This window comes from Aeromonas sp. S12(2024) (assembly GCF_041402305.1).
GTDB classification, from domain to species: Bacteria; Pseudomonadota; Gammaproteobacteria; order Enterobacterales; family Aeromonadaceae; genus Aeromonas; species Aeromonas veronii.
Genome location: NZ_JBGLRB010000003.1, coordinates 1 through 56771, shown reverse-complemented (window position 1 = coordinate 56771; position 56771 = coordinate 1). Strand labels below are relative to the sequence as shown.

Annotated in this window: 52 protein-coding genes, 1 other RNA gene, 1 pseudogene and 1 riboswitch (1 of these 55 running past the window's edge); of the genes and pseudogenes, 20 read left to right on the top strand and 34 right to left on the bottom strand. The window is 60.0% G+C overall.

Going from position 1 to position 56771, the window contains the following annotated elements:
* Positions 1-45: the 5' end (the start) of a Rid family detoxifying hydrolase gene (locus tag ACB035_RS03855; protein ID WP_005344164.1), read on the bottom strand. Its footprint begins 339 nt before the window's first position; 45 of the gene's 384 nt are visible here — the first part of the coding sequence; it begins with the start codon at positions 43-45; the stop codon falls past the left edge of the window.
* Positions 46-296: 251 nt separating this feature from the next.
* On the opposite strand from ACB035_RS03855, the gene ACB035_RS03850 reads away from it, so the two are divergent.
* The 3 genes from ACB035_RS03850 (at position 297) to ACB035_RS03840 (ending at position 4346) form a co-directional block, all read left to right on the top strand.
* Complete coding sequence (locus tag ACB035_RS03850) at positions 297-1592, top strand: amino acid permease (RefSeq protein ID WP_021229327.1); 1296 nt, start codon at positions 297-299, stop codon at positions 1590-1592.
* 193 nt (positions 1593-1785) lie between these two features.
* Positions 1786-3792 carry a methyl-accepting chemotaxis protein gene (locus ACB035_RS03845; RefSeq protein WP_371166727.1) on the top strand — a complete coding sequence of 669 codons (2007 nt, stop codon included), beginning with the start codon at positions 1786-1788 and terminating at the stop codon, positions 3790-3792.
* A gap of 266 nt (positions 3793-4058) precedes the next feature.
* Positions 4059-4346, top strand: coding sequence for a hypothetical protein (locus ACB035_RS03840; RefSeq protein ID WP_005361772.1), 288 nt, complete (start codon positions 4059-4061; stop codon positions 4344-4346).
* 80 nt (positions 4347-4426) lie between these two features.
* Here the strand turns inward: ACB035_RS03840 and ACB035_RS03835 are convergent, their stop codons facing one another.
* Positions 4427-4615 carry a hypothetical protein gene (locus ACB035_RS03835; protein WP_371166726.1) on the bottom strand — a complete coding sequence of 63 codons (189 nt, stop codon included), beginning with the start codon at positions 4613-4615 and terminating at the stop codon, positions 4427-4429.
* Between the two features lie 235 nt (positions 4616-4850).
* On the opposite strand from ACB035_RS03835, the gene ACB035_RS03830 reads away from it, so the two are divergent.
* Positions 4851-6848, top strand: a complete 1998-nt coding sequence (locus ACB035_RS03830) for an alkyl/aryl-sulfatase (protein ID WP_371166725.1) — start codon at positions 4851-4853, stop codon at positions 6846-6848.
* Positions 6845-7369 (top strand): hypothetical protein, encoded by a 525-nt coding sequence (locus tag ACB035_RS03825; RefSeq protein ID WP_371166724.1) that lies wholly within the window; start codon positions 6845-6847, stop codon positions 7367-7369. The genes ACB035_RS03830 and ACB035_RS03825 overlap by 4 nt, the downstream gene beginning before the upstream one ends.
* Before the next feature lie 84 nt (positions 7370-7453).
* Here ACB035_RS03825 and speA read toward each other — a convergent pair whose 3' ends face one another.
* Positions 7454-9355, bottom strand: a complete 1902-nt coding sequence (gene speA, locus ACB035_RS03820) for a biosynthetic arginine decarboxylase (RefSeq protein WP_005344160.1) — start codon at positions 9353-9355, stop codon at positions 7454-7456.
* 1014 nt (positions 9356-10369) lie between these two features.
* On the opposite strand from speA, the gene pepT reads away from it, so the two are divergent.
* Positions 10370-11593, top strand: coding sequence for a peptidase T (pepT, locus tag ACB035_RS03815; RefSeq protein ID WP_371166723.1), 1224 nt, complete (start codon positions 10370-10372; stop codon positions 11591-11593).
* 208 nt (positions 11594-11801) lie between these two features.
* Positions 11802-13511 carry a lysophospholipid acyltransferase family protein gene (locus tag ACB035_RS03810; protein WP_371166722.1) on the top strand — a complete coding sequence of 570 codons (1710 nt, stop codon included), beginning with the start codon at positions 11802-11804 and terminating at the stop codon, positions 13509-13511.
* A 112-nt stretch (positions 13512-13623) separates the two neighbouring features.
* Here ACB035_RS03810 and ACB035_RS03805 read toward each other — a convergent pair whose 3' ends face one another.
* The 4 genes from ACB035_RS03805 to ACB035_RS03790 form a co-directional block, all read right to left on the bottom strand.
* On the bottom strand, positions 13624-13932 hold the full coding sequence (locus ACB035_RS03805; protein ID WP_043821170.1) for a SelT/SelW/SelH family protein: 309 nt from the start codon (positions 13930-13932) through the stop codon (positions 13624-13626).
* 77 nt (positions 13933-14009) lie between these two features.
* A complete protein-coding gene (locus ACB035_RS03800; RefSeq protein ID WP_064340983.1) occupies positions 14010-15134 on the bottom strand; it encodes an adenosylhomocysteinase in 1125 nt (374 codons plus the stop codon).
* 182 nt (positions 15135-15316) lie between these two features.
* On the bottom strand, positions 15317-16054 hold the full coding sequence (locus ACB035_RS03795) for a hypothetical protein (RefSeq protein WP_371166721.1): 738 nt from the start codon (positions 16052-16054) through the stop codon (positions 15317-15319).
* Entirely contained in the window at positions 16054-16614 is a 561-nt protein-coding gene (locus ACB035_RS03790; RefSeq protein WP_194495818.1) for a YceI family protein, read from the bottom strand. Before ACB035_RS03790 ends, ACB035_RS03795 begins: the two co-directional genes overlap by 1 nt.
* Before the next feature lie 109 nt (positions 16615-16723).
* On the opposite strand from ACB035_RS03790, the gene ACB035_RS03785 reads away from it, so the two are divergent.
* Positions 16724-17626 (top strand): LysR family transcriptional regulator, encoded by a 903-nt coding sequence (locus ACB035_RS03785; RefSeq protein WP_005334412.1) that lies wholly within the window; start codon positions 16724-16726, stop codon positions 17624-17626.
* 55 nt (positions 17627-17681) lie between these two features.
* Here the strand turns inward: ACB035_RS03785 and ACB035_RS03780 are convergent, their stop codons facing one another.
* The gene (locus ACB035_RS03780) at positions 17682-18098 is read right to left on the bottom strand and encodes a hypothetical protein (RefSeq protein WP_323894859.1); all 417 of its coding nucleotides are present in this window, start codon (positions 18096-18098) and stop codon (positions 17682-17684) included.
* Between the two features lie 67 nt (positions 18099-18165).
* On the opposite strand from ACB035_RS03780, the gene ACB035_RS03775 reads away from it, so the two are divergent.
* The gene (locus tag ACB035_RS03775; RefSeq protein WP_371166720.1) at positions 18166-19896 is read left to right on the top strand and encodes a formate--tetrahydrofolate ligase; all 1731 of its coding nucleotides are present in this window, start codon (positions 18166-18168) and stop codon (positions 19894-19896) included.
* A gap of 72 nt (positions 19897-19968) precedes the next feature.
* On the opposite strand, the gene ACB035_RS03770 is transcribed toward ACB035_RS03775, so the two are convergent.
* Both ACB035_RS03770 and folE read right to left on the bottom strand, forming a co-directional pair.
* Positions 19969-21624 carry a methyl-accepting chemotaxis protein gene (locus tag ACB035_RS03770; RefSeq protein WP_371166719.1) on the bottom strand — a complete coding sequence of 552 codons (1656 nt, stop codon included), beginning with the start codon at positions 21622-21624 and terminating at the stop codon, positions 19969-19971.
* A gap of 411 nt (positions 21625-22035) precedes the next feature.
* Positions 22036-22692, bottom strand: a complete 657-nt coding sequence (gene folE / locus ACB035_RS03765; protein ID WP_005334419.1) for a GTP cyclohydrolase I FolE — start codon at positions 22690-22692, stop codon at positions 22036-22038.
* A 298-nt stretch (positions 22693-22990) separates the two neighbouring features.
* Here folE and moeA point away from each other — a divergent pair, with 298 nt between their 5' ends.
* Together moeA and moeB are read left to right on the top strand one after the other, a co-directional pair.
* Positions 22991-24217 (top strand): molybdopterin molybdotransferase MoeA, encoded by a 1227-nt coding sequence (gene moeA, locus ACB035_RS03760; RefSeq protein WP_371166821.1) that lies wholly within the window; start codon positions 22991-22993, stop codon positions 24215-24217.
* The gene (gene moeB, locus ACB035_RS03755) at positions 24214-24969 is read left to right on the top strand and encodes a molybdopterin-synthase adenylyltransferase MoeB (RefSeq protein WP_371166718.1); all 756 of its coding nucleotides are present in this window, start codon (positions 24214-24216) and stop codon (positions 24967-24969) included. Before moeA ends, moeB begins: the two co-directional genes overlap by 4 nt.
* A gap of 70 nt (positions 24970-25039) precedes the next feature.
* Here the strand turns inward: moeB and ACB035_RS03750 are convergent, their stop codons facing one another.
* From ACB035_RS03750 to moaA, 16 genes are all read right to left on the bottom strand, one after another.
* The gene (locus ACB035_RS03750; RefSeq protein WP_186301897.1) at positions 25040-25816 is read right to left on the bottom strand and encodes an alpha/beta fold hydrolase; all 777 of its coding nucleotides are present in this window, start codon (positions 25814-25816) and stop codon (positions 25040-25042) included.
* A 91-nt stretch (positions 25817-25907) separates the two neighbouring features.
* Positions 25908-27008 (bottom strand): molybdenum ABC transporter ATP-binding protein, encoded by a 1101-nt coding sequence (gene modC / locus ACB035_RS03745; RefSeq protein WP_204481253.1) that lies wholly within the window; start codon positions 27006-27008, stop codon positions 25908-25910.
* On the bottom strand, positions 27005-27685 hold the full coding sequence (gene modB, locus ACB035_RS03740; protein ID WP_005361814.1) for a molybdate ABC transporter permease subunit: 681 nt from the start codon (positions 27683-27685) through the stop codon (positions 27005-27007). Before modB ends, modC begins: the two co-directional genes overlap by 4 nt.
* A gap of 111 nt (positions 27686-27796) precedes the next feature.
* Positions 27797-28525, bottom strand: a complete 729-nt coding sequence (gene modA / locus ACB035_RS03735; RefSeq protein WP_371166717.1) for a molybdate ABC transporter substrate-binding protein — start codon at positions 28523-28525, stop codon at positions 27797-27799.
* Between the two features lie 87 nt (positions 28526-28612).
* A complete protein-coding gene (gene moaE, locus ACB035_RS03730; RefSeq protein WP_371166716.1) occupies positions 28613-29086 on the bottom strand; it encodes a molybdopterin synthase catalytic subunit MoaE in 474 nt (157 codons plus the stop codon).
* Positions 29087-29088: 2 nt separating this feature from the next.
* The gene (gene moaD, locus ACB035_RS03725; RefSeq protein WP_139477625.1) at positions 29089-29334 is read right to left on the bottom strand and encodes a molybdopterin synthase sulfur carrier subunit; all 246 of its coding nucleotides are present in this window, start codon (positions 29332-29334) and stop codon (positions 29089-29091) included.
* A complete protein-coding gene (gene moaC, locus ACB035_RS03720) occupies positions 29331-29855 on the bottom strand; it encodes a cyclic pyranopterin monophosphate synthase MoaC (RefSeq protein ID WP_371166715.1) in 525 nt (174 codons plus the stop codon). Before moaC ends, moaD begins: the two co-directional genes overlap by 4 nt.
* Positions 29856-29864: 9 nt before the next feature.
* The gene (gene moaB, locus ACB035_RS03715) at positions 29865-30371 is read right to left on the bottom strand and encodes a molybdenum cofactor biosynthesis protein B (protein ID WP_005344126.1); all 507 of its coding nucleotides are present in this window, start codon (positions 30369-30371) and stop codon (positions 29865-29867) included.
* Positions 30372-30613: 242 nt separating this feature from the next.
* Positions 30614-31204 carry a cytochrome c3 family protein gene (locus ACB035_RS03710; RefSeq protein WP_206901462.1) on the bottom strand — a complete coding sequence of 197 codons (591 nt, stop codon included), beginning with the start codon at positions 31202-31204 and terminating at the stop codon, positions 30614-30616.
* 11 nt (positions 31205-31215) lie between these two features.
* Positions 31216-31671: a nitrate reductase cytochrome c-type subunit gene (locus tag ACB035_RS03705; protein WP_005334452.1), complete on the bottom strand. Its 456-nt coding sequence runs from the start codon at positions 31669-31671 to the stop codon at positions 31216-31218.
* Positions 31671-32546, bottom strand: a complete 876-nt coding sequence (gene napH, locus ACB035_RS03700; protein WP_371166714.1) for a quinol dehydrogenase ferredoxin subunit NapH — start codon at positions 32544-32546, stop codon at positions 31671-31673. Before napH ends, ACB035_RS03705 begins: the two co-directional genes overlap by 1 nt.
* The gene (napG, locus tag ACB035_RS03695; protein ID WP_005334456.1) at positions 32543-33280 is read right to left on the bottom strand and encodes a ferredoxin-type protein NapG; all 738 of its coding nucleotides are present in this window, start codon (positions 33278-33280) and stop codon (positions 32543-32545) included. Before napG ends, napH begins: the two co-directional genes overlap by 4 nt.
* 16 nt (positions 33281-33296) lie before the next feature.
* Positions 33297-35786 carry a nitrate reductase catalytic subunit NapA gene (gene napA / locus ACB035_RS03690; RefSeq protein WP_371166713.1) on the bottom strand — a complete coding sequence of 830 codons (2490 nt, stop codon included), beginning with the start codon at positions 35784-35786 and terminating at the stop codon, positions 33297-33299.
* A gap of 101 nt (positions 35787-35887) precedes the next feature.
* Positions 35888-36142, bottom strand: a complete 255-nt coding sequence (locus tag ACB035_RS03685; RefSeq protein WP_031227438.1) for a chaperone NapD — start codon at positions 36140-36142, stop codon at positions 35888-35890.
* A 29-nt stretch (positions 36143-36171) separates the two neighbouring features.
* A complete protein-coding gene (napF, locus tag ACB035_RS03680; RefSeq protein WP_323930290.1) occupies positions 36172-36714 on the bottom strand; it encodes a ferredoxin-type protein NapF in 543 nt (180 codons plus the stop codon).
* 239 nt (positions 36715-36953) lie between these two features.
* Positions 36954-37949 carry a GTP 3',8-cyclase MoaA gene (moaA, locus tag ACB035_RS03675; protein WP_371166712.1) on the bottom strand — a complete coding sequence of 332 codons (996 nt, stop codon included), beginning with the start codon at positions 37947-37949 and terminating at the stop codon, positions 36954-36956.
* Positions 37937-38077, bottom strand: a riboswitch (molybdenum cofactor riboswitch). (Overlaps the previous gene by 13 nt.)
* Positions 38078-38155: 78 nt before the next feature.
* Between moaA and narQ the strand changes: the two genes are divergently transcribed.
* The 3 genes from narQ to ACB035_RS03660 all read left to right on the top strand — a co-directional run bounded on the left by narQ (position 38156) and on the right by ACB035_RS03660 (position 41185).
* The gene (gene narQ, locus ACB035_RS03670) at positions 38156-39868 is read left to right on the top strand and encodes a nitrate/nitrite two-component system sensor histidine kinase NarQ (protein WP_005334468.1); all 1713 of its coding nucleotides are present in this window, start codon (positions 38156-38158) and stop codon (positions 39866-39868) included.
* The gene (gene narL / locus ACB035_RS03665) at positions 39868-40506 is read left to right on the top strand and encodes a two-component system response regulator NarL (RefSeq protein WP_005334471.1); all 639 of its coding nucleotides are present in this window, start codon (positions 39868-39870) and stop codon (positions 40504-40506) included. Before narQ ends, narL begins: the two co-directional genes overlap by 1 nt.
* A 103-nt stretch (positions 40507-40609) precedes the next feature.
* Positions 40610-41185: an LON peptidase substrate-binding domain-containing protein gene (locus tag ACB035_RS03660; RefSeq protein ID WP_005334473.1), complete on the top strand. Its 576-nt coding sequence runs from the start codon at positions 40610-40612 to the stop codon at positions 41183-41185.
* Positions 41186-41434: 249 nt separating this feature from the next.
* Here the strand turns inward: ACB035_RS03660 and ACB035_RS03655 are convergent, their stop codons facing one another.
* Together ACB035_RS03655 and ACB035_RS03650 are read right to left on the bottom strand one after the other, a co-directional pair.
* Positions 41435-43531: an ATP-binding protein gene (locus ACB035_RS03655; RefSeq protein ID WP_371166711.1), complete on the bottom strand. Its 2097-nt coding sequence runs from the start codon at positions 43529-43531 to the stop codon at positions 41435-41437.
* Positions 43532-43562: 31 nt separating this feature from the next.
* Positions 43563-44747: an FIST signal transduction protein gene (locus ACB035_RS03650; RefSeq protein ID WP_371166710.1), complete on the bottom strand. Its 1185-nt coding sequence runs from the start codon at positions 44745-44747 to the stop codon at positions 43563-43565.
* A gap of 113 nt (positions 44748-44860) precedes the next feature.
* Here ACB035_RS03650 and yvcK point away from each other — a divergent pair, with 113 nt between their 5' ends.
* Positions 44861-45775: a uridine diphosphate-N-acetylglucosamine-binding protein YvcK gene (gene yvcK / locus ACB035_RS03645; RefSeq protein WP_019446542.1), complete on the top strand. Its 915-nt coding sequence runs from the start codon at positions 44861-44863 to the stop codon at positions 45773-45775.
* Between the two features lie 39 nt (positions 45776-45814).
* Here the strand turns inward: yvcK and ACB035_RS03640 are convergent, their stop codons facing one another.
* The 3 genes from ACB035_RS03640 to lpcA form a co-directional block, all read right to left on the bottom strand.
* A complete protein-coding gene (locus ACB035_RS03640) occupies positions 45815-46150 on the bottom strand; it encodes an Hpt domain-containing protein (protein WP_021229360.1) in 336 nt (111 codons plus the stop codon).
* A gap of 291 nt (positions 46151-46441) precedes the next feature.
* A complete protein-coding gene (locus ACB035_RS03635) occupies positions 46442-47251 on the bottom strand; it encodes a class II glutamine amidotransferase (RefSeq protein WP_005334483.1) in 810 nt (269 codons plus the stop codon).
* A 161-nt stretch (positions 47252-47412) separates the two neighbouring features.
* Complete coding sequence (gene lpcA / locus ACB035_RS03630; protein ID WP_005353517.1) at positions 47413-47991, bottom strand: D-sedoheptulose 7-phosphate isomerase; 579 nt, start codon at positions 47989-47991, stop codon at positions 47413-47415.
* Positions 47992-48246: 255 nt separating this feature from the next.
* Between lpcA and fadE the strand changes: the two genes are divergently transcribed.
* Positions 48247-50703 carry an acyl-CoA dehydrogenase FadE gene (fadE, locus tag ACB035_RS03625; protein ID WP_371166709.1) on the top strand — a complete coding sequence of 819 codons (2457 nt, stop codon included), beginning with the start codon at positions 48247-48249 and terminating at the stop codon, positions 50701-50703.
* A gap of 179 nt (positions 50704-50882) precedes the next feature.
* The gene (locus ACB035_RS03620) at positions 50883-52157 is read left to right on the top strand and encodes an amidohydrolase (RefSeq protein WP_309507027.1); all 1275 of its coding nucleotides are present in this window, start codon (positions 50883-50885) and stop codon (positions 52155-52157) included.
* A gap of 81 nt (positions 52158-52238) precedes the next feature.
* Here the strand turns inward: ACB035_RS03620 and ACB035_RS03615 are convergent, their stop codons facing one another.
* Positions 52239-52586 (bottom strand): RnfH family protein, encoded by a 348-nt coding sequence (locus ACB035_RS03615; protein ID WP_058059898.1) that lies wholly within the window; start codon positions 52584-52586, stop codon positions 52239-52241.
* A complete protein-coding gene (locus tag ACB035_RS03610; RefSeq protein ID WP_005334496.1) occupies positions 52579-53013 on the bottom strand; it encodes an SRPBCC family protein in 435 nt (144 codons plus the stop codon). The genes ACB035_RS03615 and ACB035_RS03610 overlap by 8 nt, the downstream gene beginning before the upstream one ends.
* A gap of 169 nt (positions 53014-53182) precedes the next feature.
* Here ACB035_RS03610 and smpB point away from each other — a divergent pair, with 169 nt between their 5' ends.
* From smpB to ACB035_RS03595, 3 genes are all read left to right on the top strand, one after another.
* Positions 53183-53671: an SsrA-binding protein SmpB gene (gene smpB / locus ACB035_RS03605; protein ID WP_005334498.1), complete on the top strand. Its 489-nt coding sequence runs from the start codon at positions 53183-53185 to the stop codon at positions 53669-53671.
* A 166-nt stretch (positions 53672-53837) separates the two neighbouring features.
* Positions 53838-54197, top strand: a transfer-messenger RNA (tmRNA) gene (gene ssrA, locus ACB035_RS03600).
* A gap of 171 nt (positions 54198-54368) precedes the next feature.
* The gene (locus ACB035_RS03595; RefSeq protein ID WP_371166708.1) at positions 54369-55685 is read left to right on the top strand and encodes an integrase domain-containing protein; all 1317 of its coding nucleotides are present in this window, start codon (positions 54369-54371) and stop codon (positions 55683-55685) included.
* Positions 55686-55764: 79 nt separating this feature from the next.
* Here ACB035_RS03595 and ACB035_RS03590 read toward each other — a convergent pair.
* A pseudogene (locus ACB035_RS03590) lies at positions 55765-56658 on the bottom strand (IS3 family transposase); the annotation flags it as partial.
* Positions 56659-56771: the final 113 nt, after the last annotated feature.

Genomic DNA, 56771 nt, shown 5'->3' with positions numbered 1-56771 from the left:
ACCGATAGCGTCAGGTGCCGCTGCTGCTGTGATGATGCGTTTCATATAGCCACTCCTGTTTGTGCAATTTTTTTTGCAATCATGAATCTCATTCCGTTCAACATTATTTGCTTTTTATTTTATCCATTCAACAAAAAGATACAAAAATGGCGTTTAAAGGCACCTTTCGGCCTCAATATAAACCGTGATCACCATCCTGATTTGAACAAAAGTACTCTTATGGGCATTGTTTATGACAGTTTTATTCAACTATATTTGCGCCGATTTCCCACATCCCTACAAAAAAGAAGGTTTTAATGGACGCGCATAGCACTACACTCGCCAGCCCCGTGATGGGCACGCTGGAATGGAAAGAAGCGGTTCGCTTCGACAGCACCGACTGGGGCTGGATCATCATGAGCATCGGCATGGCCATCGGCGCAGGGATCGTCTTCCTGCCGGTACAGGTGGGTCTGATGGGCTTGTGGGTCTTTCTGCTCTCGGCGGTGATCGGCTACCCCGCCATGTACATGTTCCAGCGCCTCTTTATCAACACCCTAGCCACTTCGCCGGAGTGCAAGGATTACCCCAGCGTCATCACCGGCTACCTTGGCAAGAACTGGGGTGTGCTGCTCGGCGCGCTCTACTTCGTGATGCTGGTGATCTGGGTCTTCGTCTACTCCACCGCCATCACCAATGACAGCGCCTCCTTCCTGCAGAGCTTCGGCGTCACCGACGGCCTGCTCTCCGAAAACCCGCTCTACGGTCTGGTGCTGATCTGCGGTCTGGTGGCACTGGCCTCGCGCGGTGAAAACCTGCTGTTCAAGATCTCCACCTTTATGGTGCTGACCAAGATCAGCGTGGTGGCGGTGCTCGGCCTGATGATGGTGGACAAGTGGGATGCGGCCAACATCACCGCCATGCCCGCCGCCGGTGACTGGATGAAGGATGCCATCATCATGCTGCCCTTTACCCTCACCTCCATCCTCTTTATCCAGAGCCTGAGTCCCATGGTGATCTCCTACCGCTCGCGGGAAAAGTCGCTGGAAGTAGCCCGCTTCAAGGCGATGCGCGCCATGAATATCGCCTTCGGCATCCTGTTCGTGGTGGTGTTCTTCTACGCGGTCTCCTTCACTCTGGCCATGGGCCACGATCAGGCGGTCAAAGCCTCTGAAGAGAACATTTCCGCGCTGGCCATGGTAGCCCAGGGGATGCCCGGCCAGACCCTCAAGCTGCTCAGCCTCACCCTCAACATCTTCGCGGTGATGACCGCCTACTTCGGCGTTTACCTCGGTTTCCGTGAAGCGTGTCAGGGTCTGGCGATGAACCTGTTGCGCCGGGTGCTGCCGGAAAACCGCATCAACAAAGGATTGGTAGGCAAAGGGATCATGGTGTTTACCGTCATGCTCTCCTGGGGTGCCATCGTGCTCAACGCACCGGTACTGAGCTTCACCTCCATCTGCAGCCCCATCTTCGGTATGGTGGGTTGCCTCATCCCGGCCTATCTGGTCTATCAGGTACCGGCGCTGCACAAGTACAAGGGCACCTCCCTCTACATCATCATCGTCACCGGCCTGCTGCTCTGCGTCTCGCCCTTCCTGGCGTTCAACTGATCGGTTTCCCCTTATCGACCGCGGGTCACCTTCGGGTGGCCCGTTTTCTATTGGCTCGGCTGACGGCGCCCCCGCCCGGAAGTAAAAAGCCAAGGGGATCACAACTTGCAACCGGCCATCACCCAAGGGAGGCCGCTCGGAGTACTATTCAGGCAACACGAATCACGCCCGCACTCAGGTATCGAGGCTTAACATGAAATGGATTTTCAACCCCGCCATCCGGCTGGGCAATCAGCTCTCCTTCAAATACAAGTTCCTGCTCTGGTCCTGCCTGATGCTGCTGCCACTGGCCTACAGCATGACCAATCTGCTGGGGCGGCTGCATGATGACAACGTCCAGGCCAACCGCGAGCTGGCGGGAGTGGCCAATCTCACCCCCGTGCCCGCTATCGAGCAAGCCCTGCTCACCCATCGCAATCTGGTAACCCGTCACGCCTATGAAGTGGATCCGGTCGGTGATGATCAGGTCAAGGCAGCCGCACAAGCCGTTGATCAGAGCCTGCAAGCCTTTGCCGACACCCGCCAGAACAACCCCTCCTTTGAGGTGATCCAGCAGGGCTGGGCCGCCCTGCAGAGTGAAGCGGGCAAGCTGGAAGTGGAACAGAGCAACCTGCGCCACGACAAGCTGCTGACCGAGGTGCGCCACCTCTACAAGCACATTACCGCCAGTAGCAGCCTGATCCAGGATCCGGCGCTCGGTACCTACTACATGGTGATCCTCGCCAGCGAGCGGTTGCCGCAGCTGCGCGACCTGCTGGCTCAGGTGCGGGATCGCGCCGCCACCATCGCCGATTTCGGCCTGTTTCAGGCAGAGGGCTACAGCGGCCTGCGTTTTCGTCTCGACCTGATCAGCGCCACTCTGCAGGAGCTGGAGGCCGATCTGACCCTGCTCTACCAGATTGAACCGGCCTATCGCGCCGAACTGGGCCAGCAGACCGATGCTCTGATACAGCTGGTGCGTCAGGGGGTCGAGACCATGGAAAACAAGATGATGAAGGATCAGCTGGTGCAGCTCTCCACCAAGGAGGTGCAGGCACTGGGGGATAAGATGGACGAGGCTATCACCGCGCTGGCAGGCCAGGTACGCCAGCGGCTGGAGGCCGACTTACATCAGCGGCTGGCCGCCAACCAGCTCCACTTCTGGTGGGTCACAGCGCCGCTGACCGCCAGCTTGCTGCTCTACCTCTACCTGATGATCGGCGCCTATCTCTCCCTGCGCGACACCGTAGGGCGGGTGCGTGATATCGCCGCCCGGGTCAACGCCCAGGATCTCAGCCAGCACATCGAGATCGTCGGTCAGGATGAGCTGGCCGCCATCAGCCGGGATTACAACGTGACCCTGGAGACCCTGCGCACCCTGATGCTGCGAGTGCGGGAAAATGGCGTCACAGTAGTGGAGAGCGCTACCGAGATCGAAGCGCGCACCTGCCGCTCGCAGGAGGTCATTGCCGATCAGCAAGGGGAGACCCATCAGGTCGCTACCGCCATCAAGGAGCTGGCTGCGACTTCACAAGACATGGCGGGCAACGCCCTGCAAGCGGCCCGCATGACCCAGGAGGCGCAAAACGTGGTCGGTCAGGGCGAGGATGTGGTGGAGCGCACCATCAAGGCCATCGACCATATCAACCGCGAAGTGCTGCGCACCGCCGACACCATAGGCCTACTGGAGCAGCAGTGCAGCCAGATTGGCGGCGTCATCAGCGTGATCCGTAGCATCGCCGAACAGACCAACCTGCTGGCCCTCAACGCTGCCATCGAAGCGGCCCGGGCCGGTGAGCAGGGTCGCGGCTTTGCGGTGGTGGCCGACGAGGTGCGGTCTCTTGCCAACCGCACCCAGGGGGCCACCGTCGAGATCCAGCAGATGATTGAACAGCTGCAATCCGGCGCCCGCGCCTCGGTCACCGCCATGTCGGCGGCTAGCCATGAAGCGCAGGAGGGGGTCGGGCTGGCGCAGGAGGCAAAACAGGCTTTCGGCGCCATCACCGAGAAGGTGGATCGGATGGTCGATACCAACGCCATCATCGCCAGCGCCATCGAGCAGCAGGGCGCCGTGGTCAACGAGATCGAACGCAATGTGGTGCGCATCTCCGATGGCAGTGACGAGGCGCTGCAAGTGGCCAACGCCGCCCGCGATGCCGCCCGCCAGATCCACCAGCTCACCGAACAGCTGCGCGCCATGGTACAGAGCTTCGTGCTGTAACAGAGCGCTGACAAGCCGGGCTCAACGTGAGCCCGGCATTATCCCGGTCTCGCATCTCCCGACAACATCTAGGTTGAGCGGATCATTCAGAAAATCGCTGCTCCCACTTGCCGGGCAAACGCCAACAAAGTAGTCTCGAACGAAAACAAAATGCGGCATTCCTGACACGCACAGTCTGCGACGTCGAGGCAAGCAAGCCGCCTGCGAGCCACAGATTAAAACCAGCGTCACGTCATCTATCACCCGCTTCAAGCGAGGATTTACCCATGGCCAGATACCAGTTTTTTACCATTCCGGCGTCCAATCGGCAGCAATACACCTTTATCGACATGGCATCACCGACTTTTCTGAGTGAAAAGGCGGCACTGCTGACCCAAGGATTCGAGGTGGAGGAGGACTTTATTGACGCGACCACTCCACGGGAGGCCGTCGAGAAGTACCAATCCAATTTTCTCTACGTGGCGGATGAGATAGGCAAGTCCGATAGCAGCTATGCCGCAGCCGTCGCCATGCTGGAGATTGGCAAGGGGTTATTGGGTAATAAAACCCGCTGAGATAAGGTACAGCAGTGAAGAGTGGTGGCCATCGTGGCAACGCGCCCGATGGCCATATGGCAAGATATCAATTCGGTAAGTCAGAAGCGCCCCAGCTGCTGGAGCATCTCGATCAGCTCCTCTTCGCTGCTCGGCTCATAGGCCAGCTGAAGGCTCGGCGCAGCGCCTCCCATCAGCATGTAGACGTTAGTGCTGCAGTGGTCGTAGTGATCCCACTTACCGTCGATACAGACGTCGGTATAGCATCTCGGGTCCCTTTTCAGTTCCATATGCACATCCTTTTGTTACATCCCATCAACATCACTCCTGACCGTAAGACAACCCGCTGCGACCTATCTTGATACAGATCAAGATGTGCAACGGCAGTGCTCCTGCGGACGCAACTCCCGCAGTTTTCCTCCCGGATGGCGTTGTGCAGCGCAAGTCCTCCTTTCTTCTCTTCCCTGCCTTGAGCCTGACTACACTTAGCCCTGTCGACCCACACCACCATCTGGAGTCATACCGATGAAACCGAGGCTTTCCACCCCCACGATTTTCTCGCTCTTGCTCTGTGGCGCACTGCTTGTGCAGCCTGCACTTGTGCAGTCGGCCAAGGCCGCCATCGACCCCAAGCCTGCCAGTGAATTTACCATCAAGGCAAACCAGCAGGTGCTCAATACCCTGCCCTTCAATGACAAGCAGGATTTCGAGGATGCCCAGCGTGGCTTTATCGCCAAACCGGAGACCCTGACCATCAAGGATGACAAGGGCAACGTGGTGTGGGATCTGGAGCAGTACAAGAGCTACATCGGCCTCGACAAGGCCGCGCCGGACAGCGTCAACCCCAGCCTGTGGCGCAATGCCCAGCTCAACATGCAGTACGGCTTGTTCAAGGTCACCGACAAGATTTACCAAATTCGCGGCTTTGATCTCTCCAACATCACCTTTATCGAAGGCAACAAGGGATGGCTGGTGTTCGATCCGCTGATCTCCCCGCAAACCGCCAAGGCGGCGCTGGCCTTCATCAACAAGACCCTAGGGGAGCGCCCGGTCACCGCGGTGGTCTACAGCCACTCCCACGTGGATCACTACGGCGGTGCCGCCGGTCTGTTCAACTCGCTGGACGAGGTGAAAAAGAACGGCGTCGAGATCATCGCGCCGGAAGGATTTACCGAACACGCGGTGTCGGAGAACGTCATCGCTGGCAATGCCATGGCTCGCCGCGCCGTCTACATGTACGGCGCCCTGCTGCCGCGCAACCCGCAGGGGGGCGTCAACGGCGGTCTGGGGCAAACCACCTCCACCGGCGTGCCCTCGCTGCTGCTGCCGACCCGCTTTATCACCAAAACCGGTGAAACGCTGACGGTCGATGGCGTCAAGATGGTCTTCCAGATGACCCCGGGCACCGAAGCCCCGGCCGAGATGAACACCTGGTTCCCGGACAGCAAAGCATTGTGGATGGCCGAAAACACCACCAACACCATGCACAACATCCTCACCCTGCGCGGCGCCCAGGTGCGCGATGCGCTGAAGTGGGCCAGCTTTCTCAACGAGACCATCGAAACCTGGGGTGATCAGGCCGAGGTCAAGTTCCAGAGCCACCACTGGCCACGCTGGGGCAATACCAACATCGTCGACTACTTCAAGAAGCAGCGTGACCTCTACAAATACATCCACGACCAGTCGGTGCGCCTGATGAACATGGGCTATACCGGCGAGGAGATCTCCGAGCAGATCACCCTCCCCCCCGAGCTCAACGACTTCTGGCCGAACCGCGGTTACTACGGCACCCTGCGCCACAACAGCCGCGCCATCTATCAGCGCTATATGGGCTGGTACTCCGGCAACCCCTCCGATCTCGACAACCTGCCCCCAGAAATGGTCGGCCCCAAATATATCGAGTTCATGGGGGGCGAGCAGGAGGTACTGAAAAAAGCCAAAGCTTCGTTCGACAAGGGGGAATATCGCTGGGTAGCAGAAGTGCTCAAACATCTGGTGTTTGCCAACCCGAACAACACAGAGGGCAAGCTGCTGCTGGCAGATGCACTGGAGCAGCTGGGCTATCAGGCTGAATCCGGCCCGTGGCGCTCCGTCTATCTGCAAGGCGCCTATGAGCTGCGCAATGGCGTTCCCAATGTTGGCGGAACAGTCACCGCCTCACCGGACACCATCCGGGCCATGAGCCCCAGCATGCTGTTTGACTATCTCTCGGTGCGCATTAATCCCGAGAAAGCGGCGGGCAAGAAGATGGTCATCAACATGGCGTTCACCGACATCGGGGAGAAACATACCCTGAGTCTGGAGAACTCGGTGCTCAACCACACAACCCGCTATGCCGCCAAGCCTGATGTGACCATTACCCTGAGCAAGAAGACGCTGGATGATATCCAGCTCGGTCAGGGCACCATGGAGCAGAAGATCGCCAACGGCGAGATCAAGATCGAGGGGGATCAGCAGAAGTTCAGTGACTTCATCAGCCTGCTCGACAAGTTCAACTTCTGGTTCAACATAGTGACGCCATGATGCAACGCACCTTGCGCGCATGCATGGTCCTGCTCTGCCTCATCCCCGGGATGGGGCAGAGCTGTGGTTATGATGCCCTTTATCCCAATCCGTTCGAACAGAGCTGGCCCGGCACGGTCAATATTGCCATGGCAACAGCGACTGCGGTGAGCCGTGAGCAATTGCCCCCCTTGGCAGCCCTGACAGGCGAAGCCGGCTTCTCCCGTAGCCAGGCATGGCTCCAAACCCTCAAACGTCGACTCCAGCAGGCAGAGGTAGGCGGCGGGATCTCCATCCTGCTTATCGACTCAGGACTCTGGTCCAGAGTACGAGGCAAGGAGTCCCTACTGCTCCAGTTGCACACCAGCGGCCCAAACCCCAAAGACCGGGTGATGCTGCTGAGTGAAGCCGCCATCAACGCCATGTTGAATGGGTCGCTCACCATCGAGCAGGGACTGCAATTGGGTATTGTGGAGCTGCAAAGAGACGACAATCAGCAGTTGCAGCGGGATCTGCACAAGGCGCTGAGCTCGCAGACCTGACCACCACAGGAGAAACAGATAGGACAAAGGGAGGCAAATGCCTCCCTTTTTTATGCCTTCACGGCGAACGTCAAGCGCGGGCGCTTATTCGTCTTCCAGATAGGCGTAGCCTTGCAGGCCCAGCTCCAGCTCGTCGAGCAGGGCTTTGCGAGTGGCATCGTCCAGCGCCGGGTGAGCGGCGATCCGCTGGTAGTTTTCGCGGATCACGGACGGGTCGATGTTGACGTAACGCAGCAGCTGGTCGACGGTGTCGCCGCGCACCACGTTGCGAATGTCCATCTTGCCCTCTTCGTCCAGCCACACTTCCGCGCAGTGGGTGTCACCGAACAGGTTGTGCAGATCGCCCAAGATCTCCTGATAGGCACCGACCAGGAAGAAGCCGACGTGGCACTCTTCGTTCTCGCCGTAGACCGGCATTGGCAGGGTGCTCTCGACCCCCAGACCGTCGACATAGTGCTCGACCTGACCGTCGGAGTCACAGGTGATATCCATCAGGATACCGCGACGGCTAAGCGGACGATCGAGACCAGCCAGCGGCATCACCGGGAATACCTGACCGATACCCCAGGCATCCGGCAGGGACTGGAACAGGGAGAAGTTGGCAAAGCACTTGTCCGCCAGCTTTTCACTCAGCTCGTCAGCCAGCGCACGGTGGTTGCGGTTGACCGGGTTGAGCATCTCTTTGAGTGCCAGACAGGTGTTCTGGTGCAGCATCTCGGCCCAGGCACGCTGTTCAAGGTTCAAGAGGCCCATGGTGTACTGGGTATTCACGTCACCCAGATCTGCCACCGAGTCATGGAAGATCTCCAGCAGGGAGGGATCTTCGCTGCGCAGATCCAGCCAGCCTTTCCACATGTTCTGCAGAATGGTCGGTGCATCTTCGTCCGGCGCGCTGATGTCGTTCATCTCCACCCCTTCGGCACCAATGATATTGGTGACCAGCACGGCGTGGTGGGCAGTCAGGGCACGGCCGGACTCGCTGATGATGGTCGGGTGCGGCAGATCGAACTCGCGGCAGACATCACCGATGCCCCATACCACGTTGTTGGCGTACTCGGAGAGGCTGTAGTTGGCGGAGCAGTGGCTCTGGGAACGGGTTCCCTCGTAGTCCACGCCCAGGCCACCACCGACGTCCACTACCTCGATGTTGGCACCGAGGCGACGCAGTTCAGCATAGAAACGGCCGCACTCGCGGATGCCGCCCTGAATGTCGCGGATATTGGCGATCTGGGAGCCCAGATGGAAGTGCAGCAGTTGCAGGCAATCCAGCTTGCCCAGCCCGCGCAGACGTTCGATCAGCGCCAGGATCTGGGAGGCGGAGAGACCAAATTTGGACATGGAGCCACCGCTCGATTCCCACATGCCGGAGCCGGTGGAAGCGAGCTTGGCACGCACCCCGATGTTGGGCTTGATGTTGAGACGAGCTGACTCGTCCAGCACCATTTCCAGTTCGGAGGGCTTCTCCACCACGATGTAGACCTTGTGGCCCATCAGGTTGCCCAAGAGGGCGTGGCGGATATATTCGCGGTCTTTGTAACCGTTGCAGACGATCACCGAGCCTTGCTCATGGTGATGGGACAGCACGGCCAGCAGTTCCGGTTTGGAACCAGCTTCCAGGCCAAGCCGGGGCTTGTCGCTGTAGGACTGGCTGATGGTCTCGATGACACGACGCTGCTGGTTTACCTTGATCGGGTAAACGCAGAGGTAGTCCCCTTCATAGCCAGACTTCTCGATGGCCTGACCAAAGGCGTTGAACAGCGCATCGACCCGACTCTTGAGGATGTCAGGGAAGCGCAGCAACACGGGGGTGGTCAGCCCGGACTGACGCAACTGTTCGATGGCGTCAGAGAGCACGATATGCGCGTCAGGGCGTGATTTGTCGGGGGCGACGGTCACATGACCGGCGTCATTGATATTGAAAAAACCCGCACCCCAGTAGGGAACGTTGTAGACCTTCAAGGAGTCCTTGCTGGACCAGTTAGTCATGGGCTATGCCTCGCAAATGAGCGACCCAAAGTCGCCTTCGTTACCCTCAATCACATCCAGACCATCTAGTGCAGAGTAAGGCGAGCGCTGCCATCACGAGACGCAGCCACCCAAACCAACGCTTTGCACATCGCGGCAAGCCAGAGGCTGCCTGGTGGATCTTGGGGAAGTAACGAGTCTTGATGTGGGGCTGGTGGCTTTACATCAAGCTCAACGGTATGCGGTGCCACTATGCCGTGGCGCCGCGGTACTTTGATGACAGACGACATCAGCCACGCCGTCAGTTCATCATTCGGCAGCGATCCCGACAGAAGGAGAGGGTTCCAAGGAAGAGAAGCGAAGGCGCCAGCACGCATGCGTGTTGATAGACGACAACAACCACAGCCCACCTCACCGTCAGTGACCGCCCATGACAAGGGAAGATGATGAGCCGGTGGCCCACTCGGTCAAATGAAGGATGAGAGTCTGTTGTTCTCCCTGATACCGGAGCCTAACCGGTATTAAAGAAACCATTCCCCAGCAGTGTCTGTCGTTTCTGCGTGCCTCGCCCTATAGGCGTATGATCGGTCGGGTTTCTGGCGGCTCTGCCTGCTTCAGGGTTGCCCTTGGATCGGCGCGGAGTGTACACACTTACCGCGGGCAGTGACAATAAAAAATAGTGTTCAAAATCCCCTTTTAATAAGTCGATCAAATCTTGCTGGCGGGCAGGCGGGCTCTGGGATGGCGCAGGTTATGCGACAGCCCGGTTTCCCCTTGAAAAGTGTGTGAAAACGCCATGATTGGGCTGACGCCTTGCTGTGCGGTCGCTGAGGGGAATTTGGCCGCCACCGCCAGCGCCTAAATATCGCAATAAATGCCACATTTATGCGATCTCCCTCCCGGACGTTGCCCCGCGCGCCGCACATTCGCCGCTCTTCCCTTGCGTCAAAAAATGGGAAAAACCTGCGCTGACGCAATGAGTGCCCCGCACGGATTAGCCACAATGACCGCTCACAATCGGTTAGAGGCTGACTAATGGATACCCTGCTTGAGCGTTTTCTGCGTTACGTAACTTTTCATACCCGCTCCGATGAGACCAATCCAGCCTGCCCCAGCAGCGAAGGCCAGCTGATCTTTGCCCGCGCCCTGCAAGAAGAGATGAAGGCGCTGGGGCTAACCCGGGTCACCCTGGATGAGCACGGCTACCTCACCGGCTGCCTGCCGGGCAACCAGCCGGACGCCCCCGCTATCGGCCTGATTGCCCACATGGATACCGCCGACTACGAGGCGGAGCACGTAGTACCGCAAATCATTGAGAACTATCAGGGCGGCGACATCTGCCTTGGCAAGGGTGACGAGGTGCTCGCCATCCGTGACTACCGCTTCCTGAAAAACTATCTGGGTCAGGATCTCATCACCACCGACGGCACCACCCTGCTGGGCGCCGACGACAAGGCAGGCATTGCCGAAATCCTTACCGCCATCGACCACCTGCAGGCCCACCCCGAGATCCCGCGCGGCGATATCTGGGTCGGCTTTACCCCGGATGAAGAGATTGGCCGTGGCGCCAACCTGTTCCCGCTGGAGAGATTCCCGGCCAAGTGGGCCTATACCGTGGATGGCGGCGAACTGGGCGAGCTGGAGTATGAAAATTTCAACGCCGCCAGCGCCACGGTGCGTTTTATCGGCAATAACGTCCACCCCGGCACCGCCAAGGGGAGCATGATCAACAGCCAAACCCTGGCCGCCCGCTTCCACGCCGCCATGCCTGCCGAGCAGACCCCAGAGTGCACCGACGGGTATGAGGGCTTCTTCCATCTGGCCCAGATGAGCGGCACCGTGGAGGAGAGCACCCTGCACTACATCATCCGTGACTTCGACGACGAGCACTTTGCCGCACGCAAAGCCGAGATACAGAACCGGGTGGCCGCCCTGCAGGCCGAGTATCCGAAGGCCCGCATCGAGCTGACCCTGACCGACAGCTATCGCAACATGCGCAGCCAGATCGAGCCGCACATGCATATTGTCGAGCTGGCCAAGGCCGCCATGGAGGCCGCCGACGTGGTGCCGAAAATCAAGCCCATTCGCGGTGGTACCGATGGCGCCCGCCTCTCCTTTATGGGCCTGCCCTGCCCCAACCTCTTCACCGGTGGCCACAACTTCCACGGCAAGCACGAGTTCATCCCGCTGCAATCGATGGAGAAATCGGTCGCCACCCTGGTGGAGCTGGTGCGCCTCACCGCAGCCTGGCGCGGTTAATCGGTAGCTGTCATTACCAGGGCAAAAGGGGGAGCCGGTTTGCCGGCCCCCCCCTTGCTATCTGGCCATCACCCATCAACAAAGGGAAACCGGGGAGAGTCGCGCAGGGGCAACTGGCTGCCACTGCCATCAAACTGTCATCCCGCTGACATGTCGCGGGAACAGTGTCACATCATGCTGGGAGCAACGGATCGCCGGAGCCCTCCAGATGTTCACTATCGATACCCTGCTGACCCAGCACTTCCCCCGCCTGCTTGGCTACCCCCTGCTTACCCCGTTGTTCAAGCGACTGCTGGGCTGGCTGCTCAACGAGCAGGCCTTTGCCGACTTTGCCGCACGCTATCCGCACCTGCGCGGCCTCGACTTTGTCGAGCAGGCGCTGACCCAACTCGATTTCGACTATCGGGTCAGCGAGGCGCAACTGGAGCATATTCCCGCCAGCGGCCGGGTCATTATTGTTGCCAACCACCCCATCGGCTCGCTGGACGGACTGGCGCTGCTGCAACTGCTCGGCCGCATCCGACCCGATGTGAAGATCGTCGCCAACCAGCTGCTGGCCCAGCTCGCGCCGCTGCACCCTTTGCTATTGCCGGTGGACAACATGGAGGGCAAGACCGATCGACAGGCCATCCTCGCCATGAACGAACACCTCGCCCATGAAGGGGCGCTGGTGATCTTCCCCGCAGGTGAAGTATCCCGGCTTGGCCTCAAGGGGGTGAAAGATGGCCCCTGGCAGGCAGGCTTTATCAAGCTGGCCCAGCGCACCCGCACCCCGCTGGTGCCCATCCATCTGGGGGGACGCAATAGCCTCTGGTTCTATCTCGCCTCCTGGCTCAACAAGCCCGCCTCCGCCCTGTTGCTGGTACGCCAGCTGTTTCGCCAGCAGGGGCAAACCCTGCCGGTGACCATAGGGGCACGCATTCCACTCGGCAGTTTTCAGGACCTGCCCGCCAAGACGGCGGCGCGGCTGGTGCGCAACCACCTCTACCGGATTGGCCGTGGCAAGGCGGGGCGCCTGCAGACCGAGGCCCCCATCGCCCTGCCGGAGGATCGCCGCCAGCTCAAACAGGCCATCGAAAGCTGCGAGCAGCTCGGCACCACCCCGGATGGTCAGGGGATCTACCTCTACCGCCGCCACGAACTGAGCCACTCGGTGATCCTGCGCGAGCTGGGGCGACTGCGGGAGATCGCCTTTCGCGCAGTGGGGGAAGGCTCCGGCAAGCGGCGGGATCTCGATGGCTTTGACAACGACTATCACCACCTGATCCTCTGGGATCCGGCCCGACTCGATATTATCGGCGCCTACCGGTTCGCCCCGGTGGCCGAGCTGCTAGCCAGCAAGGGGAAGGATGGCCTCTACAGCCACACCCTGTTCGGCTTTGAGGATAAGCTGCTGCCCCGGCTGGAGCAGGCCATCGAGCTTGGCCGCAGCTTTATCCAGCCCGCCTACTGGGGCAAGCGGGGGCTCGATTATCTCTGGTTCGGCATCGGAGCCTATCTGGCCCGCTATCCCCGCTACCGCTACCTGTTTGGCCCGGTGTCGCTCTCCGGCAGCCTGCCGCCGGCGGCCAAGGATCTGCTGGTGAGCTTCTACCGCCAGCACTTTGCCCCCGAGCTGGCGCTAGCCCCCTCCCGCCGTCCCTACCCCGAGACGCAACCTCTGTTCGAGGGCGTGGATTACGGCGCCGATCTCAAAGCACTCAAGGCCCGTCTCGACAATCTGGGCTGCGCCATCCCCACCCTCTACAAGCAGTACTCCGAACTGTGCGAGCCGGGCGGAGTGCAGTTTATGGATTTTGGCATCGACCCCGACTTCAACCACTGCATCGACGGGCTGGTGTGGGTCGATGTGAGCCGCATCAAGTCCCACAAGCGGGCCCGCTATATCGGCAGTCATCTGGCCGAGCCGCGCTTATAACCCTGCAGGCGCCAGGCAAACAGCCAAATGCAAAAAAGGAGAGAGGCCATCACCTCCCTCTCCTTTCGCTCTCATGCTCAGTACCTTTTCGAGGCACTCGGCCCATCTGGCGTTACTCGGCCGCCTTGCGATCCGAGTGGCCGAGATCCCGCTCAGGGGCGATGACGTCACGCACCCGCTGCTTGATCTCCTTGGCCTCGGGGAAGCCGTCATCGACCACCCGATCCCACACCTGCACCCCGCTCACCAGAATGCGGAACTCCCCCTTGCTGGCCGGCACCAGCGCCACCTCCCCCAGATCGCTGTCGAAGGTGGATAGTAGCTCCTGCGCCAGCCAGGCGGCGCGCAGCATCCAGCGACAGAGGGTACAGTAGCGGATTTCGATGCGGGGTTTGCTGATCAGGGTTTCAGACTCGGTCATGAGTGACTCCATAAAAAATCGGCCAATGGCGGGAAGTGGCGTACCGCTGCCCAATGGCCGATCCCGGTTTGGTCAAATCAGTGCTGATCAACACCATGAAAATCGGCCAGCCAATGGCGGGCAATGGTACGCATCGCCGATTCTGGCAGCTCGAACAGGCCGGGAGCAAGAGGGCCTGCCGCCAGCATCCGGATCCCTTCCATGATCTCCGCCAGCACCAGATAGACATATTCACCAATCACGGCGCCATGGACGAAGTTGACCGCCTCGCCCCGGTTGAGCAGGTAGATCTGGGTACCATCCGGCCGGTTGAGGGCCAGCACATGGGGGCACACCTCTTCGCTCGGCCACGGCAACTGGGCCAGCGAGAAGGCAAACTCGTCGTCGGCCGAGGTGACCGAGGCGACCATGGTGCCGGGGCGCAGCGCCTGCAGATCCGCCAAATCCAGCGAGCCGTTGCCGGTAGAGCAGATCACCAGCTCGGCGCGGCTCAACGCCTCGGCCTTGGTGATCAAGCGAAAACCGTGAGAGAGCGCTTCGACCTGTCGCAGCACATCGGTCTCCACCAGCCCGAGATGGAGGTTGCGACAGCGCAGGTCGCGGGCGATGCTACGCCCCACCTTGCCATAGCCAAACAGCGCCGCCTCGCAGACGTTGAAAGTACGGTTGAGATTACGAGCCAGCGACTCCGCGGAGTAGACCACGCTCAAACCAATCTGGATATCCTCGGCCTGCTTGAGGGGGCTGCGAGCCACCGACACCACAGGGGTCGCCAGCACCTCCTGCTCATAGCGTTGATGGCCGTTCTCGGTCATCTCCACCACCCCGAGGAAACGGGGGCCGAAGTATTCACTCAAGATCACCTGGGTTTTGGCAAAGTAACCACCAATATCGAGGATCAGCAACCGCTCGTGGGGGGCCACCAGCGGTGCAATCTGCTGGATGATGCTGTCGGGTTCATTGGTCCAGCGTCGGTTGAGGGGCAGCACCGGATAGTGCTGGGATACCCACTCCAGGGTCGGGCCGTGTACCGATTTCGGTTTGGGTAAAATGGCGCCAATCCGTCCAATCTGACCGAGAGCGTCGATAAAACGGGGGCGATCGGGAAGCAGATGAGTGACCAGCAGAATGCAGAGACCATCGATACGTCCCTGTCCGGTGAAATGGCGAAAAAACAGATGCTCAGATCCTTGACTGCGCAACTGTGGCCTCCTTATGTGCCGCAAAGCAGGCAAACAGAACCCGGCGCGGCCGGGTTCTGTGTGTGTCCAAATAAAATGAAAATCCTTTTTATCTGAAACACATATGGGGCTCAATCATTATCTACCAAGAGTATGAGCGAGTATGCAAAAATGACTGTAATTGCCTGTTTTTCATGCAAAAATCAGTACAAAGAAGCAGCAGGCCACACCCACCACAGGCTGAGCCCGGTTCCCGCGGCAGCGAGCAAGATCAACCCACCCCAACGCACTGGCCACGGTTTGTCACGCAACGCCCACTCCAGCAGCGGCAGCAACCAGACCGGCAGCAACACCACCAGCGGCACCTCCACATATTGCCAGGCCAGCATCTGGACGAAGGCGAGGGCCAGCGCCAGACCGGCGGGTGCTACCTTGATGCCAACAAAGGTGGCAAGCAGGGCGCGAAAACCGGCAAAAGCAGCCAGCGCACCGGCCAGCTGGGCAATCAGCAGGCTGCCATCGATGCCGATCACCAGCGCCAGCCAGATAAAGCCGAGGGCAAACCCGAGCCCTTCGCGGCTGTCACCGCGCAAGGTGCTCCAGCCAAACCAGAGGATGGCGGGCAGCAGCGCCAGCCAGATCCCGGGTTCGCTCGCCAGTACCGATGCCAATCCCTGCCACCACACCAGCGCACTGATCACGGCAAAGAGCAGCAGCGAGCCGCGCAGATCGTTCACCTGAGCCGCGATGACGGGGACCAACAGGGTTAGCGGCAGCCACTGCCACGCCTTTTCCGGTATGCCATAGAGGCCACCGAGCAAGGAGCCCACCAGCCAGAGCGCAAGCGCGCCCCACAGATAACCCAGTCGCGGCCAGCGCCACGATAGCAAAGCGGCTCCCAGAGGAGCCGCCAGGGTTTGCAGCAGAAGTTCCGCGCCCATTACTTGCGCACGCCTTCGACAAACAGGTTGATGTTCATCTCGTCCGGGATGCCGGGCAACATGTAGTTCACGCCAAAGTCACTGCGCTTGATGGTGGTGGAGGCGTTGAAGCCGCTGCGGTAGCCGCCCCAGGGATCCTTGCCCTCACCGATCTTGACCAGATCGAAGGCCACTTCCTTGGAGACGCCGTGCAGAGTCAGAGTCCCTTTCAGCACGCCTTTATCCTTGGTGCCCTCGTAAGCGGAGCTGACGAAGGTCATCTTGGGATACTGCTTCACGTCGAGGAAGTCCGGACTGCGCAGGTGCTTGTCGCGGGCCTCGTGATTGGAGTCGACGCTGGCGGCATCCACTTCAAAGCTCGCCTTGGCGGCCGCCGGGTTGGCGTCATCCATGCTGAAGGTGCCGCTGAAGGTGTTGAAGCGACCCACCAGCTCGGAGAAGCCCAGGTGACCCACCTTGAACTGCACCGTGGTGTGCGCCGCATCCACATCGTAATCCGCCGCCATCAGAGGGGTAGCCATAAACAGGCAGGAGGCCAGCAGAGCCTTGGTCATTTTCATCCGTTCGTTCCTTCATCTTGGGGTTCACATCAGTGGTTAAAATGCTAACCTCGTTCTGAAGATGAATAATCAGTGATTTATTAAATTCATTATTTACTGAGGATGGAAAATGGACCAGATCGCCGCCATGCGCACCTTTATCAAGGTGGTGGAGTGCCAGAGCTTTACCAAGGCCGCCAACCAGCTCGGCATCTCGGTCGCCATGGCCTCCAAACTGATGCAGCAGCTGGAGGAGTCCCTCGCCACCCGGCTGCTGTCGCGTACTACCCGTCAGGTCAATCCCACCGAAGCGGGCCAGTTCTACTACCAGCGCTCCCTCGCCCTGCTGGCAGAGCTGGAAGAGACCCACAGCCAGCTGACCCACCACAACCAGCAGCCCAACGGCACCCTCAAGCTCTCGGTGCCGATGGACTTTGGCTATCTGCACCTCTCCCCCGCCCTGCCGCTGTTTCGCCAGCGCTTTCCCGACCTCAAGCTCGATATCGAGTACAGCGACCGGCGGGTAGCGCTGGTGGAAGAGGGGTTCGATCTGGCGCTGCGGATCGGCCACCTCAGCGACTCCTCGCTGGTGGCGCGCCAGCTTGCCACCATTCGGGTCGAGCTTTGCGCCAGCCCCGCCTATCTTGCGCGCAAGGGCAGACCGGAAAAACCCGAGGATCTCAAGCAGCACGACTGTCTGATCTACACCCTGACCCAGCCGGAGTGGCACTTCAAACGGGGAAGCGAGCAGCAGAGCATCCGGCCACAGGGGCCGCTGCGGGCCAACAACGGGGTGGCGCTGACCCGCGCCGCTTGTGATGATCAGGGCATCATATTGCAGCCCACCTTTATCGTGGGGGAGGCCCTGCGGTCAGGGCAGCTGGTCAGCCTGCTGCCGGAGTGGGACAAGGGAGATGTGGGACTTTATGCGGTCTATCCGCACCGCCGCTTCGTCTCGGCCAAGGTGCGCTGCTTTATCGAGTTCGTGCAGGAGCGCTATCTCGCCCCGCAACAGTGGGATGCGCCGACCTGATGGTCAACGCTGACGGTTTGCTCTGACTTTCAGGCCTGCTGGCCCGGCAGACAACCTAACGTTGGCTGGGGGCCGCTGCGGGGGCGAGCGTTGCCAGCAGACGCGCCTGCTCGGGGTGCAACTGCCAGCGTGGCAAACGGGTGCGTATCACCGACAACTGCTGCTCACTGAGGGCATAGGGGAGCGCCACTTCAATCTCGGGGCAGTCAAACATGGCGGCCAGCTGCAGGATCAAAATGAGGTTTGCCTCGTCGGTCTTGTGCTTGTTGACCCGTTTGCGGATCTCGTGGCGCAGCTGGGTTTCGGGGTCCTGGGTCATCGCCTGCCAGCCGAAACCGAACAACGGCACCAGCGCGCTGACAATCCCCAGCGCCGTCATCGGCTGCTTCGGGGGATGATAGAGTGCGTTGAGATCCAGCCGAACAGGATTCTGACGAACCTCACCCTCACCAAATAAAATCGTTTTCGTCATTGGATTACCCGTTATATTCCACTAGACTGCGCCGCATATTTTACCCCGATATGCCAACGAGGTGCTGATGCTAAGCGATATCGAGATCTCCCGCCAGTCCCCCCGTCTCTCAATCCACGCGCTGGCCGAACGCCTCGCCATCCCCCAGCACCAGCTCAGCCCTCATGGCCACTACAAAGGCAAACTCAGCCTCGACCTGCTCACGTCTCAGCCCAAGCAGAGTGGCAAGCTGGTACTGGTGAGCGCCATCACCCCGACCCCACTCGGTGAAGGGAAGACGGTGACTACCCTTGGCCTCTCCATGGGGCTCAACCATATCGGCCAGCCCAGCATCGCCACCATCCGCCAGCCGAGCCTCGGCCCGGTATTCGGGGTCAAGGGGGGCGCTGCCGGTGGCGGCCACGCCCAGGTGGTGCCGATGGAGGAGATGAACCTCCACCTCACCGGCGATTTTCACGCCCTGACTGCAGCCCACAATCTGGCGGCGGCAGCCCTCGATGCCCGCCTGTTCCACGAACAGAAACTGGGTGCAGAGTTCACCGCCAAAACCGGCCTGCCGCGGCTCGATATCGATGCCGACAACATCCTCTGGCCGCGCACCCTCGACATAAATGACCGCGCCTTGCGCCACCTCACCATAGGTCAAGGTGGCGCAGCCGATGGGGTGGAGCGCAGCGATCGCTTCGTCATCACCGCCGCCTCCGAGCTGATGGCCATTCTGGCGCTGGCGAGCGATCTGAAAGACCTGCGCCAGCGCATCGGCCGCATCCAGCTGGCCCGCGATATCCACGGCAAGCCCATTACCGCCGAACAGCTGGAAGTGGCGGGCGCCATGACGGTGCTGCTCAAAGATGCGCTGCAACCGACCCTGATGCAGACCACCGAGCAGACACCGGTGCTGGTGCACGCCGGCCCCTTTGCCAATATTGCCCACGGCAACTCCTCGGTGATCGCCGATCGCATCGCCCTTGGTCTGACCGACTATGTAGTAACCGAAGCAGGTTTTGGCTCCGACATGGGGCTGGAGAAGTTCTTCAACATCAAGAGCCGCCAATCCGGTATTACCCCCGCCTGCGTGGTGCTGGTGGCCACGGTGCGCGGCCTCAAGGCCAACAGCGGCCTGCTCGATATCCGCCCGGGCCAGCCGCTGCCAGCCAGCCTGCAGGGGGAAGATCTGCCAACCCTCAAGCAGGGCTGCGCCAACCTCGCCTGGCATATCCGGAACGCCCGCCGCTACGGGGTGCCGGTGGTGGTCGCCATCAACCGCTTCCCCACCGACAGCGAGGCCGAACTGGCGCTGCTGGCCCATGAAGCGCAGCAAGCCGGTGCCTGTGGCGCAGCCATCTCCAACGCCTTCACCCAGGGTGGTGCCGGTGCCAGCGAGCTGGCCCGCGCCGTGGCGGCCGCCTGCGAGCAACCCGGCAAGGTGAAACTGCTCTACCCCGACGAGGCGAGCCTCGACGCCAAACTGGCGACCCTGGTGGAGTGCGGCTACGGCGGCCGCGGAGTGCAGCTCTCCGACAAAGCCCGCCAGCAGCTGGCGCAGCTCTCCGCCGAAGGGTGGGATCACTTGCCCATCTGCGTGGCCAAGACGCCGCTCTCCATCAGCCACGACCCCGCCCTCAAAGGGGTACCGACCGATTTCGAGGTGCCCATCGACGAGGTGAAGCTCTGCGCCGGTGCCGGCTTCGTCTATGCGCTGGCGGGCCCCATCATGACCATGCCGGGGCTGGGCAGTCTGCCTGCCTATCGCCATATCGATATCGATGAGAACGGCGAGATAATCGGCCTGAACTGAGCCCTTCCACAACCCCAGAAACAACAAGGCCCCGCCAATTGGCGGGGCCTTCTGTTATCCATGCATCAACCCTTAGAGGGTGAAGCGCTGGGTCATATGGTGCAGGGTGTTGGCCAGCTTGCTCAGCTCGACGCAAGCCTGGGCGATCTGATGAGCGCCCTGGGCATTCTCGTCAGCGGCATTGTGAATATTGACGATGCTGCGGTTGAGCTCTTCGGTCACCACATTCTGCTCTTCGGTGGCGGTGGCGATCAGGGTGTTCATGTCGGTGATGCGCACCACGGCACCATTGATGGTCTCGATACTGGTACCGGCATCCCGTGCCAGACCGACACTCTCCTGCATCTGGTGACGACTCAGCTGCATGGCGTTGCCCGCCTCGGCGGCGCGGCTCTGCAACAGCTCGATCATCTTGCTGATCTCGGCGGTGGAGTCCTGGGTCCGCTGGGCCAATGAACGCACTTCATCCGCAACGACCGCAAAACCACGCCCCTGCTCACCGGCACGGGCCGCTTCGATGGCCGCGTTAAGGGCCAGCAGGTTGGTCTGACCGGCGATATCGCGGATCACATCCAGCACCACGCTGATGTTGGCGCTGTCGGCCTCCAGCTGCTGCACTACTGTACCCGCCTGCTCAATCTTGACCGACACCTCTTCAATGCTGGCAATGGAGCTGCGCACCACTTCGCTGCCGGCAGCGGAGGTGCGGGAGGCATCCTTGGCGGCACTCATGGCATCCGTGGTGTTGCGGGCCACTTCGTTGACGGTGGACTGCATCTCGTTCATGGCGGTCGCCACCTGGGAGACTTCGTTCTGCTGGATGGCCATGCCGCTGGCGGACTGGCTGGAGATGGCGCTCACCTCCTCCACTGCGCTGCTGAGTTGGCTCACGGAGCCGGCGATCTCGCTCACCAGATCGGAGAGGGAGCCCTGCATCCGGTTGATGGCGGAACCCAGCTGACCCAGTTCATCGCGGTTGAAGCGGCTGTCACGGATCCACTGCTGCAGTTCGCCCTGACCCAGATCGCCATTGGCAATACGTTGGGCCTGACGGGCCAGCATGATCAGCGGGTCGCGGATCTGGCGGGTCAGTACCACGGAGAGCACCACCACAAGGATCAGACCGAGTACCAGCGCGATGGTGACACTCAGATTGGCGGATTGATAAGAGTCGACAATATCGCTGCGGGATTCAGACGCATAACCATGGTTAATCTGGATAAGGGAGGCCACTGACTTGCTCAGCGCGGTGTAAAGGGGAACCCCCTCTTCAAGGAAGATGCGTTGTGCTTCGGCAAGCTGATCGCTGTCTTGCAGCTGTTGGACTCGCTGGTGCAGGGCGACGTAACGATCCCAGTCAGATTTCACCGTATCGAAGGTACGGCGCTCCGCCACATCCTCAGGCCAGATCGTCTTGTCATGGGCAATCAGCTGCTGCGCGATCGCGTTAAGCTGCTGACTGGCAATATTCCGATATTCAGCCCTTTTCAGCGGCTCGGCAGCCACCACGAAATAACCCAGCTCATAACGACGCAACTCACCGAGAGAATCCCCGATCGCGCTGGTGCGATTGACCGCTGGCAAGATGCTGTCGGTAAACCGGATGGCAACATCATTCATGTTGCCAAACTGGACAAGGGAAAAACCGCCGATAAAGGCGACCATCAAACCGAGCACGGCAAAGCCGGCGGTGAGTTTTTTGCCTATGGTCATGGAACTGGTATTCATGGGATATCCTGGTGGTCGTTAAATTCGTAGCACTCGTCCGGTTCACGCCCTCCTGGCATGAACTATCTGGCCACCTGTTCAGTGGCACACCATCCAACCTTGATGAATATCTCTGAATTCCATGAGCGGCAGCGAGAGCCGTGAGGGGGCGCTAGAGTAACCGGATTGTGACGGTTCGGAAAGAGTCTGTCCGGTTACTTTTTGTAAGGTGAAAACGAGGTTTTTTTCGTGCTCGATTAAATATACCGCTCAGATGAATAAATCGAAAAAATACATAACGTTTGCATAGTGCAAGCCGCACGGGCCAAGCCGTTGCAGGCCGCCACTCTCATCCGGAACCAATGAAAAACGCCAGCAATGGCTGCTGGCGTCTCGTTTATTCAGCGTGGCGGTTACAAAACAACCGCCATCTTATCCGCGCAGGCCGCCCAGAAATTCGGCCCGGGTATCGGGCTGGGTCTTGAACACCCCGCCGAGGGAGGTGGTGGTGGTATAGGAGGTGGAGTCCATCACTCCGCGCGCCTTGACGCAGTAGTGGGTCGCCTTGATGCTGATGGCCACATCCTTGGTACCGAGCAGGGTCTGCAGCGCCAGCAGGATCTGCTGGGTCAGCCGCTCCTGCACCTGGGGACGGCGGGCAAAGAACTGCACGATGCGGTTGATCTTCGACAGGCCAATTACCTTGCCACGAGGGATATAGGCCACATGAGCCATGCCGTCGATGGTGACGAAGTGGTGTTCGCAGGTGCTGGTGAGGCTGATGTCCCGCACCATGATCATCTCGTCCACCTGCATCTTGTTCTCGATCACCGTCACCTTGGGGAAGGTGGAATAATCGAGGCCGGAGAAGATCTCGTTGACGTACATCTTGGCGATGCGGTGCGGCGTCTCGGCCAGACTGTCATCGGTCAGATCCAGCCCCAGTGTCTCCATGATGGAGCGCATATGGCCTTCGATCTTCTCCCGCTTCTGCTGGCTGTTAAGCTCGTTGGTGACCAGGGGGGTTTCCAGTCCCTGGGCTTCGAGGGCAGCCCTGACCAGCAAGGCTTCCGGACTTAAGGTTGTCATTATCTTCTCTCCCACGCTCAGGGACTGTGAGGGCAGCTCAAGGAGCAACCCCTTATGTTATTGCGGCGTACAGGGCCGATGGTATCGCTGTAATGGTCGCCACACGGGATGTGACGGCCATCTGTTATGGCGGCATAGTAAACGGCCATTGCCGCCAAGATTCAAGTCAACTTGTGCGTCACCTCATACTTTATGGCCATCTCCCCCCGTTTCAGCGCCGATTACTCCGAGATTCCCTGCCCATCCCCGGGGATTTTTGTGATAATCCCGCCTTCAATCATAGAAAGAGGTCATGACGATGGGATTTGATACCAGCGGACTACTCCCCTTAAGCGATGCCCTGCAAGGGATGCTGGAACAACTCGCCTGCTGCTGCGACAGCGAGCAGCAGCCCCTGCCAGAGGCCCTTGGCCGGGTTCTTGCCAGCGACATCGCCTCTCCCCTCGCCGTGCCCCCCTTCGACAACTCCGCTATGGACGGTTACGCCGTGCGCCTTTCGGATCTCACTGCTGGCACCCCGCTCATCATGGCGGGCAAAGCGTTTGCCGGTCAGCCCTATCAGGGCGAGTGGCCCGCCGGCCACTGCGTGCGGATCATGACCGGCGCCCCGGTTCCCGCAGGCACCGATGCGGTGGTGATGCAGGAAGAAACGCAGGCCGACGGCGATCGGATCACTTTTCTGGCACAACCCGAACCGGGCCAGAATATCCGCCGCGCCGGCAGCGATATCGGCAAGGGCGCCTGCGTGCTGCCAGCCGGTACTCGCCTCACCCCGCGCGAAATGCCACTGCTGGCCTCCCTCGGCGTGGCTACCGTCACGGTGCGTCGCCCGCTGAAAGTGGCCATCTTCAGCACCGGCGATGAGCTCAAACCGGTTGGTACCCCGCTCGCCCACGGCGATATCTATGACTCCAACCGCTATGGCGTACGGGCCATGCTGGCGCGCATGGGCTGCGACTGCCTCGACCTTGGCATCATCCCGGACGATCCCGCCCAGCTACGCGCCGCCTTTATCCGCGCCGACGAAGAGGCCGATGTACTCATCACCACCGGCGGCGTCTCGGTGGGGGAAGCGGACTTCACCAAACAACTGCTGGACGAGCTCGGCGAGATTGGCTTCTGGAAGCTGGCCATCAAGCCGGGAAAACCATTTGCCTTCGGCCGCCTGCCCCGCGCCTGGTTCTTCGGCCTGCCGGGCAACCCGGTCTCCGCCATGGTCACCTTCGATCAGCTGGTGCAACCGGCGCTGGCCAAGCTGGCGGGCCAACGCTTCGAGCGCCCGCTTCAGCTGCAAGCCATTGCGGCCGAACCACTCAAAAAGAGCCCGGGCCGACTCGACTTCCAGCGCGGCATCCTGAGTCAGGGGCCAAACGGCCTCGAGGTGCACAGCACCGGCTCGCAGGACTCCGCCGTGTTCAGCTCCCTGTCGCGAGCCAACTGCTACATCGTTCTTGAACGGGAACGGGGCCGCGTCGCCGCGGGCGAGACGGTGACCGTGGAGCCATTCGGGGGATTGCTGCTGTGAGCGAGATCCTGAGCGACGCCGAACTACTGCGCTACAACCGCCAGATCATCCTCAAATCCTTCGATTTCGAGGGGCAGGAGGCGCTCAAACAGGCCCGTGTGCTGGTGATCGGTGCCGGAGGCCTTGGCTGCGCCGCCAGCCAGTATCTGGCGGTGGCCGGGGTTGGCCAACTCACCCTGGTCGATTTCGACAAGGTGGAGCTCTCCAACCTGCAGCGTCAGGTGCTGCACAACGATGAGCGTATCGGCCACGACAAGGTGGACTCTGCCGCCCGCTCGCTGCGCGCCCTTAACCATTGGCTAACGGTCGAGACCCATACCGCTGTAGCCGATGAGGAACTGCTTGATACCCTGTTGCCCCAACATCAGCTGGTTCTCGACTGCACCGACAATCTGGCCATTCGCAACCTGCTGAATCAAAAGGCACGCCAGCACAGGGTACCGCTGGTCAGTGGCGCCGCCATCCGGCTGGAGGGTCAGCTCTGCAGCTTCACCTGGCAGGAAAATGAGCCCTGCTACGCCTGCCTCAGCGCCCTGTTTAGCGAGCAGGCCCTCACCTGTGTCGAGGCCGGGGTACTCGCCCCCGTGGTGGGTCTGGTGGGCAGCCTGCAGGCACTGGAAGCCATCAAACTCTTGGCTGGGATGGGCAAAAGCTACAGCGGCCGCCTGCTGATAATCGACGGCCTGAGCGGCACCTTCCGCGAGATGAAGCTACCCAAGCGCCCCGACTGCCCCGTCTGCTCCCATCCTTGACGCAAACGGGATCAAAAAAGCCGAACCCTGTGGTTCGGCTTTTTGGTACCTGCACCTAACAACCCCTTCCTCAATGGGTCGTGAGGATCCGTTGCAACAGGTGATTAAAGCCCGAGGGATCTTCCGCGGGCCAGGCGTGGTGGCCATTGGGGGTGTGGATGGTGGCGTTGGGCAAGGCGGCAAACTGCTCTACCCGTTTGGCCAGCGGCAGGTAGTCGTGACTGGTGGAGATGATGGCCACCGGCTGCCAGATGGAGCCAAGCCGGGCGCGTACCGACCAGCCGGGTAACGCCTCCAGCAGCGCCTTGTAGGTTTTCTTTTTATTGCGCACGAAACGCAGCCGGAAGGTGTGGCGCACCTGTGCCAGATCCGGGCCCGGGAAGAGCTCGCGTCCCAGCCACCAGGCGAGCGGGCGCATACCGAACCAGCGCAGCCACTTGAGGCGCTGGGCGTAACGCTCCTGCTCTTTGGGGCTCTCCAGCAGAAACTCGCTAAAACCGTTGACCAGCACCAGCCCCTGCACCTTGTGGGGCAGTTGCAGCGCCAGCTCCAGCGCTACCATGGCCCCCAGCGACAATCCCACCACCCAGGCGGGTTCTGGCTGTGCATCGAGCCAGTTCACCACATCGGCTGCCAGGGTCGCCACGTCAAACGGCCCCTCCTGCATGCTCTGGCCGTGGCCGCGCAAGTCCAGCGCCACCACCCGGTAGTGTTCGGAAAACCGTTCGATCTGCGCCTGCCAGTCGAGGCTGGAGGAGCCCAGCCCATGCAGCAGCAACAGCAAGGGGCCCTCTCCTGCGCTGCGCAGGGCAAGACCATTGAATTTCATCACCTGATTGCGGCGCATCAGTGTATTGCCTCTCGACTCATCACCTGAACCATCTCTCGTTGTTATGTTGCCCGTGGCCATCCTGCCACGTTATCAGCACGGCGCCCAATCAACCCTCGCTGACCAGACTCACCGCCTTGATATAAGCGTAGATCTGCTGCTCCGGCGCCAGCGCCAGCCGCCTGGCGGAGCGGCTGGTGATCCGGGCCAGCAGTATCTGCTCACCCAGCGCCAACTGCAACAGGGTCTGGCCGGGGCGCACCTCGCGCACCGCCAGCAGACGGGTGATGAGACAGTTGGAGAGGCTGGAGTGCTCGATGGGGGCCGTGGCGATCACCACATCCCGCCCCGCCACCTTGATCTGCAAGGGGCCGCTCTCATCCGGCACCTGGGTCATGGTAACCCGCAGTTGCTGCTCACCAAGCTGCAGGGTCGCCATCTGCTCCTCTTCATCGTAGTGAGAGAGGGTCGCCGCCAGCATCACCCCGGCATCGTCACGGCTGGCGAGTGACAGGTCAGTACGGGCGAAAATCTCGCTCGGCCGGCCTTGCGCCTCCACCCTGCCACCTTCCAGCAGCACCAGCTGATCGCAGAGCAGGCTCACCTCCTCCATGGCGTGGCTGACGAAGATCATCGGGATGCCGCTCTCCTGCTGCAAGCCCTTTAGCACATGGGCCTGATGGATGCGGCTGCGCCGATCGAGCGCAGAAAAAGGCTCATCGAGCAGTAGCAGATCAGGCTCGGCCAGCAGCGCCCGCCCCAGCGCTACCCGCTGGCGTTGACCGCCAGAGAGGGCATGGGCAGGCAGCCCCAGCAGATCGGCAAAACCGAGTCGCGCCGCCAGCGCCTCGGGCTGCCAGCGCCCTCGCCCCTTGCGGGCCGCCAGTTGCAGATTGCCGAGCACCGTCAGATGGGGGAAGAGGCGCGAGTCCTGAAACACCAGTCCGATCCGGCGCGCTTCGGGCAGCAGTTGAGCATACTCCCGATCGCGCCACCGCAAGCGATCCCCGCTTCGGCGATCTAGCCCAGCGATGATGCGCAGCAGTGTGCTCTTGCCGCAGCCTGAAGGGCCGAACAGGCCGAGGATCCCCCCCAACTCGAGGGTCAGTACGCAATCGAGGGTAAATGAGCCAAACTCGCGCCGGGCATGGAGGTTCAAGGCATGGCGGTGCGGCACGTTCACAGGCGGCATAGTAGCGGGCTGGTTCATCCAAACACTCTCCGCTGTCGGCGCTGCAACACACCGTAGACCAGCACCAGCATCACCAACGAGAAGGCCATCAGGCCGCCCGCCAGAATATGGGCGTTCTGATAGTCCATCGCCTCCACATGATCAAACAGGGCGATGGAGAGCACTTGGGTTTCGCCGGGGATATTGCCGCCAATCATCAGCACCACGCCAAACTCCCCCAGGGTGTGGGCAAAGCCGAGCGCCGCCGCCATTACAAAGCTTGGCAGGGTCATCGGCAAGATGATGTGGAAGAAGCGCTCCAGCGGGCCGAGCCCCAGGGTCGCAGCAGCTTCCAGCTCCTTGTTGCCCATGTTGACGAAGGCGGAGGTGAGCGGCTGCACCACAAACGGCAGCGAATAGAGGATGGAGGCAAACAGCAGGCCGAGAAAGCTGAAGGCGAGCGGGGCGCCAAAGGTGTCGCGCCACCAGGCGCCGAAACCATATTCGGGGGAAAAGGCGAGCAGCAGATAAAAACCCAGTACCGTGGGAGGCAGCACCAACGGCAGTGCCACCAAGGCCTCAACCAGCGGCCGCAGCCGGTTCTGACTGCGCGACAGCCACCAGGCCAGCGGCGGTGCCAGCAACAGCAAAATCGCTGTGGTGCAGGCCGCAAGCTTCAGGGTGAGCCAGACCGCCAGCAGATCCCCTTCACTCATTGCCGACCTCCCGGTTGATAAATGCCCCCAACGGCATGGAATCCATCCTTATTGCAAAGAGTGGCCGACCCGAAGGCCGACCACTCAGGGTATCGCATCAGGCCCATCCCCCTATTGGGGCAGGGCATAACCCGCAGCCTTGATCTGCGCCTGACCCGGCCCCTTGAGCCAGGCGACCAGCGCCTCGACCGCGGCGCCTTTCTTCAATACCAGCCCCTGCTGCTCGATGGGGGGATAGAAGCTCGCAGGCACCGCCCAGGCTTCGCCAGTCTTGCCCGCTTCCACCAGATTGGCCCAGGCGACAAAGCCCAGTTCGGCATTGCCGGTGTCGACAAATTGCCAGGTCTGGCCGATGTTGGCGCCGGTCAGCAACCGGTACTGCTTGGGATCAATCTTGAGATGGGTGAGGGTCGCCATGGCGGCTGCACCATAGGGTGCGGTGCGGGCATTGGCGATGGCGAGGTTGCCCTTCCAATTGCGCAGGGTCGCCTCGTCAGGGGCTGGCCCCCCCTTCTTCCACAGCCCCAGCTGGCCGATGGCGTAGGTGAAGCGATCGCTCCCCTTGCCCTCTTTTTCCAGCTTCTCGGGGGTCGCCACATCGGCGGAGAGGAAGAGATCGAACGGTGCGCCGTGACTGATCTGGGTGTAGAGCACTCCGGTGGCGGCAGACGAGATGGCCAGGGTGTGGCCGGTCTTGGCGGTAAACTCCTTGCCAATACGATCTATGGTGCCCTTGAAGTTGGCAGCCACAGCCACCTTCACTTCATCAGCCTGCACGGCACCGGTATGCAAGGTGGCGGCGCAGACGCCTGCGATGACAACAGATAACAGCGGTTTCATTCCCTTTCTCCTGATGGGGCCCGCACATCCGTGCCCCTTGGCGGGGCCGTGGTTCCCGTTGAACCTGCCCCCCTCATGATGAACAGGTCAGGCTTGCCAGCGGGCAGCGGCGGCGTTGTCGCGATCAAGCGCCTCGACCCAGCGTTGCACACCCTCGGCGGTCAGCTCTTTTTTCCAGAACGGCGCCCGGGTTTTCAAGAAATCCATGATGAAGTGACAGGCATCAAAGGCTGCGTCGCGGTGGGCACTGCTCACCGCCACCAGCACAATCTGATCGCCAAGCCACAGCTCGCCGATACGATGAATGAGGGTACACTCCTGCAGCGGCCAGCGGCGGCGGGCCTCCTGCACAATATCGGCCAGCGCCTTCTCGGTCATACCGGGGTAGTGCTCGAGGGCCAGCCCCTTCACCTCCTCCCCCTGATTGAAGTCGCGCACCTTGCCAACGAAGGTGACGATGGCGCCAGTGTCTGGGCGGGTGGCGAGGCGGGCATATTCATCCGCCAGCGAGAAATCCTCCCGCTGCACCTGAATGCGATCTGTGATGGTTGCCTCGCTCATCCTTAACCTCCGGTCACTGGTGGGAAAAAAGCAACCTCATCGCCATCGTTGATGGGGGTATCGAGGGGCACCAGGGTCTGGTTGACCGCCACCAGCAGTTTGCCCACCTCAAGGGCCAGCGCCCACTTGTCGCCGCGCTCACAAAGCGCCGCGCGCAGTTGTTCGGCGGTGGCGTAGTCGCATGGCAGGCTCAGCTCATCGCAGGCCACCAGCTCTCTTACTTGCGCAAAAAACAGTACCTTGATCATGCTTGCTCCCCGCTATTTGACCCCAGCTGAAAATGGCCGGACTTGCCGCCCTTTTTCTCTACCAGTCGCACCTGTTCGATCACCATGTCCTTTTGCACCGCCTTGCACATGTCGTAGATGGTCAGCGCCGCTACCGACGCGGCGGTCAGCGCCTCCATCTCGACACCAGTCTTGCCGGAGAGCTTGCAGAGAGTGCGGATATGCACCCGATTCTCCTCGGCCAGCGGCACTATCTCCACCTCGACTTTGGTCAAGGCCAGCGGATGGCAGAGTGGGATAAGATCGGAGGTCTTCTTGGCGGCCATGATGCCTGCGATGCGGGCGGTAGCGAACACGTCCCCCTTGTGGTGCTGGCCGCTCAGGATCAGCGCCAGCGTCTCGGGGGCCATGGCAACAAACGCCTCGGCGCGGGCTTCGCGCTCGGTCACCTGCTTGTCGGTCACATCCACCATATGGGCTTCGCCGCTCTGGTTCAGATGCGTCAGGTTGGGCTGGGTCTGCTTGGGATCGGTCTGGTTCATCGTTTGCTCTCAGAGGTGGGAGACAAAGTTGCACGGCTTGGTGCGGGCATCGAGCTGATCGCGGATCAGTTGCTCCCAACCCAGCTGACAGGCGCCGGTGGAGCCGGGCAGACAGCAGATCAGGGTGCGATTGGCGAGTCCCGCCAGCGCACGGCTCTGCATGGCGGAGCCTTTAATCTCGGCAAAAGAGAGCTGACGGAACATCTCGCCAAAACCCTGTACGGTGCGCTCGAACAGCACACCGACCGCTTCCGGTACCCGGTTCTGTTCATTGAAGCCGGTACCGCCGTTAATCAGTACCACCTGCACCCCCTCATCGGCGATCCACTCGCTCACCCGCGCGCGGATGCGAAACAGGTTGTCCGGGCAGAGCGCCCGATCGGCCAGCTGATGGCCCGCGTCGGTAAGGGCCGAGACCAGATAATCACCCGAGCTGTCATCGGCGGCGGTGCGGCTGTCGGAGACCGTCAGCACGGCGATCTTGAGGGGAATAAATGCGTTGTGTTTCTGTCCCATCGGGCAGCTCCTTGTGGCTATGGGCCGTCAACGAGGCAGGAAGAGAAGGGGTATGAAAGGCCAGCTGTCAGAGCGCAAAAACGGACGCAGACAGGGGTGACCAACTTGCTCAAGCGTGTGACGGCGGGCTGATTCTATCAAAAGTTTCACGAGATATGGGATTTAAAAGACACACAAATCTGATGCTTGTCCCATATATGAACAAAACGCAGGCCGGGGAAACCCGGCCTGTCGTCGCAGGATCAGAACCCTTTCACCCCGGTCATGTCGGGCAGCTGGTGAGCTATCCCCTTGTGACAGTCGATGCAGGTACTTTCACCACTGGCCAGATTGGTAGAGTGCATCTTGGCGGCACGCTGCCCCTGCAGGGAGAAGTCCATGTACTCGAAGTTGTGGCAGTTGCGGCACTCGCGCGAATCAGTCTCTTTCATCCGCTGCCACTCCCGCTCCGCCATCTCGCGCCGGTGCGACTCGAACTTCTCACGGGTATCCACCTTGCCGGTGATCATGCCCCACAGCTCCTTGGAAGCCTGCACCTTGCGGATGATCTTGTAGGTCCACTCGTGCGGTACGTGGCAATCAGGGCAGCTGGCGCGCACACCGGAGCGGTTGGAGTAGTGGATGGTGTCGCGGTACTCCTCGAACACGTTGTCCTTCATCTCGTGACAGCTGGTGCAGAAGGCTTCGGTGTTGGATGCTTCCATGGCGGTGTTGAAACCACCCCAGAAAATCACGCCACCGAAGAAGCCCATCAGCAGGATGACCCAGAGAGCCGCCTTCGACGGTGACTTGAAGGTGGTCCACAGACGCTGGATAAAGCCGGGTAATTTCATCTATGGATTCCTCAGTTCAGCGCTTCAACCGGTTTAAAGGTATTTTCCACCAGCGGCTTGGCATCCGCTTGCGGCACATGGCACTGCAGGCAGAAGTAGCGACGCGGCGACACTTCACCCAGGGTCAGGCCATCGCGGGTCTCGAAATGAGTCGGACTGATCTTGGGAGCCTTCATGGCACTGGCATTCTTGAAGCTGTGGCAAGCCAGGCACTTGTTGACCTTGGTATCCACCTCGTAGTTGCGAATGTCGTGGGGGATCAGCGGCGGCTGATGCATGTACTGGCGATCGTAGGGCGCACCATCCTTGCGGAAGTTTTTCAGGGGCGCGGCGGTGGCATCGGTCACCAGATCGGTGGCGCCACGCTCGGACTTGAGGCCACCGGTACTGTTGGTGATCTCGGGGGCCGCTGCCATCAAGGATCCCGCCATCAGGCAGGCCAGCATTGCTCCAATCAGCTTTTTCATTATTTGTTCTCCGACGTTTTTTCTGCCTTGACGGCAAAACCTACAGTGATTTCAAAAACTTGTTCCGCGCAGACATCGATGCAGCGGCCACAGTTGGTACACTCCTGAGCCGCAATCAAGGGCCCGTGACCGCGCTTGGCACCATGAACAGGCCCGCGCAGGATGGGACGCTCCGGGCAGACCGCATAACAATCCATGCAGTTGTTGCACCGCTCGCGCCCCTTGGCAGAAATCTTGATAAATCCGACCCGGTTGACCAGGGCATAGAAGGCCCCCACCGGACAGAGATGACCGCACCAGCCCCGCTCAACCACGAAGAGATCGAACAGGAACAGCGCTGCAAGCAGGGCCCAGCCCGCCCCCATGCCAAACAGCAGACCACGCATGGCGAGTGACACCGGATTGACCAGCTCCCACGCCATCACCCCGACCACCGCTGGCACCACCAGCACCATGGCCAGCAGCCAGTAGCGGGTCGCACGGCTGAACTGGCCATTGCCCTTGAGGCCAAGTCGCCCCCTGAACCAGGCTGCGGCATCCGTGATGAGGTTGACCGGACAGACCCAGGAGCAGAACACCCGCCCCCCGACCAGCCAGTAACCGGCCAGCACAATGGCAGCCCCCAGCCAGAGGGTGGTGATGGGCCAGTGACCCGCCGCCAGCGACTGCAACAGCGTGAGGGGATCGGTCAGCGGCACCGTCTCCAGCAACAGCGAGCTGGAGAGGTTGCCCTTGAGGATCCAGATACCCGCCAACGGCCCCAGCATAAACAGCGCGAGCACGCTGAACTGACTGAGCCTGCGCAGCAACAGGAAGCGGTGGGAACGCCACCACCCCAGCTTGATGCGAGCCTCTTCCCCCGGATAACGACTCATAACCCCTCCGGTTTGCGGGTGGGCAGGGTGAGCCTGTCGCCAATGAGCGACTTGTTCCCCGCCTTGGCCTTCTCTTCCCAGCCGAGCCTGTAGTGATGACCAAGCTCACCTTTGGCGAGCTGGCGTGGCACCACCTTGATGGCCGCTTCCTCCAGCACGCAGGCATGCTCACACTTGCCACAGCCGGTACAGATATCGCTGTGTACCGTGGGCAGGAACATGGCGTGTTTGCCGGTACGCTGGTTATGCTGCAGCTCAAGAGTGATCGCCTTGTCAATCAGCGGGCAGACCCGATAACAGACATCGCAGCGCAGCCCCAGATAGTTGAGACAGGTCTCGTGATCGATGAGCACTGCCACCCCCATCCGGGCCTGATCGATGTCGGTCATCTGCTGATCCAGTGCCCCGCTCGGACAGGCCACCACGCAAGGGATGTCATCACACATCTCGCAGGGCACGGCACGCGCCTTGAAATAAGGGGTACCGGTGGTCACAGGGTCAAACAGCCGGGCGAGCTTGAGGGTGTCGTAGGGGCAGGCCTCAACGCAGAGCCCGCAACGCACGCAGGCGCTGAGGAACTCTGTTTCATCGAGAGCGGCGGGCGGGCGCAGCGCCTGGGCAGGCACGGCTTGTGCCTGCTGGCGGGCCACGCCACCGAGCCCCACGCCAAGCAGGCCCACACCGCAGGCCCCCTTGGCCATGTCGGCCAGAAACTGGCGACGACTACGACTCATCTCGCACTCCCCCGCCTTAAGCCTTCATCACCTTGACGGCGCACTTCTTGTAATCGGTCTCTTTCGAGAGCGGATCGGTGGCATCCAGGGTCAGCTTGTTGACCAGCTGGCTCGCATCGAAGAAGGGCATGAAGACCAGTCCTTTCGGCGGACGGTTGCGACCACGGGTCTCGACACGGGTCTTCACCTCGCCACGGCGGGAGGAGACGATCACCTCTTCGCCACGACGCACGCCACGGGCCTTGGCATCGTCCGGGTGCATGAAGAGCACCGCATCCGGGAAGGCGCGATAGAGCTCGGGCACCCGACGGGTCATGGTACCGGTGTGCCAGTGCTCCAGCACGCGGCCGGTGGAGAGCCACAGGTCGTACTCTTTATCCGGCGACTCGGCGGCGGGCTCGAACGGCAGGGCGAAGATGACCGCCTTGCCATCGGGCTTGCCATAAAAACGCACCCCCTCGCCCGTTTTCACGTACGGGTCAAACCCTTCGCGATAGCGCCACAGAGTCTCTTTGCCATCCACTACCGGCCAGCGCAGACCGCGCGCTTCGTGGTACTGATCGAACGGTGCCAGATCGTGACCGTGGCCACGACCGAAGGTGGCATACTCCTCGAACAAGCCCTTCTGGACGTAGAAACCGAAGTGCTCGGCTTCGTCGTTCAGCAGCCCCTTGCTCTGCTCTTTCGGGAACTGGTTGACCTGACCGTTGGCATAGAGCACGTCGAACAGGGTTTTGCCCTTCACTTCCGGCATCTTGGCAATCAGCTCAGCCGGCCACACTTCCTCGACTTTGAAGCGCTTGGAGAATTCCATCAGCTGCCACAAGTCGGACTTGGCCCCTTCCGGCGCTTTCACCTGCTGGTGCCAGAACTGGGTGCGGCGCTCGGCGTTGCCGTAGGCCCCCTCTTTCTCCACCCACATGGCGGTGGGCAGAATGAGGTCAGCGGCCTGGGCAGTGACGGTCGGGTACGGGTCGGAGACCACGATGAAGTTGCGCGGGTCGCGATAGCCAGGCAGGCGATCGGTATTCATGTTGGGGCCGGCCTGCATGTTGTTGTTGCACATCACCCAGTAGGCGTTGAGCTTGCCATCTTTGAGCATACGATCCTGCAGCACGGCGTGGAAACCCACCTTGTCGGGAATGGTCCCCTCCGGCAGTTTCCAGATCTTCTCGGCAATGGCGCGGTGTTTGGGCTCGGTCACCACCATGTCGGCAGGCAGACGGTGGGCAAAGGTACCCACTTCACGCGCGGTGCCACAGGCAGAGGGCTGGCCGGTCAGTGAGAAAGGACCATTACCCGGCTCGGAGATCTTGCCGGTCAGCAGGTGGATGTTGTAGCAGAGGTTGTTGGCCCAGACGCCACGGGTATGCTGGTTGAAACCCATGGTCCAGTAGGAGACCACCTTCTTGCTCGGGTCGGCATAGAGCTTGGCCAGCTTTTCCAGCTTCTCTTTGGAGACGCCGGAGAGCTTGGAGACCGACTCCACATCGTAATCCGCCACGAACTTGGCAAACTCCTCGAAGGTCATCGGAGTGGCATCGCCGCTGTCCGGGTTCTTCGCTTTCTGCTGCAGCGGATCGGTCGGGCGCAGGCCGTAACCGATGTCGGTGACCCCCTTCTTGAACACTGTGTGTTTGTTGACGAAGTCCCAGTTCACCTTGTCGTTCTGGATGATGTAGTTGGCGACATAGTTGAGGATCGCCAGATCGGTCTGCGGGGTGAACACCATGCCGTTGTCCGCCAGCTCGAAGCTGCGGTGCTCGAAGGTAGAGAGCACGTGCACCTGCACATCCGGGTTGGAGAGACGGCGATCGGACATCCGCGACCAGAGGATGGGGTGCATCTCGGCCATGTTGGAGCCCCACAGCACGAACGCATCGGCCTGCTCGATATCGTCATAGCAGCCCATCGGCTCATCCATACCGAAAGTACGCATAAAGCCGACGACCGCAGAGGCCATGCAGTGGCGGGCATTAGGGTCGATGTTGTTGGAGCGGAAACCGGCCTTCATCAGCTTGGCGGCAGCGTAACCTTCCCAGACAGTCCACTGGCCGGAGCCGAACATGCCGACAGCGGTCGGCCCCTTCTCTTTCAGAGTTGCCTTGAACTTCTCGGCCATGATGTCGAACGCCTGATCCCAGCTGATGGGGGCGAAGTCGCCATCCTTGTCGAACTGGCCGTTCTTCATCCGCAGCATCGGCTGGGTCAGGCGATCCTGGCCGTACATGATCTTGGAGAGGAAGTAGCCCTTGATGCAGTTGAGGCCACGGTTGACCGGTGCATCGGGGTCGCCCTGAGTCGCCACGACCCGACCATCCTGAGAGCCCACCAGCACGGAGCAGCCGGTACCGCAGAAGCGGCAGGGAGCCTTATCCCAATGGATGGCTGTCTTGTCGGTACTGGTGATGAGATTGGCTGCCAGCGTGGGGGCACTGACACCGGCCACGGCTGCGGCAGCTGCCACCGCGTTGGCCTTCATAAAGTCGCGTCGACTCAGCTTCATGGCATATCCTCACATTGCTTATCGCGTAATAGTTGTCGAATCTGTCGAACGGGAGCCAGCCATCAGCGGCAGAGGGCACGCCCGGCATCCCATCACTCTTTTCAGTGACCGCCCAGTTCATCGAACTGGTGGTAAATCAGGGCGGCTGAGAGCACACCCGGCATCGCCTGTATCGCATCAATGGCCGCCATGATCGGCCGCTGGCTCGGACCTTCCAGGGTCACGACCAGCTTGCCCTCGTCACTGACGGCGTGGATCTCGGCCCCTTCCAGGGCGCCAATCTGCTCGGCGAGCTGATGGCGCAAAGGGGGCTGGGTCAGCACCACCAGACTCGATACATGGAACTCCTGATCCATTGTGGCTTCTGTGTCACACGGCTTCTGACTCATTCTGACTCCTGCTTGAGGGTGGGCTGGCTCGCACCACCGGATGGGGCGGCTCGCCCGTCGACCTTGATGCTGCCAACCGGACAATCCTGCACGCAGGCGCCGCAGCCATTACAGCGATCCGGCTCGACCGTCGGGGTGGGCACACGCCCCAGCACCGGAATAAAACGAATGGCATTGGGCTCGCAGCTGTCCTGACAGCGCTGGCAGAACACCTGACCATTGGCCAAACAGTTGGCCTCGATATGGGCCTTGTAGTGCCAGGGTGACTCGCTGGTCGGGCGAAACACAGGCGCCTTGCAGACCGTGGCGCACTCGGTGCAGAAGGTGCATTCGCCACGCTGGAAATCGACCACCGGAAAACCGCCCTCGCCATTCACCAGGATCTGCTCCGGACAGGCCGCCAGACACTCCCCGCAGCGGGTGCAGTCGGCGACAAATGTCGACCAGTTGACTGACCAGGGCAACTGCACCGGCGGTTCGGCGGTTCTCAGCCGCCCCCGGAACAGGCCGCGGCGGGCAAGATCGATCTCATCCGGCATGTTGACTCCTGTTCTGGTGAAAAAGGGGACAGTGCGAGTCCATGATTGGCATTCTTGATACCAATTATAAGAGTGGGTGTATATTGCGGCCCTGACAAGGTAAGGGATATACCACCAGGGAGATAAACAGGGGGGATTCTTGCGCCAGATCAAAGCCTTGCAGCGCAATAAAAATGGAGGTATCGGTTAAAATACCTCCATGTGAGGATTGCTATTTAATCGTTGGCGATTTTTTGCGGTTATCCGCCGATCGAGGCGAGATGAGGGGTGATACCGGCATTGCCCTCATGGAGACGATGGGTAGCACTCTTGCCCGCCAGTGCCGCGCGAATGCGCTGTTGCAGCTCATCGGATTGTGCATCTGCGCCGAGCAGATCCCGCAGGTCGATGCCGTTGTCACCAAACAGGCACAGATGCAGCTTCCCCAGCGAGGAGACCCGCAGCCGGTTGCAACCGGCACAGAAATCCTTGCTGTAGGGCATGATGAGCCCCACCCCACCTTGCGAATCGGGGTGCATAAAGACCTGCGCCGGACCGTCATCCGTGCCCCGCAACTGCTGCACCCAGCCGCTCTCCAGCAAGCGCTGTTTGATCTGCTCGCCGCTGACATGGTGGTCACGAAACAGGGTATCCATCTCGCCGGTCTGCATCAGCTCGATAAAGCGCAGCTCGATAGGCTTGTGCCTGATCCAGCCCAGAAAGGCATCGAGCTGGTAGTCGTTGAGCCCCTTGAGCAGCACCGCATTGATCTTCACCGATTTGAAACCGGCGGCCAGTGCTGCTTCGATCCCCTCCATCACCTCGGCCAGCTTGTTCTCTCCGGTGATCTGGTGAAACTGGCGCGGGTCGAGACTGTCGACACTGACATTCAGCGCGTTGAGTCCGGCATCAAACCACTCCTGAGCCCGCTCCTTGAGGCGATAGCCGTTGGTGGTCATGGCGACCTTCTCGATACCCGGGGTGGAGGCAATCACCTTGACGATCTCGGTGAAATCGCGGCGCAGGGAGGGCTCGCCCCCCGTGATGCGCACCTTGCGGGTGCCCATGGCGGCAAAACCGCTGACCACGCGGCGGATCTCGTCAATCGAGAGAAAGGGTTGACGCCCCGCTTTGTGACCTTCGGGGGGACGATAACCGTCAGGCAGGCAATAGGTGCAACGGAAATTGCACACATCGGTCACTGACAGACGCAAATAGTAAAAACGACGGGAAAAACCATCTTTAAGTGGCAACATAAACACCTTTCCAAATACGGGAGGCCAGGGCATTTCTTTCCTGACCCTTACAGCTCGAACGTCGGCTGACGGCTGGTTTCCCCCTATCGCTAGGACTTAGGCAAAACCGCTCGGAGTTCATCTAGTTTTTCGATGCTAACACAAGTTGGAGTACACTCCCACGCATCTTGCGGGGTCCTTATCACTATTCAGAGGTGCGCATCAGTATGGGAAAACGGTTCAGGGTCCATTCGGTCAGCAGTGCCATCGGCCGTGCCATGGTGTTGATCCTCTTCATGGCCAGCCTGATCGCGCTGGTCGCCATGGTCACCCTCTTCTACTCGGTACCCGATGCCAAGGCGATCAACCTCTCCGGTTCGCTGCGGATGCAGGCCTACCGGATGGCCTACGAAATCGAGCGGGGCGACAGCGTGCTGGGGCGCCTATCCCAGTTTGAAGAGACCCTGCACGCCGAAGAGCTGCAGGAGACCCAGCGCTGGATCACCCCCGCCTCCCTGCGTCGCACCTATGGCGAGGTGCTCGGCCAGTGGCAGGTGATGCGCCAGCACATCGAGGATCGCACCCCCAGACGGTACACCGATAACACCGAGCAGTTTGTGGCGGCCATCGACAATTTCGTCAATCAGATGCAGTACCACGTGGAATTCAAGGTGAGGATGCTGGCACTGGCGGAGGGGCTCGGCCTGCTGGCCATCATCACCATCGCCTGGTTCACGGTGCGCTTCACCCGTCAGCAGGTGGTCGCCCCCCTCAACCAGCTGGTCTACTGTGCCCGCCAGATCCAGCGGCAGGATTTCGATCTTAAGCTGCCCGCCCACGGCGAAAACGAGCTGGGGGAGCTCTCGCGCGCCTTCGTCACCATGGCAGACGAGCTGGGCAAGCTCTATCGGGAGCTGGAAAACAAGGTGGAAGAGAAAACCGCCAAGCTGCAACAGGCCAACGACACCCTCTCGTTTCTCTACTCGACCGCCCAGAAGCTGCACGCCGCCCCGCTCAGTACCCGTACCCTTATCAAACTGCTGGACCGCGCCGCCGCCCACCAGCATATCGACCATATCCGGCTGACCCGCTTCGAGCACAACGCCATGCCGGTCTACATCTCGGGGCGCACCGGCTGGCCCGGCGATCTCGATGCGGTGGCCAGCTTTTATCTGCAGATGGATGAGCAGGAGTTCGGCCGCCTCGACATCATCAGCCAACACCCCATCGATGAGCGGTTGATTAAAAACTTCACCATGCTGCTGGCTCAGGTGCTGCACAAAGACCAGACCCTGCTGCAACAGCAGCGACTGCTGCTGATGGAGGAGCGGGCGGTGATCGCCCGGGAGCTGCACGACTCGCTGGCGCAGGCCCTCTCCTATCTCAAGATCCAGTCCACCCTGCTCAAGCGCTCTTACGCCAAGGGGCAACATGACAAGGCGCAGGAGGCGATGCAGCAGATCGACGAGGGGCTTAGCAATGCCTATACACAGTTGCGCGAATTGCTCGGCACCTTCCGTCTCACCATTGGCGATGCCAATCTGGGGGAAGCGATCCGGGTGATGCTCGATCAACTGCAACCTCAGACCCAGGCCGAAATCCGGTTCCATTACGGACTGGCCGACAACGACCTGGAGGCGGGCCAGCATATCCACATTTTGCAGTTGATCCGTGAGGCAGTGCTCAATGCCATCAAACATGCCAACGCGCAAGTGATTGATGTTAGCTGTGAGACCCTCGCCAGTGGTAACATTGAGGTTCAGATTTCAGATGACGGTGTCGGGATCGGACTCGCCAGCTCGGCGATCAACCATTACGGGTTGAGCATCATGAACGAGCGCGCCAGCAAACTGCACGGTCTGCTGACCATCAACGAGCAGCAACCACAAGGCACCTGCGTGCATCTGACCTTTCCCACCAGTCTAGCGAGAGACGCCTGATGGACGAGATGAAATACACAGTTCTGGTCGTAGATGACCATCCCCTCATGCGCAAAGGGATTGTGCAGTTGCTGGCTCTGGAAGAGAACATGGAGGTGACCGGTGAAGCCTCCAACGGCACAGATGCCGTGGCGCTGGCCAAAGAGTCCGAGCCGGATCTGATCCTGCTCGACCTCAACATGAAGGGGCTCTCCGGCCTCGATACCCTCAAGGCGCTGCGGGCCGAAGAGATCACCTCCCGGGTGGTGATCCTCACCGTCTCCGATGCCCGTCAGGATGTGGTGGCTTTGCTCAAGGCGGGTGCCGACGGCTACCTGCTCAAGGATACCGAGCCTGATCTGCTGCTTGCCCAGCTGGCCGACGTGATGACCGGCAAGCAGATCCTGAGCGAACCGCTGCGCCCCTATCTCGAAAACATCTACGAGCTGGATCACTTGCAGCAGAAGCTGGAAAGCTTAACGCGTCGCGAAATGCAAATCCTGCGCGAAATTGCAAAAGGCCTCTCCAACAAACAGGTCGCCTCGGTACTCCATATCTCCGAGGGAACGGTCAAGGTTCACGTGAAGAGCCTGCTGAAGAAACTCGAGGCGCAAAGCCGCGTGGAAGCGGCTGTCATGTATCTGGAGCAGCGCAACTAAGCGCCCTCAACCGCCCGAAAAGCCACCCTCCGGTGGCTTTTTTCATTCTCTGGCACAGTCGCTGCATTGTCATATTCAGCAACTACTCAATGGAGGATGGAACATGAAACTACAACCTTTGGCACTGTTCCCCTTGCCTTCCCACATACTGCCGGGCGGCAAGCTTCCTCTGCGTCTGTTCGAGCCACGCCACCTGCAGATGCTCAAGGAGTCATTCATCAACGATCAGGGCTTTGGCATCGTGATGGAAGAGTCGACCACCTCGGGACAATCCGGCCGCATTCTGCCGGTGGGCACCCGGGTAAAGGTGACCGACTTCTACACCCTCAATGATGGCCTGCTGGGTGTGACAGTGCTGGGACTGGAGCGCTTCTGTATCCACGAGATGGAAACAGACGAGATGGGCCTGCGCCGGGCCAAGGTGGAGATGCTGCCCAACTGGCCGAGCACCCACTCCGATTTCAACGACAAGCTGCTGGTCAATCGCCTGCGGGAAGTGTTCGAGCAGTATCCGGAGCTTGATGAGCTCTATCCGGACAAGCGCTTTGAAGATGCCGCCTGGCTCTGCCAACGCTGGCTCGAGATATTGCCGATGCCGATTTATGAAAAGCAGATGCTGATTGCCAAACAAAACAGCGAAGCAGCCCGTAAATTCCTGCATCGCCTGATTTCACAATGACAAAAACAGCGTTGCAAAATGCAATTATTCCAACAATGAAAATGTGAAATTCGCATTTTGCGAGTGAGTAGGAACGCAAAACGCCATAACAAGAGAGAGCCGCTGCGCTAAACGGCCAAAATTGAACACAAAAGAGTCCCATAAAAGTTGGCACAGATTTTTCATATAGATTGATACAACCCGATTTATCCCGTGCTCTCTTCAGTATTTGCTGAAGAACTGGTCAACCCACAAAGTTGACCATTTTTTTTATCCGCGCGTCGGCAACCGCTGACCAAAGTGACGCTGCAAACACTCTCTCAGCCGTGACAAGGTGATGGGCTTGGCGAGAAAGTCATCCATCCCCTGCGCCAAACAGCACGCCTTGTCCTCCGCCATCGCATTGGCCGTCAGGGCGACGATTGGCATGGTGCATCCCAACTCCCGCAACCGGCGAGTAGCTTCCAGTCCGTCCATCAGGGGCATCCGCATATCCATCAGGATCAGATCCGGGAGCTGCTCATCCACCTGCGCCAGCGCCTCCAGACCATTGGCAGCCAACCGTACCTTGCCCACCAGTTTTTGCAGCATCAGCGACACCACCAACTGGTTCACCGGGCTGTCCTCCACCACCAGCACATCCAGTGGCAACAGTGCCGAAGCCCCCTCCTCCCGCTGCGGCTGGCTATGGCAAGGCAACGCCATGCCAGGCAGTTCGAACCAGAAACAGCTTCCCTTGCCCGGCTCGCTCTTCAGGTGGATCTCTCCCCCCATAAGCGTCACCAGACGCTTGCTGATGGCAAGACCGAGGCCGGTACCGGAAAAACGCCGGGTGGCCGAGTTGTCGACCTGGGAGAAGGGTTCAAACAGCAGCGCCTGATCCGCATCAGCGATACCGATCCCGGTGTCGGAGACCGAGATCAGCAGCTTCTCATCCTGCCAACCCAGGTGCAGTGTTACCTGCCCCTGCTCGGTAAATTTGAGGGCGTTGTCCAGCAGATTGCCCATCACCTGTGACAAACGCATCGGATCCCCCTGCAACTCCCGGGGGACCGACTCATCGACCCGATAAACCAGCGCGATCCCCTTGGCGGTCGCGCGAGCTTGCAGCGGCTCGACCAGAGATTGGCAAAGCTGGACGGGTTGCAGGGTCTCGCAGTGAAACACCAAGGTTTGCGACTCGATTTTCGAAAAATCGAGCACGTCGTCGATGATGGTTTGCAGCAATCTGGCCGAGTGGGTGGCATGGCGCAGCAGGCTCTGTTGCTCCGGCGCCAGCTCGGCATGCTGCACCAGATCGAGCATCCCCAACACCGCATTCATGGGCGAGCGGATCTCGTGGGTCATCATGGCCAGAAACTGGGACTTGGCACGGTTGGCCGCTTCAGCCTCATCCCGTGCCCGCGCCAGCTCCTCTTCCCGGCGGATCTGGTTGCTGATATCCCGGGCAGTGCCACGATAACCGATAAACTGGCCATCATGGTCAAAGCAGGGCTCGGCGCTCACCTCCATCCAGCAGGGGCCGTGTTGCAGCGCAACCTGCATCCGCACCCCTCGCACCGGCTGGCGCAGCTCCAAAAGCTGCAGGTATTTCTGGGCATCGCAGCTCTGCTTGTTGCAGACGTAGTCATAGAGGGTCGGCCGGGTCGCCTGCGGGGTCATCTCATCCAGATAACCCGGCTCAGAGGCGTAACTAAGGCGATGCTCGGCATCTGTCTCCCAGAACCAGTCCGAAGCCATGGCGGCAAAGCTGCGAAAACGGCGTTCGCTGGCCTGCAACGCTTCGGTTTTTACCGCAACCTGCTCCTGCAAGCGGGCCCGATAGGTGATGTTGACCAGCGCCTGGGCGATAAGCGGACGGCAACGCTCCATGGCGGCCTTGCTGGTGAGATCGAAGGTGCCCGCCCGGGCGTGGCGGCAGATGAGGGTGGCGGTAAAACCGGGGGCCTGCAGCCCGGTCAGCATCACGCTGGCCCAGCCCGGCTCACTCGCCAGCGGCGCAAGCTCAGGCAGCTGGGCGGGATCGTAAATCACCAGGGTTTCACCCGAGATGGCGCGGGCAAATGCCGGGGTCATGTGCCAGCTGCGGGCAGCGCGCATCGGTTCGGTACTGAGGTGGGTACTTCCCTGCTCCCCTTCCCAGGCCACCACATCCGCGTGCTCAAAGCCGATAAAGGGTTTGAGCACCTTGATCAGACTCTCCAGCACCTGTTCCAACGTCTCTGCATCAGCCAGGGTGGCAACCCCGCCCAGCAGGGTCTGGGACTCGTGACGATACTTGGCCTCGCGCTCGCGGCAACGCATAAGATCGACCAGCGTGGTCTGCAATTTGTCGCCGAGGGCTTCCAGTTCACTGTTGCCAATCATCTTGTTGCCTGCTCTGTTATGTTCTGCCGACTCAACGGGTCAGGAAAATCACGCTCGATACCATCAGGTTGCCGTGGGCCAGCTCGCCATTGGGCAGCCGCCCCTGCTCGCCGAAGGTAAAGGGGGTGATAAAGGGGATCTTGCCGAGGCGAGCCTGGCTCTGCTCGACAAATTGGCACAACATATCACCTAGCGCCAAACGACAACCAGCACAAAAGATGATGAGCGCGCCGATGGGCTGCAATTCCACGTCGACCCCATACCCTGGCTCGATACGCATGGCATTGAGGCTGCGCTGCAACAACCCTTCCTGACTGCTGTACATCAACAGCAGACGCTCCCCTTGCACCACATCGGTAAAGAGCCGCAGCCCGCCCTGTTCGGTCACAGCTTCAGGATGGGAGAGTTTGTAGTAAGGAATGCCATCCAGCGCTCCCACCTGACGAGCCAGCGGGGTGAGCGTGGTCTCCCGCAAAATCGCCCCCACCGGCCAGGGCTGCTCGCGCCCGCACCAGCGGGCATAGACCTCGGCAGCAGGCTGGTGATCGATGGTGAGTACCTCCCGCCCGTTGCAGGCGGTGATCTCGCCGCTGAATTCGGCAGGCACATAACCGGAGTGAAACTGAAAAGCCAGCTGGCAATCGGGATAGATCACCGCCAGACCGATGCCATCCTGAGCCACCGCCTCATCCCAGCAGAGCTGCCAGTCACCGCTGACACTGCTATCAGCCGCGGATCCACCGACCACCGGCACCGAGGCACCGAGTTCGGCCTCGATACCGGCCAGCAGCCCCTCCTCCTTGCCGGGACTGGCATGAAACAGGATCAACTGGGGCAGCTCGCCCGGCCGACCACAGTCGCTCATGGCTCGGCGCAGCAACTGCCGCACATCCACCCCGTCACCGCTGGCACCGGCTACCCCGAATGCCCCTTTCTCATCGTACAGAGCAGCAACGGCCAGCCCATATCCGTCTCGGGCGTGGTGTCCCATCTCGGTCATGACACCACCGCAAGAGCTGCACCCTAGCAGGCGGGTCGTCGGGAACTGGCGTTTGAGCGCGTCGCGCAGTATCGCCCCCTCATGGGCTTGGGTAAAATAGAGTAACAGCAGGGAGGGGGCCTGATCGGCATGGTGGCGCAGCTGCGCGCAGATATCTTGGGCCGCCAGCGATGAATTCTGGGCGAGGGAGTGAACGGTCAGAAATTTCAACACCATCTCCTTGTTTTATCGAATGGCAGCCTCAAGCAAAAATCATACCTTTATCAAACAATTATCTCGCTTCGCTTGCTAACATAGCGGTCAACTGAGACCAATGACAGGACGCCCATATGTGGCAAAAAAACATCAATGACTTCGATCGGGTCGTTGCCATCGGTGGTGGCCACGGCATGGGACGAGTGCTTTCGTCCCTCTCGTTTCTTGGTCAACGGCTCACCGGCATCGTCACCACCACAGATGATGGCGGCTCGACCGGACGCCTGCGCAAGAGTCAGGAGTGCATCGCCTGGGGCGATCTGCGCAACTGCCTGAACCAGCTGGTGACCGATCCCAGTATCGGCAGCCTGTTGTTCGAATACCGCTTCGCCGGCAAAGGCGAGCTGGCGGGTCACAACCTTGGCAACCTGATGCTGCTGGCGCTCGATAATCTCTGTGTCCGTCCTCTTGATGCTATCAAGCTGATCAGTGACATGCTCAAAATCGAGTCACAATTGCTACCCATGTCTGAATTTCCCACCGATCTCTGCGCCCATATGGAGTGTGGCACCCAGATCCTGGGAGAGGTATCCATCGATCAACTGGCAACACCGCCCCTCTCCCTCGGCCTGATGCCGGAGGTGCAAGCGACCCGGGAAGCGGTGCTGGCACTGCAGCAGGCGGACATGATCATTCTGGGGCCGGGCAGTTTTCTCACCTCCATCATGCCGCCACTGCTGCTGGCCGAGATCGCCCAGGCCATCAACGAGAGCAGCGCAATGCTGGTTTTCGTCTGCAATCTGGTGGCAGAAAACGGCCCTGCCAGCCAGCTGGATCTGATGAGTCAGTGTCGCTGGCTGGAGTCCCGGGTCGGTCAGGGTCGGCTGGATGCCATCCTGGCCCCACAGGGCGCGAGTGATGCGGGGGACTGGCAAGGGCGTGTGATCGAAGCCGAGCTGGGCGAGCTTGAGCTGCCCCATCGGCACGATCGGTTGAAGCTGAAACTGGCGCTGGACCGGATCATCCAGCAACTGCTCAACCAGCGTTAGGCAACGGTCACGGCGCCCCGGCATCCCTGCATGGCGCCGTTAATGATAATCGGCAAGAAACGCGAGCACCTGGGGCAAGGAGGCCTCCAGCAGTTGCAACTGGCGCTCTGCCTCAGCCACATCGGCCTGCTTGCTGGCCATCTCCAGCGCCATCACCTGCTGATAACTCGGTATGGCGCCATAGCTGCCACAGGATGATTTCATGCTGTGCGCCACCCGAGCCAGCGCCTCCCACTCTCCCTGTTCATAGAGGGGTCTGAGCTGACTCAGCTGCTCGCCCACCTCTTCAATAAAGACTGCGATGACCACGGGCAGCATATCCGGACCGATATCCTCTGCCAGCTGCTGCAACACCTTGCGATCCACCCACTCCATGCGAGGCTCCTCCAGAACGGTATTCAAACAGACCATACTATAGATAGTTTTCGATGTCGTGGCTCACGACCAGGCTGTGATGAAGCACCCGATTGGATGGCTCAGGGAATAAAGTGGCAAAAAATGTGATCAGTATCGAAATAGCGATGCTGAAACGCCCGTCAAGACAACAACTTGATTGCCACAAATTAACAATTGATCAACACTCAATGCCGTCAGAGTGATGATGCTCAGCAACACCTCTCATCCCTTTTGCCTTTTATGGCTGCTGCGAAGAACCAGGGTAGGTATCTACCCTGGTATTTTTTTATCTTGCTCAAACGCGACCTGATTGGTCGCCACCCGCTCCCCCATGCGAAACAGATTGAATTCGCCGGGCGCCATTTTGACCCAATTCTCATTGCCGGTCAGCGGACGGGTTGTGATCAGGGTGACCACATCGTTGGGGGTGGTCTCCCTTTGAAAGTCGATCACCACCTCCTCATCCAGCAAACTAGCCTCGCCAAAGGGCGCACAGCGGGTCAGCCAGTGCAGGTTGTTGCTGCAGTAGCTCATCACATACTCCCCGTCCGAGAGCAGCATGTTGAATACCCCGAACGCTCTGAGCTCGTCACACAAGGTGGCGAGATAGCGAAACATGGCGGGAAAGTTGGCTGGACGCTTGGGATATTTTTGCTCCAGCCTGTCGAGCAGCCAGCAGAAGGCGTGCTCGCTGTCGGTATCCCCCACCGGCCGGTGGCGGCCGGTTGGCAGCTTCTTGTAGCCGGTCAGCTGACCGTTGTGGGCGAAGGTCCAGTAACGGCCCCACAGCTCACGGGTAAAGGGGTGGGTATTTTCCAGCGACACGCAGCCACGGTTGGCCTGCCGAATGTGGCTGACCACAGCGCAGCTCTTGATGGGCAGCGCCTGTACCAGTCTGGCGATGGGAGATTGGGCGCTGGGCTCGGGATCCTTGAAGGTGCGAAAGCCCTTCCCCTCGTAGAAGGTGATCCCCCAGCCATCCTTGTGGGGCCCTGTCTTGCCGCCGCGCAGCATCAACCCGGTAAAGCTGAAGCAGATATCGGTCGGCACATTGGCACTCATGCCGAGCAGTTCGCACATATCCGGCAGACTCCTTTCATGATTTGGCTTGTGTCATGTTCGGCCAGCACACTGGTTCGACAGACAGCAGGGGAAGGCACAATCCCTTCCCCTGTGACTGGCAGCACCGGTCGATGACAAACCATCAACCTGTGATGCCCTTGTCCGGTAGCGTGGCCTGATTACTTGACCATCTCTTTTTCGACCAGCTGGATCAGGATGTGGATTACCTTGATGTGCACTTCCTGAATACGGTCGGCATAGCCAAAGTGCGGCACCCGGATCTCGACATCCGCCAGACCCGCCATCTTGCCGCCATCCTTGCCAGTCAGGGCGATCACTTTCATCCCTTTGGCGCGGGCCGCTTCGATGGCTTTCAGGATATTGCCGGAGTTGCCGCTGGTGGAGATGCCAAGCAGCACGTCGCCACGGCGGCCGACCGCTTCCACATAACGGGAGAAGACATAGTCATAGCCAAAGTCGTTGGAGACGCAGGAGAGGTGGCTCGGATCGGAGATGGCGATACCGGCATAACCTGGGCGGTTCTCGCGGTAACGACCGGTCAGCTCTTCGGCGAAGTGCATGGCGTCACAGTGGGAGCCACCGTTGCCACAAGAGAGCACCTTGCCCTCTTCTTTGAAAGAGTCGGCCAGCAGTTTGGCGGCCGCTTCGATGTTTTTCAGGTTCTGCTCATCAGCCAGGAAGGCCTGCAGCACGCTGGCAGCTTCGGTCAGTTCATTGCGGATCAATTCTTGGTACATGATGTCTCTTCCACTGTTTTTAGTGTGCGTGTAGATCGCGGCTATTCTCGCACAAGCGAATCGCACAGTCGCCCCCCTGCGAGCCACAGCGCTGGCGGCGCGTGAGCGTTATGGGGATCACAGAGAGAAGGTAATGAAGATGTAAACAGCTTGATAACTTTGTGCGTATGAATTACAACAGGGGCCATATCCAACAGGTCAGACCTCTGGATCAGTTACGCCACGTTGGCAACCTAACCACGCAAGGAGCAAGCAATGACGACGACCCTCACTCTGCTCGGGGTGATCCTGGTTATCGGAGCCCTGGCCTATCGCCGGGCATCCCTGTTCATCTCCACCCTGGTCACCGGCGCCGCCCTGGTGCTTGGCACCATCTATGGTCATGTGCCCTTGCTGGTATGGGCGCTGTTCGCGGTGATTGCCATCCCGCTCAATCTGGTGGAGTTTCGCCGCAATCAAATAACCAAGCCGCTGTTCAAGATCTACAAATCGATCATGCCGGAAATGTCCCGCACCGAGAAAGAGGCGATTGAAGCGGGCACAACTTGGTGGGAAGCCGACCTGTTCGCGGGCAACCCAGACTGGAAAAAGCTGCACGCCATCCCGGTCAGCACCCTCTCTGCCGAAGAGCAGGCCTTTATGGATGGCCCGGTCGAGGAAGTGTGCCGCATGGTGAGCGACTGGGAAGTGACCCACGAGCGCGCGGATCTCTCCCCCGAGGTGTGGCAATACCTGAAGGACAACAAGTTCTTCGCCATGATCATCAAGAAGAAATATGGCGGTCTGGAGTTCTCGGCCTACGCCCAGTCCTGTGTCCTGCAAAAGCTGTGCGGTGCCAGCGCCGTGCTCGCCTCCACCGTTGGCGTACCCAACTCGCTGGGCCCGGGTGAACTGCTGCAGCACTATGGCACTGACGAGCAGAAAGATTACTACCTGCCCCGTCTGGCGGTAGGTAAAGAGATCCCCTGCTTCGCCCTGACCAGCCCGGAGGCAGGTTCGGACGCCGGTTCCATCCCCGATTTTGGCATCGTCTGCAAGGGCGAGTGGGAAGGCAAAGAGGTGCTCGGTATGCGCCTAACCTGGAACAAGCGCTACATCACGCTCGCCCCCATTGCTACCGTGCTGGGTCTGGCCTTCAAACTGCGTGATCCGGAACACCTGCTGGGTGAAGAGGAAGAGCTCGGCATCACCTGCGCGCTGATCCCTACTCACATCAAAGGTGTCGGCATCGGCCGTCGCCACTTCCCGCTCAACGTGCCGTTCCAGAACGGTCCGACTCAGGGCAAGGATGTGTTCGTCCCGCTCGACTTCATCATCGGCGGCCCGGCCATGGCCGGTCAGGGCTGGCGTATGCTGGTCGAGTGTCTGTCGGTAGGACGCGGTATCACCCTGCCCTCCAACAGCACCGGCGGCGTCAAGATGCTGGCCCTGGCGAGCGGCGCCTACAGCCGCATCCGTCGCCAGTTCAAGCTGCCCATCGGCAAGATGGAAGGGATTGAAGAGCCGCTGGCCCGCATCGGTGGCAATGCCTACATCATGGGCGCCGCAGCCAACCTGACCGTGACCGGTATCGACCTTGGCGAGAAGCCCTCGGTCATCTCCGCCATCGTCAAATACCACCTCACCGACCGTGCCCAGAAGTGCATCATCGATGCCATGGACATCCACGGCGGCAAGGCCATCTGCATGGGCCCCAACAACTATCTGGCCCGTGGCTATCAGGGTGCCCCCATCGCCGTTACGGTGGAAGGGGCCAACATCCTGACCCGCAGCATGATCATCTACGGTCAGGGCGCTATCCGCTGCCACCCGTATGTACTGCCGGAGATGCTGGCCGCCAGCCATCCCGACAAGGAGCAGGCGCTGAAAGATTTCGACAAGGCGGTGTTCAGCCACGTCGGCTTTGCCATCAGCAACCTGGTACGCAGCTTCTGGCTCGGTATCACCGGCGCCCGCTTTGCCGCGGCCCCTTACAAGGATCAGACCAAGGGCTACTACCAGCAACTCTCCCGCCTCTCGGCCAACCTGGCGTTCCTGTCAGACATGGCGATGGGCACCCTGGGTGGCGAGCTCAAACGCAAGGAGCGGGTCTCCGCCCGTCTTGGCGACGTGCTGAGCCAGCTCTATCTGGCCTCCAGCGCCCTCAAGCGCTATCAGGACGAGGGACGCCAGCAGGCCGACCTGCCGCTGCTGCACTGGGCACTGCAAGATGCCATGTTCAAGGCGCAAGAGGCGATCGACGAACTGCTGCGCAACTTCCCGAACCGCTGGATTGGGCTTGCCCTGCGCGCCGTGGTGCTGCCGCTGGGTCGTGACCTGAACCGTCCGTGCGACAAGCTGGACCAGCAAGTGGCCCGTCTGCTGCAAACCCCGAGCGAAACTCGCAGCCGCCTGGCCAAGGGGCAATACCTGACTCGCGAAGAGGGCAACCCCTTCGGTCTGCTGGAGCAGGCTCTCGATGACGTACTGGCCGCCGAGCCGCTGTTCGAGAAAGTCTGCAAGAGCGATGGTATCAAGCGTCCCTTCATGGCGCTGGACAAGGTGGCCGACATTGGCCTGGCCGCTGGCGTACTGACCCAGAGCGAAGCGGAGCTGCTGCGCCGCGCCGAGGTAAGTCGCCTGCGCACCATCAACGTCGATGATTTTGACCCCATCGATCTGGTGGCCAACAAGAAGCTGTTTGAAGCCTCCGCTTACCATAACGCGGCCTGATAACCAGCTATCGACAACGCCTCCCTTGTGGAGGCGTTTTTTATGGGCGCTCACCACTATTCACGGCCCTCACAGACATCACTCGCACGCACAGCTCCCCCGACCAGCTGCAGGCCCCGTGTGGTCAGCCGGGAAAAAAGGCACAATAGCCGACAAATCGAATCACCAAGGAAGCCAAGATGACCCTTGAGCACCTGATCCTGTGGCGCCGCGACCTGCACCGCCTGCCGGAAGCCGCCTGGAAAGAGTTTCGCACCACCAGCCTGATTGCCCACCACCTGAGCGAACTCGGTTATCGCATCGTGCTCGGCGACAAACTGCTGGCAAGCAATCTGATGATGGGCCGTGATGTGGATGTGGCGGCCGAGAAGGCTCGCGCCCGCCGTCAGGGAGCCCATCCCGACTGGCTGGAGCGGATCGGCGATGTCACTGGGCTGATGGGGGAGCTGGATACCGGCCGTCCCGGCCCGACCCTGGCCTTTCGCTTCGATATCGATGCGGTGGAGGTGGAAGAGTCCGACGCTGAACAGCACCAGCCGCAGCAGCAAGGTTTTGCCTCCCACAACAAGGGGTGGATGCACGCCTGCGCTCACGATGGCCACACCGCCATCGGCATGGGGCTGGCCAGCAGCCTGATGGCGATGAAAGAGCAGTTGTGCGGTCGCATCAAGCTCTTCTTCCAACCCGCCGAAGAGGGGTGCCGCGGTGGCAAGGCGCTGGCTGCCGGTGGCGCACTCGATGACGTGGATGCCCTGCTTTCGCTCCATATCGGTATTCACGCTGGCAGCGGCGAGCTGGTGATCAACCCCACCGAGTTTCTCTGCTCCACCAAGTTCGACGTCCACTTTATGGGCACTGCCGCCCATGCAGGGCTCGAGCCCAATGCCGGCAGCAATGCGCTGGCTGCCGCCTGCATGGCCACCACCGCCATGCTCGGCATTCCCCGCCACCGCGACGGCATGACCCGCATCAACGTCGGCCAGCTTCACGCTGGCAGCGGCCGCAACGTCATCCCCGATCATGCCGAGCTGCGCGGTGAGACCCGCGGCGCCGACAGCGCGCTCAACGACTACATGTTCAGTCAGGTACAGCGCATCGTCGAAGGGACTGCCCTCGCCCACGGCGTCACCTACCGCATCATCAAACAGGGCGAGGCCATTGCCCTCGACAACAGCCCGGCGCTGCAAGCCGAGCTGGCGGCGCTGGCCCGCAAGCAGGGGCTCGCCACTATCCAGACTCGCCGCTTTGGCGCCAGCGAAGATGCCGGTTTTCTGATGGAGCGGGTGCAAAAGCAGGGGGGCGAAGCGGCTTACCTCATCCTGGGGGCCGATCTGGCGGCACCACACCATCACAACGAATTCGATTTCGATGAGCGGGTGATGCAAAGCGGGGTAGAGCTACTGGCCGCCTGGGCCCGTGCCCGACTGGGTGTGATAGAAGCAGCCCTCTCTTGATATCCCTTCGGCCAGTTCACCGGCTAACGGGATCAAAAAAAGGCGCCTCGGCGCCTTTTTTCTGCAAGAAAAACCTGAGCACTACTCGCGGAGCTTGCGATGTACATCGGGGCGGCCACCGGTCACGCTATCGGCTCTCCCCTCCTCTTTGGCCTTCTCGGCCCGCTTTTTGCGCATCTCGCGGGGATCGGCGATGAGTGGACGGTAGATCTCGATACGATCGCCGTCGTGCAGCGGCTCGCTCCCTTTCACCGGGCGGCTGTAGATGCCGAACTTGTTGACCGACAAGTCAATCTCGGGGTGCTTTTGCACGATGCCGGACTGCTCGATGGCCGCCAGCACGCAAGTCTCGGGCGCCACCCGCAGGGCAATCACCGTCTGCTGCTGCGGCAAGGCATAGACAACCTCGATGTTGAGCTGGTCAGACACCGTAGACCTCCTTCGCCCGGTTGGAGAAGGCGGAGACCATGGAACTCACCAGATCGCGGAACACCTGACCAAATGCCACCTCGATAAGCTTGGAGGTAAACTCGAAATCGAGATCAAACTCCACCTTGCAGGCATCCACATCGAGCGGGGTAAAGGTCCACCAGCCCGCCAGCTTGCGGAACGGGCCATCCACCAGCTCCATCCTGATCTGACGGTTCACATCCAGCTGATTGCGGGTGGTAAAGGTCTTGGCAATCCCCGCCTTGGCCACATCGACCGACGCCATCATGTAGTCATCGCCAGCCTCATGGACACGGCTGCCAACACAGCCGGGCAAAAACTGCGGATAGGCATCCACATCGTTAACCAATTTGAACATCTGTTCTGCACTGAACATCACCAGGGCACTGCGCGTAATTCGGGGCATGGCTTTTCCTCATCCAATCGCCGCGATTTTATCACCATGTTGGGGGTTGTGGAGGTAAAACCTCAGCCAAACCGCTCAGAAAGCCACCACTTGACCTGCTGCGCGTTTTACAGCCGCCCCTGCCTACGTATAATACGAGCCTCCTAGTCATTGCCGGAAATCGCCCGTCATGAGCAAAAAAAACAGTAAAAACAAAGCCGGGTCCAGCACCATTGCACTCAACAGAACCGCGCGCCACGAATACTTCATCGAAGAGAAGATCGAAGCGGGTCTGTCCCTGCAAGGGTGGGAAGTCAAATCCCTGCGGGCGGGCAAGGCCAATATCAGCGAAGCCTATGTCATCTTCCGCGATGGCGAGGCCTATCTGTTCGGCTCCAGCTTCCTGCCACTGCAAGCGGCCTCCAGCCACGTGGTATGTGACCCGACCCGCACCCGCAAACTGCTGCTCAGCCGTCGTGAACTCGACAAGCTCGAAAGCCTGATCGCCCGTCAGGGCTACACCATAGTTCCCCTCGCCCTCTACTGGAAACAGTGCTGGGTCAAGGTCGAGATCGGCCTGGTGAAGGGCAAGAAAGAGCACGACAAGCGCGAAGATACCAAGGCCCGCGAATGGGATCGGGAAAAAGCTCGCATCATGAAGAACAAGCATCGCGGCTAACCTGCGACTGGCAGGATCAGAACGCCAGTTCACCTTCCCCCGGCGCAGCTGGCTCTTCAGGCTCAGCTGCGTACAATAAATCGGCAAACAGACTGGCTGCCAGAGGGAATGGGTATCAACGCCTTGCTATGACAGCATTTTTGCGTACAATCGCAATTAACAACTTGGGGCTGATTCTGGATTCGACAAGATTCACGAAACCCAAGGTGCATGCCGAGGTGCGGTAGGCCTCGTTAATAAACCGCAAAAAAATAGTCGCAAACGACGAAAACTACGCACTAGCAGCTTAATAACCTGCATAGAGCCCTTCTACCCTAGCTTGCCTGTGTCCTAGGGAATCGGAAGGTCATCCTTCACAGGATCGTGTGGAAGTCCTGCTCGGGGCGGAAGCATTAAAACCAATCGAGCTAGTCAATTCGTGGCGTGTCTCTCCGCAGCGGGTTGGCGAATGTAAAGAGTGACTAAGCATGTAGTGCCAAGGATGTAGTAATTTTGGACGGGGGTTCAAATCCCCCCAGCTCCACCAAATATTGTTCCGAGAAGGAACGAAGAAGTACAGAAACCCGCAAGATTCAACGTCTTGCGGTTTTTTTGTTGTCCGACAAAGTCGAAGTGGTCGCCTAAAACCAGCTTCACGAGTACTATAATTAGTACCACAAGGTTAGTGGTACTCAATTCGATGGTACTAAGGAGCGTTATGGTCACGGTGGAGAAAAAGAGGCGCGAAACAGGTAACTGCAGATTAACCGACCCAAAAGTTAAAAACGCCAAGCCATCCGAAGACGCTAAGGCGAAAGGCCAGATGACCACCTTGCGCGATGGTGATGGGTTAGAACTGAGGATCAGTGCGGCGGGTTCAAAGCTCTGGGCCTTCAAGTACTCAAAGCCTTCTGACAATAAGCGCACAAACATGAGCTTTGGCACTTACCCAGAGGTATCCCTTGGCCAAGCCCGTGAACTACTGCGAAAGGCTCGCGCCCTGCTGGCCCAAGGCATTGATCCCAAGCTCCACAAAGAAGAACAGGCCGCCATGGTCAAAGCCATGGAAGAAGCCATGGAAGAAGCCAGCACCAACACCTTTGAACACATGGCATCTAAGTGGCTGGATCTCAAACGCCATGATGTAACTGAAGCCTATGCCGCAGATTCGTGGCGCTCTCTTGAGCTGTATGTGTTGCCCTTCATCGGTTCTATGCCCATCGACCAGATCCGTGCTCCCAAAGTCATCGAGATGCTGCGCCCTCTGGAGGCAGATGGCAAACATGAGACTGTACGCCGCCTTTGTCAGCGGATTAACGAAATCCTCGACTATAGCGTTAACCACGGCCTGCTCGATGCCAATCCCTGCTCAGCGATACGCAAGGTTTTCAAGAAGCCAGCCAAAAAGCACATGCCGACCCTCAAACCGGACGAGTTACCGCTTTTGATGGCTGACATTGCCAATGGTCGGTTAGACCCGACCACGCGCTGCCAAATTGAATGGAGCCTGCATACCTTGGTGCGCCCTGGCGAATCAGCCGGTACCCGTTGGGATGAGATCGACCTTGACGCCAAAGTCTGGAATATCCCTGCTGAGCGGATGAAGATGGATCGCCCCCACCGGGTTCCTCTGACCCCGCAAGCTATCTCTCTGCTGGAGCGCATGAAGCCGATCAGCGGCCACCGTCCTTTTGTGTTCCCTGGCCGCCGCGATCCGCTTGGTCACATCAACGACCAAAGTGCCAATGCGGCCTTAAAACGGCTTGGTTATGGCGGGCGACTAGTGGCTCATGGTTTGCGCTCGCTGGGGAGTACCACGCTCAACGAACAGGGGTTTAACCCGGATGCTATCGAGGCGGCGCTGTCTCACGCCGACGACAACGAGATCCGCCGCGCCTACAACCGCTCGGACTACTTCGAGCAGCGGGTAATCATGATGAGTTGGTGGAGCAATCACATTGAGCAGGCTAGCCAGGGAAACCTGTCCCTGGCTAGCGGCACCAAAGCACTCAAGCTGCTAAACGAGCAAACCTAACCTTCACTGGCGCTACTTAGAATTTAGACAGAGATAAGAACAACAGGGGCATCTTGCCCTTCTGGCCCAGCTGTAGTGGTCAACTAAATCCGGACACTTGGTTAGGCCGTTCTTCGGCTTTTGCTGGCGATATTCCGTCATTGTATTTATGTGGACGCCGCCAGTTGTAGTAATCCATCAGGTAGTAACTGATATCCCGCTTCGCCTCTCGCAAGCTCATATATCCCATAGCCGGGAGCCACTCTGACTTCAGGCTTCTGAACAACCGTTCCATCGGGGCGTTATCCCAGCAGTTACCACGACGACTCATGCTCTGGGTCATGCGATAGCGCCACAGTCGTTGCCGAAATGCCCTACTGCCATATTGGCTGCCTTGGTCAGAGTGAAATAGCACACCGGATGGGCAACCCCGCTGCTGATAGGCCATCTCCAGTGCTTTGATGACCAGCTCGGCATCTGGTTTATCTGACATCGCCCAGCCCACAACCCGCCGGGTATGCAGGTCAAGCACCGCTGCCAGGTAATGCCAACGACCAGCTGCCCAGATGTAGGTGATATCGCCACACCACACCTGATTGGGTTGCTGGACATCAAATTCGCGGGCCAGCAGATTGGGAGTGTCCGGTCGTTCAGACTGTGCCACCTTATAGCGGTGTGCGCCCGGCTGTTTGGATACCAGCCCGGCTTCCTTCATCAGGTTACGTACTTTGAATCGGCCAATCTGATACCCCAACTCTCGCATCATCGACATCAAGGCGCGGCTGCCCGCTGAGTTCCGGCTTTCTTTGAACAAACGGCGCAACTCACAGCGCTGCTGCATGCGCTCACGGTTAATCGCCCGCCTGCGGACCAGATAATCGTAAAAACAGGAAGTGGGCACATCGAAAGCGCAGCAGACCAGGGTGATGGGGGCTTGCTCTCTTAATCGGTCTATCAGCGCGTACGTGTGAACTCGTCCGCCATCAAGAGAGCAGTTGTAGATTCAATTGATCAACGCAACAACCATGTGAAAGCATGCCGTTGCGGAGGATTGTTGAATGAAGCGAACATTTACAGCAAAGGAAAAAGCGTTTGTTTTTGATCTGT

Coding starts and splice junctions, on each gene's coding strand:
- napG (WP_005334456.1), bottom strand. CDS start 33,280: ATGAGTCGTAGTCGTCGCCAGTTTCTGGCCGACATGGCCAAGGGGGCC.
- narQ (WP_005334468.1), top strand. CDS start 38,156: ATGGGAAAACGGTTCAGGGTCCATTCGGTCAGCAGTGCCATCGGCCGT.
- modA (WP_371166717.1), bottom strand. CDS start 28,525: ATGAAACCGCTGTTATCTGTTGTCATCGCAGGCGTCTGCGCCGCCACC.
- ACB035_RS03845 (WP_371166727.1), top strand. CDS start 1,786: ATGAAATGGATTTTCAACCCCGCCATCCGGCTGGGCAATCAGCTCTCC.
- ACB035_RS03825 (WP_371166724.1), top strand. CDS start 6,845: ATGATGCAACGCACCTTGCGCGCATGCATGGTCCTGCTCTGCCTCATC.
- speA (WP_005344160.1), bottom strand. CDS start 9,355: ATGACTAACTGGTCCAGCAAGGACTCCTTGAAGGTCTACAACGTTCCC.
- napA (WP_371166713.1), bottom strand. CDS start 35,786: ATGAAGCTGAGTCGACGCGACTTTATGAAGGCCAACGCGGTGGCAGCT.
- fadE (WP_371166709.1), top strand. CDS start 48,247: ATGACGACGACCCTCACTCTGCTCGGGGTGATCCTGGTTATCGGAGCC.
- yvcK (WP_019446542.1), top strand. CDS start 44,861: ATGTGGCAAAAAAACATCAATGACTTCGATCGGGTCGTTGCCATCGGT.
- ACB035_RS03685 (WP_031227438.1), bottom strand. CDS start 36,142: ATGGATCAGGAGTTCCATGTATCGAGTCTGGTGGTGCTGACCCAGCCC.
- ACB035_RS03650 (WP_371166710.1), bottom strand. CDS start 44,747: ATGGTGTTGAAATTTCTGACCGTTCACTCCCTCGCCCAGAATTCATCG.
- ACB035_RS03795 (WP_371166721.1), bottom strand. CDS start 16,054: ATGGGCGCGGAACTTCTGCTGCAAACCCTGGCGGCTCCTCTGGGAGCC.
- moaA (WP_371166712.1), bottom strand. CDS start 37,949: ATGTTGCCACTTAAAGATGGTTTTTCCCGTCGTTTTTACTATTTGCGT.
- ACB035_RS03835 (WP_371166726.1), bottom strand. CDS start 4,615: ATGGAACTGAAAAGGGACCCGAGATGCTATACCGACGTCTGTATCGAC.
- ACB035_RS03710 (WP_206901462.1), bottom strand. CDS start 31,204: ATGAAATTACCCGGCTTTATCCAGCGTCTGTGGACCACCTTCAAGTCA.
- lpcA (WP_005353517.1), bottom strand. CDS start 47,991: ATGTACCAAGAATTGATCCGCAATGAACTGACCGAAGCTGCCAGCGTG.
- ACB035_RS03805 (WP_043821170.1), bottom strand. CDS start 13,932: ATGACCGAGTCTGAAACCCTGATCAGCAAACCCCGCATCGAAATCCGC.
- ACB035_RS03635 (WP_005334483.1), bottom strand. CDS start 47,251: ATGTGCGAACTGCTCGGCATGAGTGCCAATGTGCCGACCGATATCTGC.
- ACB035_RS03830 (WP_371166725.1), top strand. CDS start 4,851: ATGAAACCGAGGCTTTCCACCCCCACGATTTTCTCGCTCTTGCTCTGT.
- modB (WP_005361814.1), bottom strand. CDS start 27,685: ATGAGTGAAGGGGATCTGCTGGCGGTCTGGCTCACCCTGAAGCTTGCG.
- ACB035_RS03785 (WP_005334412.1), top strand. CDS start 16,724: ATGGACCAGATCGCCGCCATGCGCACCTTTATCAAGGTGGTGGAGTGC.
- folE (WP_005334419.1), bottom strand. CDS start 22,692: ATGACAACCTTAAGTCCGGAAGCCTTGCTGGTCAGGGCTGCCCTCGAA.
- ACB035_RS03655 (WP_371166711.1), bottom strand. CDS start 43,531: ATGATTGGCAACAGTGAACTGGAAGCCCTCGGCGACAAATTGCAGACC.
- smpB (WP_005334498.1), top strand. CDS start 53,183: ATGAGCAAAAAAAACAGTAAAAACAAAGCCGGGTCCAGCACCATTGCA.
- modC (WP_204481253.1), bottom strand. CDS start 27,008: ATGAACCAGCCCGCTACTATGCCGCCTGTGAACGTGCCGCACCGCCAT.
- narL (WP_005334471.1), top strand. CDS start 39,868: ATGGACGAGATGAAATACACAGTTCTGGTCGTAGATGACCATCCCCTC.
- ACB035_RS03595 (WP_371166708.1), top strand. CDS start 54,369: ATGGTCACGGTGGAGAAAAAGAGGCGCGAAACAGGTAACTGCAGATTA.
- moaB (WP_005344126.1), bottom strand. CDS start 30,371: ATGGGACAGAAACACAACGCATTTATTCCCCTCAAGATCGCCGTGCTG.
- ACB035_RS03660 (WP_005334473.1), top strand. CDS start 40,610: ATGAAACTACAACCTTTGGCACTGTTCCCCTTGCCTTCCCACATACTG.
- ACB035_RS03770 (WP_371166719.1), bottom strand. CDS start 21,624: ATGAATACCAGTTCCATGACCATAGGCAAAAAACTCACCGCCGGCTTT.
- ACB035_RS03780 (WP_323894859.1), bottom strand. CDS start 18,098: ATGACGAAAACGATTTTATTTGGTGAGGGTGAGGTTCGTCAGAATCCT.
- moaE (WP_371166716.1), bottom strand. CDS start 29,086: ATGAGCGAGGCAACCATCACAGATCGCATTCAGGTGCAGCGGGAGGAT.
- ACB035_RS03640 (WP_021229360.1), bottom strand. CDS start 46,150: ATGGAGTGGGTGGATCGCAAGGTGTTGCAGCAGCTGGCAGAGGATATC.
- ACB035_RS03775 (WP_371166720.1), top strand. CDS start 18,166: ATGCTAAGCGATATCGAGATCTCCCGCCAGTCCCCCCGTCTCTCAATC.
- ACB035_RS03850 (WP_021229327.1), top strand. CDS start 297: ATGGACGCGCATAGCACTACACTCGCCAGCCCCGTGATGGGCACGCTG.
- ACB035_RS03810 (WP_371166722.1), top strand. CDS start 11,802: ATGTTCACTATCGATACCCTGCTGACCCAGCACTTCCCCCGCCTGCTT.
- ACB035_RS03705 (WP_005334452.1), bottom strand. CDS start 31,671: ATGAAAAAGCTGATTGGAGCAATGCTGGCCTGCCTGATGGCGGGATCC.
- ACB035_RS03610 (WP_005334496.1), bottom strand. CDS start 53,013: ATGCCCCGAATTACGCGCAGTGCCCTGGTGATGTTCAGTGCAGAACAG.
- moeA (WP_371166821.1), top strand. CDS start 22,991: ATGGGATTTGATACCAGCGGACTACTCCCCTTAAGCGATGCCCTGCAA.
- napF (WP_323930290.1), bottom strand. CDS start 36,714: ATGCCGGATGAGATCGATCTTGCCCGCCGCGGCCTGTTCCGGGGGCGG.
- napH (WP_371166714.1), bottom strand. CDS start 32,546: ATGAGTCGTTATCCGGGGGAAGAGGCTCGCATCAAGCTGGGGTGGTGG.
- pepT (WP_371166723.1), top strand. CDS start 10,370: ATGGATACCCTGCTTGAGCGTTTTCTGCGTTACGTAACTTTTCATACC.
- ACB035_RS03790 (WP_194495818.1), bottom strand. CDS start 16,614: ATGAAAATGACCAAGGCTCTGCTGGCCTCCTGCCTGTTTATGGCTACC.
- ACB035_RS03750 (WP_186301897.1), bottom strand. CDS start 25,816: ATGCGCCGCAATCAGGTGATGAAATTCAATGGTCTTGCCCTGCGCAGC.
- ACB035_RS03840 (WP_005361772.1), top strand. CDS start 4,059: ATGGCCAGATACCAGTTTTTTACCATTCCGGCGTCCAATCGGCAGCAA.
- moaD (WP_139477625.1), bottom strand. CDS start 29,334: ATGATCAAGGTACTGTTTTTTGCGCAAGTAAGAGAGCTGGTGGCCTGC.
- ACB035_RS03620 (WP_309507027.1), top strand. CDS start 50,883: ATGACCCTTGAGCACCTGATCCTGTGGCGCCGCGACCTGCACCGCCTG.
- moaC (WP_371166715.1), bottom strand. CDS start 29,855: ATGAACCAGACCGATCCCAAGCAGACCCAGCCCAACCTGACGCATCTG.